The sequence below is a fragment of the Cellulosimicrobium sp. Marseille-Q8652 genome (genome assembly GCF_965112045.1).
Genome location: NZ_CBCOPS010000002.1, coordinates 113998 through 170262, shown reverse-complemented (window position 1 = coordinate 170262; position 56265 = coordinate 113998). Strand labels below are relative to the sequence as shown.

Genomic DNA, 56265 nt, shown 5'->3' with positions numbered 1-56265 from the left:
CCGAGGTGTCCAAGCCGGTCGTCTACGAGCACTTCGGCGGCAAGGAGGGCATCTACGCGGTCGTCGTCGACCGCGAGGTGCAGGCCCTCACCGCGGCGCTGTCCGGCGCGCTGGACCGGGGCGGGCACCCCAAGGTGCTGCTCGAGCACACCGCGCTCGCCCTCCTGTCCTACATCGAGGCGTCGGAGGACGGCTTCCGCATCCTCGTGCGCGACTCGCCGGTGGCGCAGGCGACCGGGACGTTCTCGAGCCTGATCGGCGACGTGGCGACGCAGGTCGAGCACCTCCTCGCCGAGCAGTTCCGGTCGAACGGCCTGGACCCGAGGACCGCGCCCCTGTACGCGCAGATGCTCGTCGGCATGGTCGCGCTCACCGGTCAGTACTGGCTCGACGCGCGCAGCCCCAAGAAGACCGAGGTCGCGGCGCACCTCGTGAACCTCGCGTGGAACGGGCTCTCCGGGATGGTCAAGAAGCCGGCGCTGACGAAGACCGACTGACCGGGCCCAGCACCCGGTCGAGCAGGTGGTCCTCCCGCGTCACGACCTTCCTGCGCGCCCACGACGCGTGACGCCGCGCGCGCCAGGTCGTGACGAATGTCCTGGGCGGCCTCCCGGCACCGGTGGTTGGGTTGTCCCATGCCGACTCTCGAGATCGACTCCCTGACGAAGGCCTACGGCACGGTCCGCGCCCTGCGCGGCACCTCGTTCGACGTGCGCGCCGGGGAGATCTTCGGCTTCGTCGGGTCGAACGGGGCCGGCAAGACGACGACCATGCGGATCGTGCTCGGCGTGCTCGCCCCCGACGGCGGCGAGGTCCGCTGGGACGGCCGCCCTATCGACCTGGCCGCCCGACGCCGCATCGGCTACATGCCCGAGGAGCGCGGTCTGTACCCGCGCATGCGCGTCGGCGACCAGCTCACCTACCTCGCGCGGCTGCACGGCCTGTCCGGGCGGGAGGCCGACGACGCCGTGCAGCGGTGGACCGAGACGCTCGGCGTCGCCGGACGGCGCGGTGACGAGGTGCAGAAGCTCTCGCTGGGGAACCAGCAGCGCGTGCAGCTCGCCGCCGCGCTCACGCACGACCCGGACCTCCTCGTGCTCGACGAGCCGTTCTCCGGCCTCGACCCCGTCGCGGTCGACGTCATGAGCGGCGTGCTGCGCGACCGCGCCGCCGCGGGCGTCCCCGTCGTCTTCTCGTCGCACCAGCTCGACCTCGTCGAGCGGCTGTGCGACCGGGTCGGGATCATCAAGGACGGCGCGATGGTCGAGGTCGGCACGATCGACGAGCTGCGCCGGACGGAGGCCCAGCGCTGGGTCGTCGACGGCCCGCCCGGCGCCACGTGGATCGGCGCGGTGCCCGACGCGCGGGCCGTCAGCCTCGAGGGGCCGCGCACCGTCGTCGAGCTCGCGGGCGCGGCCGACGGCGGCGCCGGTACCGAGGGTCGCGAGCAGGCGGTCCTGCGAGCCGCCCTCGCCGCCGGCCCCGTCCGCGAGTTCTCCCTCGTCCGCCCGTCGCTCACCGAGCTCTACCGCGACGTCGTCAGCTCACCCGCGGACGAGGCCTCCGCGTCGACCAGCCAGGAGGTGCCGGCATGACCACGACCCGGACCAGCCGACCGACCGACCGGGCCGCGGGCTCCGTCGCCGAGCGGGGCGCGACCTCCTTGTCGTCCTGGGGCGCGATCCGCCTCGTCGCCGGCCGCGAGATCACGACGCGCCTGCGCTCGAAGTCCTTCGTGTGGCTGACCGTGATCCTCGTCGCGGCCGTCGTCCTCGGCGGGGTCGTGCTCAACGCCGCGAGCTCGTCCGGCCCGAGCGCGGAGCGCGTCGGCGTCACGTCGTCGACCGCGGGCCTCTCCGACGCGATCACGTCGACCGGGGAGGCCCTCGGCACCGAGATCGAGACGGTCGAGGTCGCGGACGACGACGCGGGCGAGCAGCAGGTGCGCGACGGCGACCTCGACGCGCTCGTCACGGGCTCCGCCGACGACCTCACGGTCGTCGTCGACTCCGAGCTGTCCACCGGGCTCACCGCCGTGTTCACGACCCTCGCCCAGCAGTCCGCGCTCGCCGACGCGGTCACCGCCCTCGGCGGGGACCCCGCGCAGGTCGCCGGGGAGGTCGCGACGGCCGAGCCGACGGTCCGCACGATCGGCGAGCCGAGCGAGTTCGACCCGACGCGCTACGTCACCGGCCTCGTCACGGGCGTCCTGCTCTTCATGTCCATCATGATCAGCGGCCAGCTCATCGCGCAGGGCGTCGTGGAAGAGAAGACGAGCCGCGTCGTCGAGCTGCTGCTGTCCACGGTGCGCCCGTGGCAGCTCATGGCCGGCAAGGTCCTCGGCATCGGGCTCGTCGGGCTGGGCCAGGTGGCCCTCGTCGTGGTGGCCGGGGTCGGGACCGCCCTCGGCCTGGGGCTGGTCGACTCGTCGACGATCGACCTGGGCGCGGCCGCCGCGTGGGCTCTCGTGTGGTTCGTCGTCGGGTTCGTCAGCTACGCGCTCCTCATGGCGGGGCTCGGCGCGCTCGTCTCGCGCCAGGAGGACGTGGGCGCGGTGACCACGCCCGTCACGTTCCTCATGGTCGTCCCATACATCGTGGGCGTATCGGTCGCGCCGTGGGCGCCCGACAACCCGCTCGTCGTGTGGCTGTCGTACGTGCCGCTGTGCTCGCCGCTGCTCATGCCGGTGCGCATCGCGCTCGGCAGCGCCGAGACGTGGGAGGTGCTGCTCGCGCTGGGCCTGTCGGTCGCGCTCGTCCCGGTCCTCGTGTGGCTCGCGGCGAAGATCTACTCCAACGCGGTCCTGCGCACGGGCGCCCGCGTCAAGCTCAAGGACGCCCTCCGCGCCGCCTGACGCCGGCGTCGTCCCCGGGTCCGCCGGTGGAGTGCCGCAGCGGCGCTCCCCCGGCGGACTGCGTCGTCAAGAGTCTTGACGTCGAGACACGTCGAGTACCCTCGCGTCATGGAGCAGCAGCACGACGACGCGCGCTCGCCGGGGCAGCGCGGCGAGCGCCCGGACGAGCGGCCGGACGAGGTCGACCGCATCGTCGCGGCCTGGCGGCGCGAGCGGCCCGACCTCGACCTGGAGCCGCTCACGGTGTTCTCCCGCGTGGACCGCCTCGCGCGCCACCTCGACCGCGCCCGGCGCGCCGCGTTCGCGCACGCCCACCTCGAGACGTGGGAGTTCGACGTCCTGTCCGCGCTCCGCCGTGCCGGCGACCCCTACCGCCTGTCCCCCGGCGCGCTCGTCACGCAGACGCTCGTGACGAGCGGGACGATGACCAACCGGATCGACCGGCTCGAGTCCCGGGGGCTCGTCGAGCGCCGCCGCTCCCCCGACGACCGCCGCGGCATCCTCGTCGAGCTCACGCCCGACGGGCTCGACCGCGTCGACACCGCGATGACCGACCTCCTCGCCGTCGAGGCCCGCGTGCTCGACACGCTCGCACCGGCCGAGCGGCCCGCGCTCGCCGCGCTGCTGCGTACAGTCGTGGGGCAGTTCGACGACTGATCCGCGGGCCCGGGCCACCTGACGCCTCCTGGCGCGCGACCGCCCAGGACCCGGAGGACCCATGACCGCGCCCCCGCCCGCCCGCGCGTTCCGCGGCGGGATCGACGGCGTGCTGCTCGTCGCGGTGCTCCTCGTCGCGGTCAACCTGCGCGCGCCCCTCACCGCCCTCCCGCCCGTCGTGTCCGACGTCGCGGCGGACCTGCACCTCACGGCCGCCGCCGCGGGGATGCTCACCGGCATCCCCGTCCTGTGCTTCGCGCTCGCGACGCCGGCCGTCGCCGGGATCCTGGGGCGCGCGTCGCTGCGCACGGCGATCGCCGTCGCGCTCGTGCTGATCCTCGCGGGGACGCTCCTGCGCTCCGCGGACCTGTCAGGGCTCGCCGGGCCGGTCGCGGCGGGGACGTTCGCGGGGACCGTGCTGCTCGGCCTGGGGATCACGACGGCGAACCTCGCCGTCCCGATGATCGCCCAGCGCGACTTCCCGGGGCACGTGAGCACCGTGACCGGTCTGTACACGGCCGCCATCAACGTCGGCACGGTCGCCACGACCGCGCTCACCGCGCCGCTCGCCGACGCGGTGGGCTGGCGGTGGGCGCTCGCCTCGTGGGGCGTGCTCGCCGTCGTCGCGCTCGTCTGGTGGCTCCGCGCGGTCCCGCGCGAGCACGCACCGCGCGCCGCACGCGTGGGGGACGGGGCGGCGCCGGGCACGCCCACGACCGGCCCGGCCGACCGGCCGGACCCGCAGGACGCCGACCTGGCGACGGCCGCGGCGGAGGGCGTCACGGGGACGGACCCTGGCGCCACCCGCGAGCGCCACGTCCTCGCGACGCCGTTCACGTGGTGGCTGTGCGCGATGTTCGCGCTGCAGTCGTCGAGCTTCTACGCCCTCACCGCGTGGCTGCCCCTGATCCTCGAGGACCTCGCGGGCATCCCGCGGAGCGCCTCCGGTGCCGCCGCGTCGCTGTTCCAGGGGTTCGCGATCCTGGGCGGGCTCGCGGTCCCGCTCGCGACGCGCCGGCTGTCGATGCGGACGACGTTCGTCGGGATCGCGGTGCTGTGGCTCGCCCTGCCCGTGGGCCTCCTCGTCGCCCCGGGGGCGTGGGTCGTGTGGGCGTCGGCGGCGGGCGTCGCGCAGGCGGCGAACTTCGTCGTGATCTTCACGCTCGTCGCGCAGCGGTACCCGACGGTCCGGCAGGGACGCCAGGCGTCCGCGACCGTGCAGTCGGTGGGCTACTGCTTCGCCGCGGCCGCCCCGACGGCCGCCGGCGCGCTGCACGGCGTGACGGGCACGTGGACGACGCCCGTCGCCGTCGTGCTCGGCGGCCTGCTCGTCATGACGGCCATCGGCGCGGTCCTCACGGGCGCGCCACGTCCCCGCACCCGCTAGAGCTCCTTGCGCGCCACCCGTTGACCCCGCGCTCCATACGTGTTTATGGTGTACACACAGTTTGCGACATACACAGAGCGTGCATGTTACACAGCGTGTGCGACGCACACAGACGACGGGAGAAGACGATGGACGATCCGATGATCGCCGTCAGAGGGCTCGAGAAGTCCTACGGCGACCACCGCGTGCTGCGCGGCGTGGACCTCACGGTGCGCCGGGGCGAGATCTTCGCCCTGCTGGGTCCCAACGGCGCGGGCAAGACGACGACCGTCAACATCCTCACGACGCTCGTGCGGCCCGACGGCGGGACGGCGACGATCGCGGGGGCCGACGTGGTGCGCCGGCCCGGCCGCGTGCGCGAGCTCATCGCGCTGACGGGCCAGTACGCCTCGGTGGACGAGTTCCAGACCGGGGCGGAGAACCTCGTCATGATGGGGAGCCTGGCGCACCTGCCGCCGCGCTCGGTCCGCCGGCGGGCCGCCGAGCTGCTCGAGCGCTTCGACCTCGCGGACGCGGCCGACCGCCGGGTCGGGACGTACTCGGGGGGCATGCGCCGACGGCTCGACCTGGCGATCAGCCTCGTCGCGGACCCGGCCGTGCTCGTCCTCGACGAGCCCACCACGGGCCTCGACCCGGCGTCGCGCTCCCAGCTCTGGGACGTCGTGCGGGGGCTCGCCGCCGACGGCACGACCGTCCTCCTCACCACCCAGTACCTCGAGGAGGCGGACCGCCTCGCCGACACGATCGCGGTCCTGGACGACGGCCGCGTCGCCGCGCGCGGGACCGCCACCGAGCTCAAGGCGCTCGTCGCGGGCGACCACGTGCGCGTCGCGTTCGAGGACCGCGCGAGCCTCACGACCGCCGTCGGGCTCGCGGCGAGGCTCGGGATCACGACCACCGGGACCGACGAGAAGGACCTGTCCCTCACCGCCGCGAGCGCGGACCCCGTCCGCACGATCCGCGACGTCCTGGCCGCTGCCGACACGCACGGCCTCGCCGTGAGCGGCGTCAGCGTCGTCAGGCCCACCCTCGACGACGTCTTCCTCGCCCTGACCTCGAAGGAGTCCGCACGATGAGCACGACGGCCACCACCACCCTGTCCGCGCCGCCGGCCCGGCGGGACCCGGCTCCCCGGGGCCGGCGGTCGCCCGCGACCGCCCTGCGCGACGTGCGCACGATGGTCGTGCGGGAGACGCGGCGCCAGCTCCGCAGCGTCGACGGCCTCATCACCGCCTTCGTCCTGCCGGTGATGATCATGCTCGTGTTCGTCGTCATCTTCGGCGGCGCGATCTCCGGCGACGACTACATCGACTACGTCGTCCCGGGCGTGCTCGTCATGTGCCTCGGCTTCGGGTCGGCGACGGCCGCCGTCGGCGTCGCGCAGGACATGACGTCGGGCACGATCGACCGGTTCAGGACGATGCCGATCTTCGGCCCGTCCGCCCTGTGGGGTCACGTCGTCGCGAGCATCGGCCGCAACCTCGCGTCCGCGGTCGTGGTCGTGGGCGTCGCCTACGCGCTCGGCTTCCGCGCGGACGCCGGCCTCGGCGACTGGATCGGGCTCGTGGCGCTCGCGGTGCTCTCCGTGCTCACCTTCACGTGGCTCAGCGTGGCGCTCGGCCTCGTGCTGAGCGTCGAGGCGTCGCAGTCGGTGAACTTCATCTTCCTGTTCGTGCCCTACCTCAGCTCGGGCTTCGTCCCGATCGACACGATGCCGTCGTGGCTCCACGGGTTCGCGGAGAACCAGCCGTTCACGCCGATCATCGAGTCGTTCCGGGGGCTGCTGGGCGGAACGCCGGACGCGACGACGATCCTCACCGCCGTCGCCTGGCTGGTCGGCTTCCTCCTGGTGAGCTGCGTCGCCGGCGCGATGCTCTACCGCCGCCGGACAGCCCGCTGACCGGCCTGCCCCGACCGTGCGGCGGCCGCCCGTCCCGCCAGCGGGACGGGCGACGTCGTCGTGCCCGGCCGGCGCGGATCTCGGGGAGGATGAGGGCATGACGGACGCACCCGACCTCCCGGCCCGTATCGCGCTCGCGTGGGGCGTCGCCGAGCGGCCCGAACGCGCGCCGAAGCGCGAGCTGAGCATCGAGCGCATCGTCGAGTCGGCGATCGAGATCGCGGACGCGGAGGGCCTGGCCGCCGTCTCGATGGCGAAGGTCGCGCAGCGCCTCGGCTTCACGACGATGTCGCTCTACCGCTACGTGACGAGCAAGGACGACCTGCTGCTGCTCATGCAGGAGTCGGTCCTCGACGTCGAGTACCCGCCCGCGCACGAGCCGGCGGACTGGCGCGCGGAGCTGCGCGAGTGGGCCCAGTTCACGACGGCGGTGTTCCTCTCCCACCCGTGGTTCCTCGACATCCCCATCACCGGGGCGCCCCTGACGCCGAACAACCTGCGCGGCGCCGACGCCGGGCTCCGGGCGCTGCGGTCGACTCCGCTCGACGAGGAGGAGAGCATGTCGGTCATCCTCCTGCTCAGCGGGTACGCGCGGAACGCGGCCCGGCTCGAGTCCGAGCTCGCGCGCGCGGCACGCGACGCGGGCGGCAACGGCGTCGACGGGTCGGCGATCGCCGCAGCGCTGCGAGGTCTCGTCGACGAGATCCGCTTCCCCTACCTGCGCCCGCTCGTGGTCTCGGGGGCGTACGGCGGGGAGGGGCAGATCGACGACACGGCGTGGGGGCTCGAGCGCATCCTCGACGGCCTCGCGGTCTACGTCGACGCGCGGGCCGCGGGCGCCCCGGGCGCCGGTCGCGACTTCCACGCCGCACCCGGCACGCCCCCGGGCGCGGCGCACGACGAGGACGACGGGCTCCCCGCCCGGGACGCGGGCGCCGGTTCCGTGCCGGACGAGGTCGCCGTCCACCTGCGTGACCCGCGGGTGAAGAAGGCGACGCTCAGGCGGCGCGACGCCGAGCGGCGGCTCCGCGAGGCGCAGAAGAGGCTGCGGGAGCTCGAGAAGGCGCTCCGGGAGGCGCAGCGCGCGGAGCGCGACGCCGCCCGGGCCGCCGTGGAGAAGGCACGCGGCTGACCTCGGGCGCGATCGCCGGTCACTCGGCGAGGGCGAACCCCGACGTCCAGGAGGTCTTCTCGGCGGCGGCCAGCGTGAGCTGGAGGAAGCCGAGCGCCTCGAGCTCGTGCGCACGCTTCAGCGAGCCCGCGTCGACCACGCGCACGCCCGTGACGGCGGCGGCGAGCGCGGCCTTGGCGTCGGCGTCGTCGCCCGCGACGAGCACCGTCGTCGGGAGCGTGCCGACCGTGCCGGAGGACAGCGTCGCCGCGAAGGTCGTGTTGAAAGCCTTGAGCACGCGGGCACCCGGCACGCGGGCCTGGATCTCGGCCGCCGCGGACGAGCCGGCGGGGACGACGAGCGAGTCGAAGGTCGAGAAGTCGAGCGGGTTGGTGATGTCGACGAGGACCCGGCCCTCGAGCCGGCCGGCGTACGCGTCGAGGACCTCCCCGACGGCGGGGTACGGCAGCGCGAGGACCACGACGTCGCCCGTGACGTCGTCGCCGACCGTGCCGGCGGTGGCCCGCGGGTCGACCTCGGTGGCCTCGCGCGTGAGGACCTGCACGGAGGTGCCCGCCGCGAGGGCGAGGGACGCGATGGCCGAGCCCATGTTGCCGGCGCCGATGATCGTCATGCTGCTCATGATGAGTTCCCTTCGCTGCCGGCCAGGCGGCCGGCAATCAGTTGTTGCTACAACCAACAAGGTAGACCGGTATACTTGTAGCGTCAACTGTTACCGGAGTGCTGCCGGTCACACCGAGGAGGAGGACCCATGACCGAGCCCCGCTGGCTCGACGACGCCCAGCTCGACGCGTGGAAGCGCCTGGTGGCGGTCGTCGAGCTCCTGCCCGGGATCCTCGACACCCAGCTCCAGCGCGACGCCGGGCTGAGCCACTTCGAGTACTACGTGCTGGCGATGCTCTCCGAGGCGCCGGGCCGCACGCTGCGCATGACGCACCTGGCGTCCGCGACCAGCGCGACGCTCCCCCGCCTGTCGCACGTCGTCGCGCGCCTGGAGAAGCGCGGGCTCGTCGAGCGCCTCCCGTGTCCCGAGGACCGCCGCGCCACCAACGCGCACCTCACCGACGACGGCTGGGACAAGGTCGTCGCGACCGCTCCCGGCCACGTCGCGACCGTGCGCGACCACGTCGTGGACGCGCTCACCGACGAGCAGGTCCGCCAGCTCGACGCCATCGCGGGCGCGATCCTCGAGCGCGTCGACCCGGACGACCGCATGGGGACCCGGCGCCGCTGAGGGCCGGCCCCGGTCCCCGCCCGGCGGTCAGCCGGCGACCTCGGCCGCCTCGAGCCACGCCGCCTCGAGCTCGTCCTTCTCCGCCGCGAGGACCCGCAGCTCGGCGTCGAGGCCGGCCACCGCGGCGTAGTCCGTCGCCTGCGCGGCGAGCTTGTCGTGCAGCCGCGCCTCCAGCTCCGCGATCTTGCCGAGCCGGCGTTCGATGCGGTTGATCTCCTTCTTCGCCGCGCGCACCTCGGCGGCGCTCGGCGCCGCGGGGCCGTCCGACGACCCACCGTCCCCCGGCGCCGTGCCCGCGGACGACGCCTCGCCCGACCCCACGGGCGCGGGCGCCCGCAGCGCCATGCCCGTCTCCCCGCTGGCGATCACCGCGCGGCGCAGCTCGAGGTACTGCTCGACACCGCCGGGCAGGTCCCGGATCCTGCCGTCGCCGAGCAGGGCGACCTGGCGGTCGGCGACCCGCTCGAGCAGGTAGCGGTCGTGCGACACGACGATCAGGGTGCCGGGCCATCCGTCGAGCAGGTCCTCGAGCGCCGCGAGCGTGTCCGTGTCGAGGTCGTTGGTGGGCTCGTCGAGCAGGAGCACGTTCGGCTCCGCGACGAGCAGCCGCAGGAGCTGCAGGCGTCGCCGCTCGCCGCCGGACAGGTCCCGGACGAGCGTCTGCGAGCGCTCGCGCGTGAAGCCGAGGCGCTCGACGAGCTGGGACGCCGTGAGCTCCTTGCCGTCGACGACCACCGAGCGCTTCTCGGACTCGATCACCTGGACCACGCGCAGCCCGGCGATGTCGTCGAGCTCCTCCACGTCCTGGGTCAGCTCCGCGACGTGCACGGTCTTGCCGCGCTTGACCCGGCCCGCGTCGGGCTCGCGCCGTCCGGCGAGGAGCGCGAGCAGCGTCGTCTTGCCCGCGCCGTTGACCCCGACGACCCCGTAGCGGTCACCCGGGCCGAGGCGCCACGTGACGTCGTCGAGCAGCACGCGGCGCGGCCCGTCGTCGTCGCCCGGGCGGCCCGGCACGCTCACGGTGACGTCCTCGAGGTCCAGCACGTCCTTGCCGAGCCGCTTCGTCGCCGTGCGCGTGAGCTCCATCGAGTCGCGCGGCGGCGGGACGTCGGCGATGAGCGCGGCCGCCGCGTCGAGCCGGAACTTGGGCTTGCTCGTCCGCGCGGGCGCGCCCCGGCGCAGCCACGCGAGCTCCTTGCGCAGCAGGTTGTCCCGCTTCTCCGCCGCGACGGCCGCGCTCCGCTGCCGCTCGGCGCGCGCGAGCACGTAGGCGGCGTACCCGCCCTCGTAGCCCTCGACCTCGCCGCTCCCGTCGCCCCGCACCTCCCACATGCGCGAGCACACGGCGTCGAGGAACCACCGGTCGTGCGTCACGACCACCAGCGCGCCCCGGGCGCCCGGTCGCGCGAACCGCTCGCGCAGGTGCTCCGCGAGCCAGGCGACGCCCTCGACGTCGAGGTGGTTGGTGGGCTCGTCGAGGAACAGCACGTCGTGGTCGGCGACGAGGAGGGCCGCGAGCGCGACGCGGCGCCGCTGCCCGCCGGACAGGGTGTCCGCGGGCTCGTCGAGGTCCAGGTCGGTGAGGAGCCCGTCGTGCACGCCGCGGACGCTCGCGTCCGACGCCCATGCGTGCGTCGCCGCGTCGCCGTGCACGAGGTCGCGGATGGTCGCGCCCGTGCCGACGTCGTCGCGCTGGTCGAGGAGGCCGACCCGCAGACCTCCCACGCGGGTGACCCGACCGCCGTCGGGCTGCTGCGTGCCCGCGAGCAGCCGGAGCAGGGTCGACTTGCCCGCCCCGTTGGGTCCGACGATGCCGACGCGGTCGCCGTCGTCGAGACCGAGCGAGACGTCGTCGAGGAGGGTGCGGGTGCCGACGGTCAGCGCGATGCCGTCGGCCCCGAGGAGATGAGCCACGCACCGAGCGTAGGCGCCGCCCGGCGGGTGCGGAAAACAGGGACTGTCGAAGCGCTTCGAGACACCGGACATCCCGGACCCGGCGAGGCGATAAGGTGCGCGCATGTCGCTCTTCGACCTGCCGCTCGCCGAGCTCGAGACGTACGCGCCGACCCTCGACGAGCCCGACGACCTGGACGCGTTCTGGGCCGCGACGCTCGCGGAGTCCCGAGAGGCCGGCGGCGACCTCGCCGAGACCGTGCGCCTCGAGCGCGTCGAGACGGGCCTCGGCCTCGTCACCGTCGACGACGTGACGTTCCCCGGGTTCGGCGGCCACCCGATCAAGGCGTGGCTGGTCCGGCCGGCCGGGACCGACGGGCCGCTCCCGGCCGTCGTCGAGTTCATCGGGTACGGCGGCGGGCGCGGCCTCGCGCACGAGCACCTCGTGTGGGCCGCTGCCGGGTTCGCGCACCTCGTCGTCGACACGCGCGGCCAGGGCAGCCGGTGGGGCACGGGCGGCGGGACCCCGGACCCCGTCGGGTCCGGCCCGGCGACGCCGGGGTTCATGACGCGCGGCATCGAGGACCCCCACGACCACTACTACCGCCGCGTCTTCACCGACGGCGTGCGCGCGGTCGACGCCGTCCGCTCGCTGCCCGGCGTCGACCCGGCGCGCGTCGCGGTGGCGGGCGCGAGCCAGGGCGGCGGCATCTCGGTCGCCGTCGCAGGGCTCTCCGACGGGCTCGTCGCGGCGATGCCCGACGTCCCGTTCCTCTCCCACTTCCGCCGGGCCGTCGAGATCACCGACCGCGACCCGTACGGGGAGATCCGGCAGTACCTCGCCGTGCACCGCGATGCGGAGGACACCGTGTTCCGCACGCTGTCCTACCTGGACGTCGCGCTGCTGGCCCGCCGCGCGACGGCGCCCGCGCTGTTCTCCGTCGCCCTCATGGACGCCACGTGCCCACCGTCCACCGTGTACGCGGCGTTCAACGGCTGGGGCGCGAAGGCCGCGTCGGCCGCCCGGGCGGGACGGGTCGAGCGCCAGATCGACGTCTACCGGTACAACGACCACGAGGGCGGCCAGGGGTACCGGTTCGCGCAGCAGCGCGCCTGGCTCCGCACCCACGCCGGCGCCTGACGGCCGAGGCCGGCCGCGCGCCCCGTCGGGACGAAGCGCGTCAGTGCGCCACGACGCGCGCGCCGCCCGCGGGCGCCGTCGTGCACCACACGCTGTCGCACGCGTCGGCCGCGGTCCACGTCGCGCCGATCGCGAGCGCGTGCTGGCGGCTGCGGGCGAGCGCCGCGACGGTGGGCCCCGACCCGGAGACGATCGCACCGAGCGCACCCGCCTCGCGGGCGACCGCGAGCGTCCGCTCGAGCTCCGGCCGCAGCGCGAGGGCGGGGCCCTCGAGGTCGTTGCGCAGGGCCTGGCCGAGCCCCACCGCGTCCCCGGCCCGCAGCGCCTGCATGAGCGTGGTGTCCTCCGCGAGGTCGAGCTCGGCCGGCCCGCCGACCGTCTCGTCGAACGCACGGTAGACGTCGGGCGTCGACAGGCCGTCCGCCTGCACGGCGAACACCCAGTGGAACTCGCCGCGCGTCATGGCCGGGGTCAGCACGTCGCCACGGCCGGTCCCGACGGCGGTGTGTCCCACGAGCCCGAACGCGACGTCCGCACCGAGCCCCGCCGCGATGCGCGTGAGCTCGGCCCGCGAGACCCCGGTCTCCCACAGCGTGTCGCACGCGACGAGGGTCGCGGCGGCGTCCGCGGAGCCGCCCGCCATGCCGCCCGCCACCGGCACGCCCTTGACGACCCGCAGCCGCACGTCCGGCTCGACCCCGGCGTGCAGGGCGAGCGCCTCCGCCGCGCGCCACGCGAGGTTCGTCGCGTCCGTCGGCACGACGTCGGCCTGCAGCCCCTCGACCGTGAGCGAGATCCCGCTGCCCGCGGGCGCCTGGTGCGCGACGACCTCCTCGCTGAGCCCGACGGCCTGGAAGATCGTCACGACGGGGTGGTAGCCGTCGTCCTGCAGCGCCCCGACGCGCAGGGAGAGGTTGACCTTCCCCGGCGCCCGCACCCGGACGTGAGGAGGTGGTGCGAGCGCGATGCTCGGCGGGGGCGCGGGGGTCACGCGTCCACTGTGCCAGGTCGCCCACCGGCGGCGCGCGGCGAGCCGCGCCGCCCGGCCACCGCGGGCAGGTGCTCGGCGATGCGGGCGAACGCGACGACGTCGAGCGTCTCGCCGCGCGCCTGGGGGTCGACCCCGGCCGCCTCGAGCGCGGCCGCGGACGCCGCCGACGAGCCCGCGATCCCCGCGAGCGCGGAGCGCAGCATCTTGCGGCGCTGGGCGAACGCGGCGTCGACGACCGCGAACACCTGCTCGCGCGTCGCCGTCGTGACGGGGGGCTCGTGACGGTCGAGCGCGACGAGCGCCGAGTCGACGTTGGGCACCGGCCAGAAGACCGCACGCCCGACCGTGCCCGCTCGGCGCGCGGACGCGTACCACGCGGCCTTCACCGACGGCACGCCGTACGTCCGGCTCCCCGGCGGCGCCGCGAGACGGTCCGCGACCTCGGCCTGGACCATCACGAGCACGCGCTCGAGCGAGTCGAACCGCTCGAGGAACGTCAGGAGCACCGGGACCGCGACGTTGTACGGCAGGTTGGCGACGAGCGCCGTGGGCGGCTCGCCGGGCAGCGACGTCACGTCGAGCGCGTCGGCGCCCACGACCTCCAGCCGGTCGCCGAGGTCGGGCACGTGCGCGGCGACCGTGACCGGGAGCTGGCGCGCGAGCACCGGGTCGATCTCGACGGCGACCACGCTCGCGCCCGCCTCGAGCAGCCCGAGCGTCAACGAGCCGAGACCCGGGCCGATCTCGACGACGCGCTCGCCCGCCCCGACGTCCGCGACGCGCACGATCTTGCGGACGGTGCCGCCGTCGTGCACGAAGTTCTGGCCGAGCGTCTTGGTGGGGCGCACGCCGAGGCGCCCTGCCAGGTCGCGGATCTCGGCCGGACCCAGCAGGGCGCCTCGGGTGTCGTTCATGAGCAGAGAGCCTACCGACACGCCGGAGGGCGGGGCGCTCGCGCACCCCGCCCTCCGTGTCGTCGGACCGTGCCGACGGCGGCCGGCCGGAGGCCGGTCACCTGCTCGTCAGAGCAGCCCCAGCTTGCTGGCGCACGCGGGCCACTGGCCCCAGCCCGAACGGGCCTGGAGCGCCTGGGCGCGCTGCGTCTGCTCGGCGGCCGAGGCCTCCGACGGGAGACCGGAGCCGCCCATGGCCTGCCACGTCGGCAGCGAGAACTGGTACAGGCCGTAGTAGCCGTTCCCGGTGTTCGTCGCGGGGTTCCCGCCGGACTCGCACTGGGCCAGCGCGGACCAGACGCCCGCGGGCGCGGACCCCAGGTCGGCGGCGGGCGCCGGGGCGGCGGCGGGCGCGGAGGCACCCGACGACCCGCTGCCCGACGACGCACGAGGCGCCGGCGCGGGCTCCGGCTCCGGCTCGGGCGCCGGACGCTCCTTCGTGCCCTGCACGAGGATCTTCGCCACGGGCGGGGTCGTGACGCCGTCGGAGACCAGCTCGCGGGACTCCTCCGTGCCGTCGACCGTGGTGACGCGGTGGACGGTCGTGTGCACGCCCTCGACGCCCTCCTGCTTGACGACCGGGTCGAGGTCCTCGTACCGGTTCGGGTCCTGCTCCGTGGTGGTCTCGAACGGCACGCCCTTGGTGGTCGGCACCTCCTCGACCTTCACGCGCTGGACCACGAGGGTGACGGCGGCGTCGGCGGCCTGCTCGTCCGCGGCCTTCTCGTCGGTCGCCGTCTTCGCGGCAGCCTCGTCGTCAGCGGCCTTCTCGTCGGCCGCCTTCTTCTCGTCGGCCGCCTTCTTCTCGGCGGCCTTCTCGTCGGCCGTCGCCGCGACGTCGGCGGTCTGGGCGACGTGGACGCGGTCCAGCTCGCCGAGGACGACGCCCTGCTGGTCGAGGATCGCGTCGATGCCGATGCTGCCGTCGGGCGCGACCTTGGTCTCGCCGTCGGCCACGACCGCCACGGGGCCGTCCGCGTCGAGGCGGATGGGCAGCGAGGCGCGCTCGCCGGAGCGGGACGCCACGAGGCGCACGTCGCTGCCGCGCGAGGCGAGGGTCGTCAGGGCCTCGTCCGCGTCGAGCGCGGTGAGCCAGACGGAGGACTGGGTGCCGTCGACCTGGACGGGGACCTCGCGCCCGTAGCGGACGACGACGTCGCTCCCGCCGCGCAGCGCGGCGTCGGCCGCGGGGACGACCTGGTCGCGCTCGCCGACGGTCACGCCCTGCTCCTCGAGCAGGCCGTCCACCGAGCCGGCGAAGGTGCTGACGGTCGTGATCTTGCCGTCGACGTCGAGCTCGACGGTCTTGTGCGCGGTGCCGTACGCGACGGCGCCGGTGGCGAGGAGGACGGTGGCGGTCGCGCCGGCCACGAGGGGCCAGCGGCGACGGCGGCGGGCCGTCGTGGCCGCGGGGCTCGTGGAGCCCTCGGCGGCGGAGGAGTCGGAGAGGTCGAGGGGCTGGGTGGTGTCGGCACCCTGGGGCGCGCCGGCCGCGTCAGCGGTCCGGTGGAAGGGGTTGTTCACTCGGGTCCAGTCGTCGTGGGTCCCGGGCACGGACGCTCGGGGTGCGGTTGCACCTCCTGCGGACCGCGGGGCGCACGCGGGCGTGCGACCTCACGGCGGACGCACCGTGGTGCGACCCGCAGGTCTCGAGCGGCCGATCCGGCTGCCGGCGCCTCCTCGACACCCCTTCCCCAGGGCCCGACGGCGGCGCACCGCCCGACCGTCCGCGTCCCGGCGACCCGACCCCGGAGGGACGGACGACGGCACTGCTGACGCACGAGCGACGATCGACCGTAACCGATCTGTTATCGAACTCCAAGCAGTCCCGCGATAAGATGGGCGGTTCTGTCCGTTTATCGCCGTGAATGTCGCCGTGCTCTCCACGCAGTCCTCACGCCGGGACCCCACGACCCGACGGCGCCTCACGCCCTCCTCGCGCCGCCGCCTGCACGGCCCGCTCCCCCGCGCGCGCGAGCACGGCCCGCAGCTCGGGCGGGTCGAGCACCGTGAGGTCGACCTCGAGCGACAGCAGCATGCCCACCAGGTTCGCCATCGACGACCCGCCGGTCTCGAGCACGCACGCGTCGGGGCCCTCGTCGGACAGCACCCCCGCGGCCGGCGTGAGCTGCTGCGCCATCGCCGCCACCGGGGCGTGCAGGCGCACGCGGGCGGTGTGCGGCCAGGCCGACGCCCCCACCCCGCGCAGCACGTGGGCGACGGCGTCGCCTCCCGGGACCTCGCGCGGCACGAAGCGCGCACCGCCGGGTGACCGCAGCCGGAGCCGGTCCACGCGGAACGTGCGCCAGTCGTCCCGGTCGGTGTCGAACGCGAGGAGGTACCAGCGCCGGCCGACGTGGACGAGGCGGTAGGGGTCGACGGCGCGACGGCTCGCCGACCCGTCGTGGCCGCGGTACTCGATCCGCAGCCCGGCCCGGTCCCGCACGGCCGTCGCGACGTCGGCCAGGACCTGCGGGTCGACGGTCGGCCCGCCTGCGGGGACGCTCACGACCGCGGCGCGCAGCGCGTCGGCGCGCGAGCGCAGGCGCGCGGGCAGGACGGCGTCGAGCTTGACCAGCGCACGCAGCGCGGCCTCCTCGCTCCCGGCCACGGTCCCGCCCGTCGCCGCGCGCAGCGAGAGCACGACGGCGGTGGCCTCCTCGTCGTCGAGCAGGAGCGGCGGCAGGGCCGACCCGGCCCCGAGGCGGTAGCCGCCGGCGACGCCGGGCGTCGAGCGGATCTCGTACCCGAGCAGGCGCAGCCGCTCGACGTCGTTGCGTACCGTGCGCGTCGTCACCCCGAGCCGCTCCGCGAGCTCCCTGCCCGTCCAGGTCGCGCGCGCCGGGAGCAGGGCGAGGAGACGCAGGAGACGGACCGAGGTGTCGAGCACCCGCCCAGTCTCCCGCGCCCGTGCCGAACGCGGAACCGCAGGTTCCTCGAGGCGCCGTAGCGTCGTCCTCGACGGCCCCGCCGGGGCCGCGCACGACGGGACGCCGGGCACCGCCCGACGACCGCCCGGCAGATCGAGAGGACGACCACCATGCTGCGAGGGATGGCGACGCTGAACCTGTGGGCCGACGACCTCGAGGCCGCATCGGCCTGGTACACGACCGTGCTCGGGATCGAGCCGTACTACGTGGTCCCGGGCGGCTACGTGGAGTTCCGCGTCGGGGACCGGGAGGACGAGCTGGGGATCATCGCGCGCTCCTGGTCGCCGCACCCCCAGCCCGACTCACCGGGCGGGGTGGTCGTGAACTGGCACGTCGACGACGTCCGCGCCGCCTTCGCCCGGCTCCTCGAGCTCGGCGCGACCGAGTACGAGGGCGTCGTCGAGCGGGGGAACGGCGAGGGCTTCGTCACCGCGTCCGTCGTGGACCCGTTCGGCAACGTCCTGGGGGTCATGCAGAACCCGCACTACCTGCGGGTGCTCGAGCGGCAGAGCGCCTCACGGAGCGGTGGCGACCAGAGCGGTACCGGCGGAGGGGGTGCCGGCGAGGTCTGAGCCGAGGCACGGGGCCGAGGGCCGGTCAGTACCAGCCCTTGGCCACCGAGTGCGACCACGCCGAGCACGGCGTCCCGTACCGGCCCTCGATGTAGCCGAGGCCCCACGTGATCTGGGTCGCCGGGTTCGTGCGCCAGTCGTCGCCGGCGGTCGCCATCTTCGAGCCCGGGAGCGCCTGCGGGATCCCGTACGCGGACGAGCTGGGGTTGTCCGCGTCGACGCGCCAGTTGCTCTCCTTGGTCCACAGCTTGTCGAGGCACGCGAACTGGTCGTCGCCCCACCCCCGCTGCGCGGCGAGCGAGCGCCCGACGGCGCGCGCCGAACCGGGGTCCACCGAGACGGAGACGTCCATCGTCCCGACCTTGATGACCTCGTTGCGGGGCTCGGTCGTCACGGTGCGCGTGAGCACGGTGCGGTCGACCTCCGCCCCGCCGAGCGTCTGGACCGCGTACGTCGTGACCGCCTCGCCCACGCGTCCCGACTGGACGACGACCCGGTGCCCCTGCGGCAGGTTCGGGTCCTCGACCTCTTCCGTCGCGAAGGGGAGCACCTCGGTGAGCGTGTCCGACGTCGCCGCGGCCCGGCTGACGAGGACGAGCATCCCGTCGACGGCGGCGGCGTCGAGCGGGACGGACGTGTCGTCCTCCTCGCCGAGCACGATCCCCGCGGTCCGGAGCACTCCGCGGACCGACGCCTCGGCGGTCGTGATGGGCAGGACGGCGCCGTCGACGGCGATGTGCACCGTCTTGAGCGTCGACACGCGCACCGGCTGCCGCCCGAGCGCCGCCGAGCGCGACACGTCCGTCACCGCGCCCTCGGCGCGCGGGCCGAGGAACGCGAGCAGCTCGCCCACCGTGCGCGCCGTCGTCGCGATGGTCTGCTCCTGGCCGTCGATCTCGACCACGACGTCGTGGCTCGTGCGGACGACGATCGTCCCGCCGTCGGGCGCGGACGAGCTGAGCGCGGGCTCGACCAGGTCCTCCGGCGCGACGCCGACGTCCTGGTAGTCCAGGACCTCGGCGACCGTCCGCCCGTACGCGGAGACGTCGTAGAGCGTGCCGTCCACGTCGAGCGTCACGCTCTTGTGCAGCGTCGCGAAGGCACCGGTGACGCCGACGAGCCCGACGACGACCGCCCCCTGCGCGACGAGCCGCTGCACCCGGCGACGCGTGGTTCCGTCAGGTGCGAGCACGCGGGCGGTCCCTTCTCGGCGCGGGCGTCCGGCGAGCGCCGGGCGTGGGGGGCGGGGCGTCGGCGGCGGACCGCGGACGACGCACGGACCCGACCGTAGCCGAGACGCGGCCCTGGGCGAAACCTCCCGTTCGTGCCGAGCGCCCGACGGTGACCGTCAGCGGCCCCTCAGCGGCCCGTCAGCCGCCCGTCGGCGGCCCGGCAGCAGCACGGCAGCGCGTGGTCGAGCGGCCCGTGACGGGCTGGTCACCACGGGCCGTAGACCTCGACCGACGTCGCCGCGACCCGGGCGCACACGTCGGCGAGCGGCACGCCGGTCACCTCCGCGACGGTCCGGACGGTCACCGGGAGCACGTACGGGGCGTTGGGGCGGCCGCGGTACGGGTGCGGCGTGAGGTAGGGCGCGTCCGTCTCGACGAGGACCTGGCCGGGCGGGACCTCCCGCAGCGCCGCTCTCAGCTCGTCGTTGGCGCGGAAGGTCACCGGCCCGGCGAACGACAGGTACCAGCCCTGTGCCGCGCAGAACCGTGCCATCTCGGCGTCGCCCGAGTAGCAGTGGAAGACCGTCCGCTCGGGGGCCCCGTCGCGCGCCAGGACCTCGAGCACCTCGGCGTGCGCGTCGCGGTCGTGGATCTGCAGGGCGAGCCCGAGCTCCTTGGCGAGCGCGACGTGCGCCCGGAACGACTCCCGCTGTACACGCGCGCCCTGCGGACCTGTACGGAACAGGTCCATGCCCGTCTCGCCGATCGCCCGGACCCGCTCGTTCTCCCGGGCGATGCGCGCGATCTCGCCGACCGCGTCGTCGAGCGACGTCGCGTGCTCCGGCCGGGGGTGCGGCTCGAGGCCGTCGGGGCCGACCTCCCGCACCCCGCCGTGGAGCACCGCCTCGTTCGGGTGGATCGCGACGGCACCGAGCACCCGGCCTGCTGCCACGTCGTCGCGCAGGAGCGTGTCCGTCCAGCGCGCCGAGGCGAGGTCGCAGCCGACCTGGACGAGCCGGTCGACGCCGACGGCCGCCGCGCGCTCGAGGTGGTCCGCGACGCTCGGGGGCGTGACGCCCTCGGGCAGGACGTCGGGGATCGAGTCCAGGTGCGTGTGGTTGTCGACGACGGGGACGGGCAGCGCCTCCGGGTCCGGCGGCCACCCCCGCTCACGGCTCTTCGCCACTGATCCTCCTCAGCCGGGGTAGTACCGGGGTCACGCGAGCTAGCGCCGCCGTCGCGCGGAGCAGTACGGCAGTCACGCGAGGTGGTACCGGGGCCGGGGCCGCGGTACCACCTGGCCGGACCGGGGCACTACCTCGCGTCAGGCGCCCTCGCGCAGTCGGTCGAGCTCCTCCTCGACGATCGACTCGTCGAGCTTGGTGAACACCGGCGTCGGCTTGCCGACCGGCGTGCCGGGCACCACCGCGCGCGGCTGCCAGGCGGGCACGCCCTCGCCGTCCGTGCCGCTGCGGTAGTCGCCCGTGATGACGGGGTAGTGCCGCGAGTCGTCGTCGAGGTCCGTGACCTCCTCGATGCGCGGCTGGGGCGCGAAGGTGCCCGTCCCGCCGAAGGCCTCGTGGACCTGCTGCGCCGAGTGCGGCAGGAACGGCGAGAGGATCGTGTTGAGGTCGCTCACGGCCTGCGTCACCGTGTGCAGCACGGTCCCGAGGCGCTCCGGGTCCGTCTTGAGCTTCCACGGCTCGGTGTCCGAGACGTACTTGTTCACCTCGCCGACCGTCTTCATGGCCTCGGCCACGGCGGCGCGCTGGCGGTGCGTCGCGATGAGCTCGCCGACGCGGCCGAACGCCGTGGTCGTCGTCGCGAGCACGCCCTCGTCGATCGGGTGCCGCTCCCCCGGCGCCGGGATCTCGCCGAAGTTCTTGTGCACCATGCTCGCCGTGCGGTTCACGAGGTTGCCCCACCCCGCGACGAGCTCGTCGTTCGTGCGGCGCTGGAAGTCGGCCCACGTGAAGTCGACGTCCTGCGTCTCCGGACCGGCCGACGCCACGTAGTAGCGGAACGCGTCCGGCTGGTAGCGCGCGAGCATGTCGCGCACGTAGATGACGACGCCGCGCGAGGACGAGAACTTCTGGCCCTCGACGTTGAGGAACTCGCTCGACACCACCTCGGTCGGCAGCTGCAGGTTCCCGTAGGGGCCCGGCGCCCCGCCCTTGTTCCCGCGCCCGTCGTAGGCCAGCAGCTCGGCCGGCCAGATCTGGGAGTGGAACGTGATGTTGTCCTTGCCCATGAAGTAGTACGACCGCGCCTCGGGGTCGTTCCAGTACGCGCGCCACGCGTCCGGGTCGCCCGTCCGGCGCGCCCACTCGATCGACGCCGACAGGTACCCGATGACCGCGTCGAACCACACGTACAGGCGCTTGCTGGGGTTGTCCTCCCAGCCCTCGAGCGGGACGGGGATGCCCCAGTCGATGTCGCGCGTCATGGCGCGCGGCCGGACGTCGTCGAGCAGATTGAGGGAGAACTTCAGGACGTTCGGGCGCCACGCCGTGCGCGTGCGCAACCAGTCCCCCAGCGCGTCGACGAACGCCGGCAGGTCGAGGAAGAAGTGGTTCGACTCGACGAACTTCGGCGTCTCGCCGTTGATCCGGCTCTTCGGGTTGACGAGGTCGATCGCGTCGAGCTGGTTGCCGCAGTTGTCGCACTGGTCGCCGCGAGCGCCGTCGTACCCGCAGATGGGGCACGTGCCCTCGATGTAGCGGTCCGGCAGCGTGCGACCCGTCGACGGCGAGATCGCGCCCATCGTCGTCCGCTCGACCATGTAGCCGTTCTTGTGCACCGTGCGGAACATCTCCTGCACGACGGCGTAGTGGTTGCGCGTCGTGGTGCGCGTGAACAGGTCGTAGCTCAGCCCGAGCTGCTGCAGGTCCTCGACGATCACGCGGTTGTACCGGTCCGCGAGCTCCTGCGCGCTCACGCCCTCCTTGTCCGCCTGGACGAGGATCGGGGTGCCGTGCTCGTCGGTGCCCGACACCATGAGGACGTCGTGACCCGCCATCCGCATGTGCCGGCTGAAGACGTCCGACGGGACACCGAAACCTGCGACGTGACCGATGTGGCGCGGGCCGTTCGCGTACGGCCACGCCACGGCCGAGAGGATGTGGGTCATGGGGCCCGATCCTAGTCGGCCGCCCCGGGGTGCCGGTCAGGCGTCCGGGCGAGGCACGGCGGAGCGGGGTGTCGCGGGTCTACCATCCGCCGCTCGTGCCTCGCGGCTCCCGCCAGGCCCGCCACGACCCGCGACACCCCACCCCGCCCCGCCCCCCGCCCCGCCCGCGTCGTGCGGGTCGGCTCAGTACCAGTTGACGGCCTGGGAGTGCGACCAGGCGCCGCACGGGGTGCCGTAGGAGCCGGCGATGTAGTCGAGGCCCCACGCGATCTGGGTCGCGGGGTTGGTGGCCCAGTCCGCGCCCTTGCTCGCCATCTTCGAGCCCGGGAGGGACTGCGGGATGCCGTACGCGCTGGACGTCGGGTTGTCGGCGTTCACGCGCCAGTTGGACTCCTTGGTCCACAGCTGGTCGAGGCACGCGAACTGGTCGCCGCCCCACCCGCGCTCGGCCGCCATGAGCCGGCCGATCGTGCGCGGGTCCTTCGGGCGCTCCTGGGTGCCGCGGACCACGACCTGGTCGACGGGGGCCGTGGTGACCTCCTCCGACACCGGCTCGCGCAGCCACTCGGCGCCGTCGACGAGCGTGACGTCGGTCACCGTGGTGGTCACGCCGTCGCGGCCCTCCTGCTCGACGACGACGGGGTCGTCGCTGTAGCGCGCGGCGTCCGTCTTCTCGACGGTCTCGTGCGGGACGGGCGTCGTCGTCTCCTGGCGCTCGACGACGACGCGCTGCACGACGAGCGACACGGACGGGGCCGCGCCGGCCGCGCCGGCCTCGCGGGCGTCCGCGCCCTCGGCCGCCGGCTCGGCGCGCTGCACGCTCACGCGGTCGAGCTCGCCGAGCTCGATGCCCCGGTCGGCGAGCAGGGCGTCGACGCCGACACCGCCGTCGGGTGCGACGGTCGTCTTCCCGTCGGCGACCACGGCGACAGGGCCGTCGGTGTCCAGGTCGAGGTCGAGCGAGGCGCGGTCGCCCGAGCGCGACGCGACGAGGCGCACGTCCCCGCCGCGCGCGGCGAGGGTGTCGAGCGCCTCGTCGGCGTCGAGCGCGGTGAGCCAGACGTCCGACTGCTCGCCGCCGGTCTGCACGGTGACCTCCTTGCCGAGGCGGACGACCACCTCGGCGCCGTCCTCGAGCGACGCGTCGGCCTCGGGCGCGACGACGTCGCGAGAGCCGACGTCGACGCCCGCGGCGTCGAGCGCTCCCTGCACCGACCCGGCGACGGTCGTCACGGTCCGGATCTGGCCGTCGACGTCGAGCGTGACGGTCTTCTGGGCCTCGCCGTAGGCGACCGCGCCGGACCCGAAGAGGGTCACGGCGGTCACCGCGGAGACGGTGGCCCACCGACGACGCCGCGTGGAGCGCCCCGTGCGGGCGGCACGGGCGGCCGTGCGGGACGGGGTCTCGCTCTCGGGCGAGGTCGACGTGCCGGGGGTGTCGGTCGGGTCGGTCGGGTTCGCGGGCGCGCTCGTGCGCAGGCGGGAGAAGGGGTGCACTGTGGTCCAAGTCGTCTGGGGTCCCGGGCACGGGCGGTCGACGGCGCGCAGTGGGCGCCTCCTCGGGCACCGGCGTGCGAGGCACGGGCGTCACCGAGGTCGACCCGCCGATCCGGCGGTCCTCCGGTTGGTCGCTCGACTCGAGCGAGCGACCACCGCGTCCCGGTCTGGCCGCATACACCCCTGAGGGGTCGACCGCACGACGGGACACCCGACCGTAACTGATTCGTTATCGAAGTCCAAACCGGCACGCCACGCGGTCAGCCCGCCGGCGAGACGCTCACGCGCAGGAGACGGTCGTCGCCCGCGCGCGGCTCGCCCCGCCCGTCCGTGTTGTTCGTCAGCACGTAGAGCACCGCGCTCCCGTCCTCCCCCGGCGGGCCCGCGGGGTCCACGACGACCGTCCGCAGACGACCGACGTCCGCGAGCACGGCCTGCGGCGCGCCGAACGCGTCGGGCGACGTGCCGCCGTCGGGCGTCACGAACGGGACGCGCCACAACGTCTCGCCGCGCAGCCCGGCGAGGTAGGCGCCCTCCCGGGTCGCGGCGAGCCCGCTCGGCGACGCGTCGTCGGTCGCCCACGTCGCCACCGGGTCCACGAACCCGGCGCCCGAGCCCCCCGACCCCTCGACGTCCGGCCAGCCGTAGTTGCCGCCCGCCTCGACGACGTTGAGCTCGTCGAACGTGTCCTGCCCGAACTCGCTCGCGAGCATCCGCCCGGTCGCGTCCCACGCGAGACCCTGCACGTTGCGGTGCCCGAGGCTCCACACCGGCGAGGCCGGGTCGGGGTTGCCGGGAGCCGGTGCGCCGTCCACGGTCACGCGCAGGATCTTCCCGGCGAGCGACGCCGGGTCCTGGGACGCACCGCGCTGCTGCGCGTCGCCCGTCGTGACGTAGAGGTACCCGTCCGGGCCGAAGGCCAGCCGGCCGCCGTCGTGCGTGCTCGCCGCCGGGATCCCCTGCACGACCGGCGTCAGCGCCGACAGCTCACCGCCCGCGAGCGTCCCGCGCAGCACCTCGTTCCCGCCCGGAGCGGTCCGGTGGACGAACACCTCGCCGGGCGCCGCGCCGTCCTCCGGCCCGACGGCCACGCCGAGCAGCCCCGCCTCGCCCCCGGTCACGGTGCCGTCGCGCAGCTCGCCCGCCCCCGGGCCCCCCACGGTCGCGACCGACCCGGTGGCCGGGTCCACGACGACGAGCGCGCGCTCGTCGCGCAGGGACACGAGCAGCGTCCCGTCCGGCAGCGGCGCGAGGCCCCAGGGCGCGTCGAGACCGGTCGCGACGTCGGCCACCTCGACCTGCACCTCCGGCACGACGACCAGCCCCGGCTCCGGCGCGGGCGGCGCGGTGGTCTCCGAGGTCTCGGGCGTCACCGACGGCGCGGCGGGGCTCCGCGTGGTGCCCGACGGCGTCGGCCCGGCCACTCCCGGCCCGCCCTCCGTGCACGCCGCGAGGAGACCGAGGCACGCGAGGAGTGCCGCTCCCGCGGTCGCGCGACGCGCGCGCGTCGTCGTCCCGGGCGGAGCAGCCATGCCTCCATCGTCGCCCGGGCGCGACGTCGGCGCGAGGTCGCGGGGACTACTGCAGGCGCGTCAGGCCGCGCCGGAGGCCGCGGACCGCCTGGCCGATGCGGTGCTCGTTCTCGATGAGCGCGAAGCGGACGAACTCGTCGCCGCCCGGGCCGAAGCCGACGCCGGGCGAGACCGCGACGTCGCACTCCTCGACCAGGTGGGTCGCGAACTCGATCGAGCCCATGTCGCGGTACGGCTCGGGGATGCGCGCCCAGGCGAACATCGTGCCGCCGGGCTTGTGGATGTCCCAGCCGATGCGCTGCAGGCCGTCGTACAGGGCGTCGCGCCGCGACTCGTAGACGGAGGAGATCTCCTGCGGGTGCTCGGTCGCCTCGTTCAGCGTGACCGTCGCCGCGATCTGGATCGGCTGGAACGTGCCGTAGTCGAGGTAGCTCTTGAGCTTCGCGAGCGCCCCCACGACGTCGCGTCGCCCGACGAGGAACGCGACGCGCCAGCCCGCCATCGAGAAGGACTTCGTCATCGAGTACAGCTCGACCGCGACCTCGCGCGCGCCGTCGCACTCCATGATCGACGGCGGACGGAAGCCGTCGAACGTCATGTCGGCGTAGGCGAGGTCGTGGACGAGCACGACGTCCTTGTCCCGCGCCCAGTCGACGAGGCGCTGCAGGTCCTCCTTGGTCGCAACCGTGGTCGTCGGGTTGTGAGGGAACGACAGCACGACGACGCGCGGCTTGGGCCAGCCCAGCTCCCACGCCTCGATGATGCGGTCGATGTACCCGGCGGCGTCGGTCCCGTCGCCGATCGGGACCTGGCGCGCGTCGGCGCCCGCGAAGTAGGGACCCCAGATGTGGATGGGGTAGCTCGGCGTGGGGACGAGCGCGACGTCGCCCGGCTGCAGCAGCACCCACATGAGGTGGCTGAAGCCCTCCTTGGCGCCGATGGTGGAGATGATCTCGGTCTCCGGGTCGAGGCTCACGCCGAACCGGCGCTGGTACAGGCCGGCGACGGCCTCGCGCAGCTTGGGGATGCCGCGCGACGCGGAGTAGCGGTGGTTCCGCGAGTTCTGGGCCGCCTCGGCGAGCTTGTCGACGGCGATCTGCGGGCTGGGCAGGTCCGGGTTGCCGAAGCCGAGGTCCACGACGTCGCGACCTGCTCGGCGTGCCTCGATCTTGAGCCCGTCGATGATCGTGAAGACGTAGGGCGGCAGACCGGGGATCCGGCGGAACTCCATCGCAGTGCTCCTGCTCGTCGGGGCGCCCGCGGTGCGCGGGACTCGGGTCCCGGCAGCGTACGCCCGCGAGCCGTCGTCCGGTCGCGGCGTCCACGGGCCCGCCCCTGCCTGTCCCCCTCCGTGCTGCCCGTCTGCCGTGCTGCCCCGCCGCTGCCGTGCTGCCCGCATCGCCCTGTCGCCCGCGTCGCGCGCGCCCTACGGTGGGAGCAGCCGAGACCGCGACGTCGCCGAGGACGCCCGGCTCGCGACCCCGACCGAGGAGCTCCCATGCTGGTCCCCTACCTGACCGTGCACGACGCCGCCGCCGCGATCGACTTCTACGCCCGCGCGTTCGGGGCCCGGGAGACGGGCGAGCGCTGGGTCGAGGACGACGGCCGTGTCGGCTTCGCCGCGCTCGAGGTCGGCGACGACACGTTCTTCGTCTCCGACGAGTACCGCGAGGTGGGCGCGTTCGCCCCGGCCACGGTCGGGCACTCGACCGTCGCCGTCGTCCTCGGGGTCGACGACGTCGACGCCACGTACGCGGCCGCCGTCGCCGCGGGCGCGACGCCCGACCGCGAGCCGGACGACCAGGGCGGGGAGCGCCGCGGCTGGCTCGTCGACCCGTTCGGCCACCGCTGGGCGATCGAGTCGCCGGCCCGCTGACCCGGAGCGGCCGGATCCCGCCGGGCGGAGCCGCACCCGGGCGGCGGGATCACCCGCCGGACGACCAGCCGAGGTTGCGGGCCATCTGCTGGAGGGTCGCGACGGTCGTCGCGTAGCGCTCGGGCGAGACGCCCTCGGCGACGCGCTCGCGCGAGCGGGACACCGCGTCGAGGAGGTCGTGGTACGCGTGGTTGCCGGCGAGCGTGACCGACAGCCCGCCGTCGGACCGTGTCACCCAGCCCCGGCGGACGAGGTCCTCGACCTCGGCGCTGACCGACGCCGCGTGCCCGCCGCCCGCGCCCGTGAACGGGGAGAGCACGCCGTCGACCGCGGTCTCCTCGCTCACGCCGTCACGGATCGTGTTGAGCACCTGCCAGTGCCGCCGCGTGAGACCGGTGTGCTGGAACACCTCGTCGAAGCTCTCGTCGATGAGCCGGTCCACGAGCTTGAGCCAGTAGCCGATGGGGCGGTCGGTCGTCATGCGGTCCTCCACGCGGTGCTCGGGCGTCGTCCCCCACTGTGGCACCACCCGCGGGCGACCGCCCGGCGTCCCGCGCGCCGGCGGACGGTGGCAGAGTGGGCGTCATGAGCGAGAGCACGCAGGCGCCGCGCCGCGCCCTTGTCGTCGTCGACGTCCAGCCCACGTTCTGCGAGGGCGGAGAGCTGGGCGTCGAGGGCGGGAACGCCGTCGCGCAGCGCATCGCCGACCACGCGCGCGACCACCGCGACCGCTACGACCTCGTCGTCACGACGCAGGACTGGCACGTCGACCCGGGCGAGCACTGGAGCGCGGCGCCGGACTTCGTCGACACGTGGCCGCCGCACGGCGTCGCGGGCTCCGCGAACGCCGAGCTCCACCCGGCCCTCGCGGACCTCGCGCCCGACGTGTCCGTGAAGAAGGGCGAGTACCAGGCCGCCTACTCGGGGTTCGAGGGGGTCGACGTCGCGGGCCGCGCGCTCGCGGACGTGCTGCGCGAGGCCGGGATCGGCGCGGTCGACGTCGTGGGCATCGCCGAGTCGCACTGCGTGCGGGCGACGGCGCTCGACGCCCACGCGCTCGGCCTGGACACCCGCGTCCTCACCGACCTCACCGTGCCGGTGACGCCCGAGCTCGGCGCGGCCGCGCGCGAGGAGCTCGCCGCCGCCGGCGTCACGCTCGAGGCGAGCGACGCCGCCTGATCGCACCGCTGGGGCGGGGTCGAATTGCCCTCCCGGAGCGTCGGCGCGTACCGCTACTCTTCGCGTGCCGCCGTCGGCACCGTGCCGACCGCCACGACACCCGGAGCGACCTCATGCCGCGCTTTGCCCTGCGCACCCCCGCCGCCCTCCTCCTCGGCCTCGCCCTCCTCGGCACGAGCGCCTGCGGGCTGCTCCCGGGCTCGGAGCCCGTCCGCGACGAGTCCGGCGCCATCACGGAGGCCGACGAGGACGCGGACGTCTTCAGCCTCGCCGTCGGCGACTGCACGAACGACGGGGACGAGGCCGCGAGCGCCGAGTCCGAGGAGGTCTCGACCGTGTCCGTGGTGCCGTGCGACGAGCCCCACGACAACGAGGTCTACGCCTCCCACCTCCTGCCGGGCGACGACTACCCGGGCGAGGACGCCGTGATGCAGTCCGCGGACGAGCTGTGCCTCGACGCGTTCGCCGGCTTCATCGGCACGGCGTACGAGGAGTCGGTCTACGGCTACTGGCCGATGTACCCCACGAAGGCGAGCTGGGCGCAGGACGACCGCGAGGTGCTGTGCCTCGCGTACCACGGTGAGCTCGAGCAGGTCACCGGCACCCTCGAGGGCATCGCCGGCTGACCCCGCGGCCGCGCCTCGCCGCGGCGCTCACGCCTTGCGGGCGTCGAGCGCCGCGGCGTAGAGGTCGCGCTTGGGCACGCCCGCCGTGCTCGCGACGTCCGCGACGACGTCCTTGAGCCGCTCCCCGCCGTCGACGCGCGCGAGCACGACCGGCACGAGCTCGGCGAGCGGCACGGGGCCGCGCGCCGGCGCCCCGCCGACGACGACGCAGATCTCGCCCCGCAGCTGCTCGGCCGCGGCCTGCGCCGCCAGGTCGCCCAGCGTGCCGCGCAGCACCTCCTCGTACGTCTTCGTCAGCTCGCGCGCGACCGCACCGGGCCGTTCCGGGCCGAACGCGGCGGCCATCGCCGCGAGCGCCTCCGCGACGCGGTGCGGCGCCTCGAAGAACACGAGCGTGCGCGGCTCGTCGACGAGCGCCGCGAGGGCGCGCGACCGGTCGCCGGCCTTGCGGGGCAGGAAGCCCTCGAAGCAGAAGCGGTCGGTCGGCAGGCCGGAGAGCGCGAGCGCGGTGAGCACGGCGCTCGGCCCGGGCGCGGCGGTCACGGGCACCCCGCGCTCCACCGCGCGCGCCACGACGCGGAACCCGGGGTCGGAGACGCTCGGCATGCCCGCGTCGGACACGACGAGCACGGTCCCGCCGTCCTGGACCACGTCGAGCAGGTCGTCGGCGCGCTCGGACTCGTTGTGCTCGTGGAAGCTCACGACCCGGCCCCGGACCTCCACGCCGAGGCGGCCGGCGAGCGAGCGCAGGCGGCGCGTGTCCTCGGCCGCGACGACGTCCGCGTCCGCGAGCAGACGACGCAGGCGCGGGCTCGCGTCCTCGGCGTTGCCGATCGGCGTCCCCGCGAGCACGAGGTGACCCGCCTCGCGAGGTCGCGCTGCGGCGTCGGGCAGGTCGGTCGCGGGGGTCATGACGTCCAGGGTTCCACACGCGGAACCCCTACCATGGCGTGCGTGTCCCAGCCGCCCGTCGACGCGCACCCCGGGTCGACGCCCCCCGCGCCCGTGCCCGACGACGCCTCGCGACACGGCGACGACGGACCTCCCGGGGCCACGGCGCCCGCCGCCGCCGACGGGTCCCCCGACCTGACGCACCGCGAGCGCCTCCTGCTCGCGCTGCTCGGCCCGCGTCGTCTGGCGCTCGGCGTGACGGCGCACGACCGCCTGTGGGGCTGGCTCGGCGTCGCGGTCGTCGCGGCCGTCGCCGCGGTGCTGCGGCTGTGGAACCTGGGCCGTCCGGGCACGCTGGTCTTCGACGAGACGTACTACGTCAAGCAGGCGTACACGCTGCTCCGCGTCGGGTTCGAGGCGGACTGGCCGGAGGAGCCGAACCCGGCGTTCGAGGCCGGTGACGTCGACACGTTCCTCCCGACCGCCGACTACGTGGTCCACCCGCCGCTCGGCAAGTGGATGATCGCGCTCGGCATGAAGGCGTTCGGCGGCGCGGAGAACCCGTGGTCGTGGCGCATCGCGTCGGCGGTCGTGGGCGTGCTCGCGGTGGTGCTCGTGGCGCGCATCGCGCGCCGCCTGTTCGCGTCGACGGCGATGGGGATCGTGGCGGGCGGGCTGATGGCCGTCGACGGTGCGGCGATCGTCCACTCCCGGACCGGCCTGCTCGACAACATGCTCATGCTCTGGGTGCTCGTCGCGTTCGGCTGCCTGCTCCTCGACCGCGAGCAGGCGCGGCGGCGGCTCGCCGAGCGGTGCGGGGCGATCCTGGACGCCGGGGGCAGCATCGGCCGGTACGGGCCGCAGCTCGGCTGGCGCTGGTGGCGGTTCGCGGCGGCCGTGTCGCTGGGCCTCGCGTGCGGCGTCAAGTGGTCGGGACTGTACTTCCTCGCGGTGTTCGCCGTCCTCTCGGTGCTGTGGGACGCGACGGCGCGCCGGACGGTCGGCATCAGGCGCTGGTGGGAGGACGCGCTGCTCGTCGACGCGATCCCCGCGGCGCTCGTCATGCTGCCGACGGCCGCGCTCGCCTACCTCGCGACGTGGACCTCGTGGTTCCGCACGCCCGCGTCGTACATGCGGCAGTGGGCCGTCGAGAACCCCGGCGAGGGCGTGCCGTGGCTCCCGCCCGCGCTGCGCTCCCTGTGGGAGTACCACCTGAAGATGTGGGACTTCCACACCGGGCTCTCGTCCGAGCACCCCTACGAGTCCCACCCGCTCGGCTGGATCGTGCAGTGGCGCCCCACGTCGTTCTACTGGCGCTCCCAGGACGCGGGCGAGGCGGGGTGCGAGGTCGAGCGCTGCGCGCGGGCGATCACGTCTCTCGGCAACCCGGTGCTGTGGTGGACGGCGGCGCTCGCCGTCGTCGTGACCGTCGTCCTGCTGCTGCGGCTCAAGGACTGGCGTGCGCTCGCGGTGCTCAGCGGGCTCGTCGCCGGCTGGGTGCCGTGGTTCGCCTACCCCGAGCGGACCATCTTCACCTTCTACTCGATCGTCTTCACGCCCTGGGTCGTGCTCACGCTCGTGTACGTGCTGACCGTCGCGCTCGAACGCACCGAGCGCTCGCACGCCGCCCGTTCGCGCGTCCGCACCGGGATCACGGTGCTGCTCACCACGATCGGCGTCGTGAGCGTGTTCTTCTACCCGATCTGGACCGGGATGCAGGTGCCGTACTGGTTCTGGCACATGCACATGTGGCTGCCGAGCTGGATCTGACTCACTGGTAGCTGACGAAGTCCGGGACCGGGCGGATCCCCCACGTCTGCTCGGGCGTGAGCATGGGCGCGTCCTCGTCGTAGAAGTTCTTCCAGCCCCAGAACACCCCCGCCGGCGCGTCGCGGTGCAGGTTCGCCCACGTCGCGGCCTTGGCCTCCTGACCCCCCTGGCCGTCGGCGTGGATCACGACCGCCAGCTCGGGGTGCGCGGTGTCGAGCCGCGCGCGGTCCGCGATCATCGAGGTGCGGAACTGGTGGAGCAGGAAGATCTTCTGCGGGAGACGGCGCTCGCGGACGAGCCCCGCGAGGTAGTCGCCCACCGCGTTCACCTCGTCGACGCCCACGGAGCCGATCTGCGCGAGGTGCACCTGGTCCGGACCGAGCCGCCACTCGGGGTCGAGCGCGACGCCGACGTGGGGCTCGACGACCAGGTCCTCGTACGCTCGGACCTGCGTGAGGAAGTCGGTGCGGCCGGGCTGGAAGTCGAGCACCACGTACACGCCCGCGTCCCGCGCGGCGTCCACGTAGGGCCGGACGAGGTCGGCCGACCGCTCGTTCGAGTAGTTCCCGTCGCCGCCCGCCGAGCCGGACGCCACCGTGGTGATGATCTCGAGCGTCGGCACGACGGGCTCGCCCGTCAGCGCCTCGTAGCGCGCGGCGTGCTCCTGCGCGCGGGCGATCGTCGCGGGCACGTCCTGCTCGCCGAGGACGCCGAGCACGGGCGCACCGGGCGAGCCGTACAGCGCCACGTACCGCTTGCCCGGCAACGCGATCTGGCCACCGCCCGGCAGCTCGACGCCCGTCGCGGCCGTCTCGACGCGCCACGCGAGGTCCTCGGGGGTGCCGAACGACGGGCCGAGCCCCACCGTGGCCGACGCCGCGCCCTCCGCCCGGGCGCCGTGCACGCCCTGGACCGTGGCCGACGAGACGCGCGGGTCGCCGCCCGGGACGTCGAGCACCGTGGCGCCCGACGCGCGCGCGGTGGCGCCCGCGAGGGCGCTCGCGGGGGTGGTCGTCGCGTCGGTCAGCGCGAGGACTCCCTCCGACGTCTCGGGCTCCCCCGCGACGGGCAGGTCGGCGAGCGCCGCGTCGAGCGCGTCGGCGTCGGGCTCGCCGTCCGGGGCCACCTCCGCAGGGTCGACCGAGACCGTCACGACACCGTCGAGGCCGGACGGCTCGCGCGTGCCGGCGTCCGCCCGGTCCGGCGCGGCGGTCTGACCCTCGCCCGTCTCGGCCGTCCCCTGCGGCGCCTCCGGCGCCGCGGCGACGAGCGCGACGCCCTCGACGCCCAGGCGGTCCAGCTCCTCGGCGGCGGCCTCGCCGACCACCCCGTCGCCGACCACCAGCACCGGGCCACCGACGGCCTCCGCCGTGGCGGCCGCCATGGCGGACGTGGCCGCGTCGTCGCCCGCCGCGGCCGGGACGAGGACGGCGAGCGGCGACGCCTCGAAGAACGTCCGGCTCGCCGAGAGGGTCAGCGCCGCGGGGTCCGGCTCGGGCAGCGTGGCCACGCCCTCGACGGTCGAGGCACGCGCCGACGGGACCGGCGGCTCCTCCGTCGTCGCGCTGCCGCTGTCGCTCGGACCCGGTTCCGGCGACGAGCCGTCCGTGCAGGCGGCGAGGCCGGTCCCTACCGCGAGGGCTGCGGAGAGCGCGAGCACGCGTCGTCGGGCACGGGGCCGGGAGAGCACCGCAGGGTGCGGGGCGGGGCGGGAGCGGGGAACGACCATCCGATCGATGGTCGCACGCGCCGTGGCCCCCGCGACCTCAGCGAGCGGTTCCGGCGGTGACGTCCGCCACGCGGCGCGGCGTGCTCACCAGTCGACCTGCGGCGTGGGGTGGAACGCACGGCCGTCGCGCCGCCACGCGCCCGCCTCGACCGCGACGCGGCGGCGGAAGTCCTCCCAGTCCTTGCGCGCAGGGGCCGTCCAGGCGACCTCGGCCACCGCGGACAGCCGCGGCAGGAGCATGGTGAACAGGTCGTCGGTCGTGACGATCCGCTCGGTCCACACCGCGCCCTCGACGCCCTCGATCGACGACGGCGGGAGGCCCTCGACGACGGCCTCCGGCTCCCAGTCGTAGGAGTCGTGCAACTCGACGAGGCCGGCCCACTCCTGCCCGAGCGGGAAGTCGGCGGTGTACTTCATGTCGAGGTACACCTTGTTCGCCGGCGACAGCAGGACACGTGCCCCGGCGCGCGCCGCGTCGGCGAGGTACGTGAGGTCGGCCTTGTGCGTGTCCCAGTACTGGACGACCGTCCCGGGCCGCAGCGGAGCCTTCGCCGCCTCCTGCCACGCGACCGGCGTCTTGCCCGCCTCACGGATGACGCGCTCGCACAGCTCGACGAACCGCGCGTACTCGTCGGGCTCCATGGTCAGCACCTCGTCGCCGCCGAAGTGCACGTGCTCGCCGTCGGTCACGCGCGCCAGGTCGGTGAGGACGTCGCGCAGGAACGGCTCGGTCGCCGGGAGGTCGAACGTGAGCCGGGAGAAGCCGACCTCGATGCCGGTGTACGCGTCGGTGGGGACGCCGTCGGGCCGCAGCTCGCCGTAGACGTGCGTCGCGGCGTTGATGTGCCCCGGCACGTCGATCTCGGGCACGACGCGCACGAAGCGGTCCGCCGCGTAGTCCTGGAGCGCCCGGAAGTCGGCGAGCGACAGGTGGCCGCCCTTCCCGCCCGAGCAGTCGCCGTCGGACGAGAGCTTGGCGAGCTCGGGGCGCGACGGGGACTCGATCCGCCAGCCCTGGTCGTCCGTGAGGTGGAGGTGCAGCACGTTGAGCTTGTACGCGCTGAGGACGTCGACCACGGCGCGCAGCGCCTCCGGGCCGTAGAAGTGGCGCGCGACGTCCAGGGACAGCCCGCGCCACGGGTAGCGCGGCGCGTCGTGCACGACGACGAACGGGAGCCGGGCGGTCGGCTCGCCGTCCCCGGCTGCGGGGTCGTGCTCGACGAGCTGGCGCAGCGTCTGCGCGGCGTGCAGCAGCCCGGCGGCGGTGGGGGCGGAGAGGGTCGCGCCACCGGCGTCGACGACGAGGGAGTAGCGCTCGGGGCTCGTGGAACCGTCGGGCCCGGCCGAGCCGTCGAGGCGCAGGTCGACGGGCAGCAGCCGGGAACCCGCACGCGGTGCCTGCGTGGTGTCGAGGAGCCGCTCGACGAGGTCCTCGAGCCCTGCGGCCGCGTGCTCGTCGAGGCCGTGCGCGCGCACGGTGAGGCCGGTCAGCGGGACGTGGCCGTCCACGGGGCGCACGTCCAGGGGCTGCGGGATGAGCGAGACCATCGGAACCTCGTTGTCGTGGTGGTGCGGCGGCCGGTCGAAACGATTCGGCTTTTGTGAGGACCACACCGTAACCCGTGCCGCGTCAGCAGGCCAAGACGCCCGGCGCGACTCCTACGGCGCGGCGGCGACGTACCGCGGTGCGGGCTCGAGCGAGAGCACGCCCGCGACGTCGAGCGCCGGGTCGGACGAACCCGTCGTCCACCCGGGGACGACCTCCGCCGACGAGCCGGTCACCACGCCGTCCCACGCGGCGACCCGCCGCCCGTACCCGCCCGAGGCGATCGACTGCGCGACGACCGCGACCTCCCCCGCCCCGGCGTCGAGGTCCGCGAGGCCGCGGACGGCGTCGGCGGACGGCGTCTGCACCACGAGCAGCTTCTGCGGGAGGGCCTCGGAACGCACGAGCTCGCCCAGTCGCACGGCCACCGCCTCGACCTCGGCGACGTCGACGGTCCCGTACTGCACCGCGCCCCGGCGCGCCGACACGTCGAGCGCGACCCCGACGCCCGGCAGAGCCAGCAGGTCGGCGTACTCGGCGACCTGCTCGTCGAAGGACGCCCTGCCCGGCTCGAAGGAGAGGACCACGTGCACGCCGGCGGCGGTCACCGCGTCGACGAACGGCCGCAGCTCCTCCGCCGGCACCTCGGTCGAGTAGTCGCCGTCCGTGCCCGAGCTGGACGACGACCGGGTCGCGCGCACCTCGACGACCGGGACCGTCAGGCGGGGGTCCACCGCCGCGAAGGCGTCGGCAGCCGTGCGGGCCTCGGCCACCGCCTCGGCCGCGGCATCGGCGTCGACCGCCTCCAGCCGCGAGGTGACGGCGTCCGCGCCGACCGCCACGTACCGGCTGTCCCCGGCGAGCACCAGCTGTGTCCCGGACGGCAGCAGCGTCCCCGACTCGGCCGCCCGCACGCGCCAGCCGAGCTCCTGAGACGTCCCGAACTCCGCACCGATCCCGACGACGGCGAGCGCCTTCGCCTCGGAGATCGTCTCCACGACGGACGCGTCGGCCCGCGGGTCGCCCCCGGCGACCTCCACGGGCAGCGCCCCGGCCGCGCGCGCGGTGGCGACGGCCGCGACCTGCGCCTCGCCGGGCTGCGCGAGGACCAGCACCTCCGTGAGCACGTCGGCCTCCCCGAGATCGGGCAGCGCGTCCTGCAGCTCCTCGAGGTCGCGCGGGTCGATCTCCCCCGCGGCGGTCAGGGCGTCGACGTCGAGGCGCACGCTGGTCACGTCGTCGAGGCCGTCCAGCGCCTCGAGCCCGTCGTCGGCGCCCGGGCCGGCGCTGGGATCCGCCCCGCCCGGGGGCGCCGGGTCCTCGTCGACCTCGACGACCGCGACGGCGCCGAGCCGGTCGAGCTCCGTCCGCACGCCACCGTCCGAGATCCCGCCGCCCACGAGGAGGACGGGCGCCGTGAGCGGTGCGGCCACCGCCGCCGCGGTCGCCTGGGCGGTGACGTCGTCCGCCGCGACGAGCACGACGACCGGTGCCGCGTCGAAGAAGGTCTGGCTGGCCGTGAGAGCGAGCTCCGCCGGGTCCGCGGAACCGAGCACGAGCACGCTGTCCGCAGGCTCCGCCGCCCGGGCGACCTGCTCCGGCGCGGGCGAGACGGCCTCCGCACCGGCGGGCTCCGCCGCGCACCCGGACAGCACCGGGACGACCGCCACCGCGAACGTGGCAGACGCGGCGAGCGTGACGAATCGGACCTTCCGTGGGTTCACGCCCCCATCATCGCGCACGCCCGGGAGTCGATACACCTCGACGCGAGCGGCGACGGTGAGGACCGGCCTGCGAACACGCCTGGCCAGGTCGTGGCGGCGCCCTGTCCCACCAGGGCATACTGGCCGCGCCGTGCCCACGAACCGAGGAGCGACCCCGATGTCCACCCCCGACCAGCCCCAGCAGCCGCAGGAGCCGAACCCGTCCGGACCGCCGTCGTACGGCGGACCGCAGCAGGGTGACACCCCGCAGTACGGGGCGGCGCCGAGCGGCGCACCGCAGTACGGGGCGCAGTCGCCCCAGTACGGCGCTCCCCAGGCCCCGCAGTACGGCTCCGGCTCGACGCCCGGCTACTCCGCCCCGGCGCAGAACCCGGGCAAGACGCTCGGCATCGTCGGCTTCATCCTGTCGTTCCTCGGCTGCCTGTCGATCGTCGGCATCATCCTGAGCATCGTCGCGCTGAACAAGTCGAAGAAGGCCGGCTACGGCAACGGCCTGGCGATCGCCGGCATCATCGTCGGCATCCTGGTGCTCATCGGCACCGTCATCTTCGGATGGGTCACCTACCAGGGCATCCAGATCGTCAACGACGCCTGCTCGGGCGTGCCGACCGGCGAGACGGTGGTCTACGAGGGTGTCAACGTCACCTGCCCGTGACACCTCTTCGCCCAGAGGACGGGCCGCGACCACCCCGGTGGTCGCGGCCCGTTCTCGTCGGGTCGGCGGGGACCGTCTCAGATCGTCGTCGTACCCGGCTCGCGGACGCGGCACACGCGAGGTACCCGGAGTGACGACCGCCCGACATGACGAAGGCCGGAACCGTTGCGGTTCCGGCCTTCTGCTGTGGAGCTAGGGGGATTCGAACCCCGACCTTCTCCTGCCGGGTCACAAGCCCGGGCGCTCCCGAAGTCCGTGGCTACATCCGCGCACCAATGCCATTTCGACCACCATAAACGCGGAACCGCAACGATCATTGGATGCGTGAACCAGGTTCGCACCGACCGTCGACCAGGGTCAAGCACCGGCAACCGTCGTGCGCCCACACGTGAAACTTCCATGGAGCCAAGCGCCTCGCGTGGAACTCGCGTGGAACGACGATCCCGATCCGCGGTCACCTTCGTCCACTTTGAGCGTGACGGAGCCGAAGCCAACTTTGGTGAGCAACTCGAGATGGAGGGGCGCTGCCCGAAAAGAGTGCCGTGTTCGTTCGAGGGTAGGCGCCACGACCGGCCTGCGCCCGGTCAGCGCCACCGACTGAGCTACTCCTCGATCTGAACTGCCCCCGCTGAGCCCTTGGGCGGAAGGAAGCCGTACCGGCCGGCTCCGATCTCCTTGGTGAAGACAATATCGACTGCACCCGTCCCGAGCGGCTCAGTCGGGTCCAGGTTCTCCATCACGATCACCTGCCCATCGAAGCTCGCCTGGATGTCGCGATAGAAGTCAGCGACGATCCCTGCAGGAAGCGACTGATCGAGCTGCACCGGCGAGTTGCGTCCAGGCGGGCGATAGGTGACTAGCGGCGAGTCGAGCACGATGAAACCGGGGTGGGCGATGTCGCGATCCAAGCAGTACTGCGCGAGCCCCACGGTGAACGCAGCGTGGAGGACTGCTCGGACCCCCTTGCCATGTGCGGACCGGTACTGATCGTCCGCCAGGATGTCCTGCTCGGCGCGGTCGTACTGCACGGAGGCTGCATCCGGGTACCCCCAGGCCCCGAGCCGCTTCGCCAGCTCAGCGGAGAACTCTCGGAGCGCTCTAAGGTTCAGGCCAGCGGAGACGACGGTCGCATCCGTCTGCGTACTATCGATGAGGCTAGCCTTCAGCTGGGTCAGTTCGGCAGCCTGCGAGTACAGAGCGAGCGACCTCTCGAGATCACTCTTGACCCCGATCAGTTCGCGCAACTGGGAGTTTCCAGGGCGCAGCTCATCATCGAGCACTCGGAGTCTGACGCTCAGTGCTTCGACTTGGGCAACCGCCTCGCGGCCGGACGACCGGGCGTCTCCGCCGCGACGAACCAGTTCCTCCATGGTGAGCGCAAGGTCTGCGCGAAGTGCCCTGGTCTTGGCGATCTCTGCATCAACTGACTCCTCGAAAGCGGTGCCGTCGGCACCGTGAGCATCGTTGTAGTGCTGATCAGCGAGCTCCGCACCGCAGAACTGACACTTCCCGGGTGTGAAGAAACCAAGGAGTACACCGGCCTCCCGGATCGTCGCCAAGCGGTCAAGATCCGAGTCGTACTGCTCGTTGAGAAGACCGAACCTGCTCTGGAGCGCTCCGACTTCTGACAGCTCGGTCCTCGCCTCTTGGACAGCCTCCTGTAAGCGACGAAGTTGCTCTGCGAGTCCAGATCGTTCTGTGAGGAGTTCCTCCACCGTCGACGTGTGATCAGCGATGGATGCATTGAGCCGCGCCAGCTGATCGCGCAACTCACCCTCGTCGGGAGTGTCGATGAGTTTCGCCTCGACGTCGCTCAGCAACTGATCGATCACCTCGATCTTCGCACCAGTCGTCCGCACACCCTCCCGCGCTCCTTGGGTAGCGACCACCGAGGAGTCGTCCTCCGCCTCCAGAAGCAGCTTGAACGCCGAGATCTCCTTCGTCTTCGTCGTGTATTGCCCCGTAATCGCTGGCGGAACTTCGGATTGCATCTTCGTCTCACCGATGATGCAGAGATGCACGAGATCCCGGAAGCTGAGCGAAACAGTTGCTCCCTGCGCATTCTTCCGAATCAGTGAGTTCTCGAGATCAAGTTGCTTCAACAAGAACATCGAGAGGTTCGCGTCGCTCTTCGAGTTGTGCTTCGCCGAAAGATTCTCATCCGGGACTGAGAGCGGTCCGCTGCGGACATCGGAGCGGTAGAGCGAGAAAGCACCCCCTGCAACGCCGCGCGTAAGCGTCACGGTCTCACCAGTGGGTAGCTCAACACCGAGCAGCACGGTGGAATAGCCGTCTCGCTCGGGGATCTCCTTAAGCGACTTTCCGCCGAGCATAAAGTCGATCGCTTCCACCATAAAGGACTTGCCGGTGTCTGACGGGCCGCGCACGAGCGTGAGCCCGGGTCCGAACTCGACCGTCGACAGCGGTACGTTCGGTCCCCAAAGAGTGATGTGCAACAACCTCAAGCGGCTCACGTTGCCTGCTCCCCACCGTGGAAGTTCTCGAACTCTTCTGCCCATCGCCCGGACACTTCACGGATCGCATCTCGGAGGCCAGCGTCCGAAAGGTCTCCGTAGCGGTCGACCACCCAGCTCGCTCGCTCCGCCAAGGCGCGAGCATGAGACGTCTCCAGCAAGCTGAGGAAGGGATGCGCACCTTCAGCGGCCGTGAAGTGGATACCGCCGGCGGAGGCACTCATGTCAGCGAGCCCCACTCGCGTGAGCACCTCAAGCCCGAGCGTGAGCTGGTGACGCTTCACTCCAAGCTCGCTGGAGCGGATCGGAACAGGTGGGTGCAGGCTCGGGGGGCCTCCGAGATCCTCGCTGTGCAGCAGACCGTGGTCAAGGAGAACAAGTTGGTTCAGATCCAGGCTTCTCGGGTACGCCTCGGCGAGGAGCGTCAAGGCACGGATGGCCGTCTCCAAGGGGCCGTTGAGAGGGCTGCTCATGAGCCTGCCCTCATCCAAGCAAGGCGGTCCTCGTTAGCGAGCTGGTGACAGATGCCCTTACGGTCATCGGTCTGCGAGATCGTTGTAAGCGCGTGCGCGCTCAAGTCGATTTGGGTAGACGCCTGCAGCACCTGTGTCAACCGTGCCATCGAAGTGTCGTGATCCGCCTCCGCGATCTCGATCACGCCGGAGTACACGTCGTCTTGCAGCGCCTCGAAGGTGCCCGGAGGAACGGCGTCCCGAGCGTGAAGACGCAGAGACTCGGCGGAGTAGAACGACTCACGCTGCCGCTGAAAATGCGCGGCAAGACGAGGTTCCGTATGCAGCGTGTTGGGCGCCAGATCGCCAGTGGGCCTTGCCTCGCGGTACACGTCCATCAGCTGAGCGACATAGCGCGCCTCGGCTTCGCCGATCTCAGTAGGTGCACCGGTAGCCCGCGGCCGAGGCGGCAACGGGCCTCCGAATCGAGCCACGTGGTAAGCCGTCGTCCGGTGAGCGGCGATCGCATCCACCAGTTCCACCGACCTGAACATCGCGAAGTCCGTTGTTTCGGCAAGTGTTCGCACGTGGTCGCGCAGCGACGCATCGAGGCCCGCGGCGATCCCCTTGTCGCTACTGAGTTCCTCCAGGAACTTCTGCCGCAGATCTGTCGGCTTGCTCAAGAGGCGGTTGAGGCCGGTGCCGCATCCCTTCGGGGCAAGGAAGGCGTAAGCACTCGGCAGGACGTAGTGGCCGTTCACGGTCCCGGCAAAGATCTTCAGCATCTCTGGGAAGGCGTCTGACCACCCAAGCGGCTTCGCGTAGTGTTTCCCCTGGAAGCAATCCCAGTCACCCTCGAAGCCTCGGTCCGTCTTGAACGCCGCCACGTCGGCGCCCTTGTCGTTCGAACCGCCCAGTCGCTTGATCTGGCTGTATGCCTCGCCAATGGCGATCGCCCACTCGCGGATGAAGTCCTCCCACTCGTCCGGCGAGTAGAAGGCGATGCGCTGCGCCGGAGTCACTGGCGGCCCAGCGAGAGAGACTGGGGCGCTCGGTATGGGAGGCGCTTCGAGTTCGCTGACCACAGGAGCCTGGTCGTGCTGCACCGTTGGCCTTGTGTCCACTACGTCAACCGCCTCCTCCCTACACACGCGGGACCGGGCGCCCGACAGTTTCGTTCGGCAGCAACGCCGCCGCCGAAGTCGCCCCAGCCTACTAGGAGACACACACACGCCCTCGGCGGCTCGCGGACACCGAGTGTGCCGTGAGCCGCCGGAGACTCTCCCCACCCGCGGCGGCTCTCCACTGATGCTGAGCACCAAGATCTTCGGCTGACCGTTTCTGCCGGCCGCTCAGAGCGCGGTTCCGCTGACCGTCGCAGGAGCGTGGTCGGTAGTCTGAGGTCGACTTGTGGAGAACGCGACTCGCTTTCGACAGGAGCGAGACGTGAAGAGGGGAAGGAGCGTGTGCCGCATGGCTGCCTCAAGCACGTCCGGTACGCAACCGATCGCTGGCACACATACAGCGGCTCCGCAGGGCCTCATCACCCTGACGACCTCTGAGATCGCGCCGCTCCGCGAAGTCATGCGCGATCTCCAGACATCTGTTGCTGGGTACTATGCGGAAACCGCACGAGGCGGGGACCTGGGGCCACGGGTGCGGAGCTTCCTCGTCGCCGCACAGACGCTCAACGACCTTCTCACGAACCAGATCGCACAGTCTGCCACCTACAAGCAGCTCTTCGCGGGGCAGCGCCACCCTTCCGCCGACCTGATCGAGGCTGTCAAGTTCGCGCGCAACGTCGTACAGCACGTACTTCACATCGTGAGGCCAAGTGACGAGATCACGCTCGTGGGCGGCGAGCTCGGTATGAGGATCTACGCAGTCTGGGATCAGATTCCTGCAAGCGTGGTTGCGCAACTGCACACGGGGACACGGAAACTCGAGCCCGCCTACCGGTCCGAACTCGAAGGGCATGAGGTGACCGGCACGATGATGTCGGTCTTACGGTTCTTCGCCGACGTTGCCCCCTCGATCGTTCATCGAGATTCAAGGAACGAGTGGACAGGATTCCCGCTACTCAGTCAGCCGGGCATGAACATGCCGTTGCACCCTGAAGAGCCCATCGACCCGGCCGACGCGAGGCAGTGGATGGATAGCCGCGCCCCAGGCGGTGACTGTCGAGTCGTCTGTGGTCAGGTCACGATCGACGACCAGCCGTACATCTACGGCCAAACCTTCATCGGGCGCCACTCGTTCGCGCCATTCGTCGAGACGGTCGAGCAAGCAAACCATGACATCGGTCTCGGGTACCCGTACCTCGTGGGCAACCTCGCCGCCAACTTCGACGAAGTGACCGACCAGTTCCCCGAGGCCCTGCAAGGCGCTGTTATCGCCAGCCGTTGCGATGTGCTGACCTGGGCGTCCCCGATCGCGCACATCGATGCTCGTGACGATTGGCACGGACCAGGTGTCGACGCGGACTCCTGGGCACGCGTCGTGAAGCTGGAATTCGACACCGGACTGCCTGCGGGCTTCACCTTCGGGCCGAGGCGCGCTCGCCGTCTCAACGCGCTCGTGCCTCCTCGCTGATGCTCCAGCGGCGCAATCGCGCCCGTGCTCGCTAACGAACGGTAATTGGGCTCTGCGGATGGGGCGTTGGTCCTGGCCGTGTGGCATGACTGGAGGCCGGGAGCGTCAGGTTGTGGTGGTCGGAACGCGCGGACGGCCCCGTCCGTCCATTACTGGTTCCCCTGCGTACGTTCGGGTCACCTTGAACAGCGATACGTCTTCGGGTGCGAGGGTGAACACGGGGGTCGGTCGACCCGCCTGGGCGCTGCCGGTGTCCGCGACGCTCCTGTCGTCGAAGAACAGGACGAAGGTGGGCTCACCGCTCTGCGCGCTGGGCAGCTTGATCCCGTCCACCCGCTCGGTGAGACCCCAACGGATGTACTCCGTCACGATCTGCGTTGGGACGTATTCACGGTGCTCGCGTCCGTCAGGGATGACCGGACGCGTGATCTCCTTGACGTAGTAGTCGAGGACCTGCGACGCCTCCCAGTCGCCAAACCCTGCCGCGTCGAAGTAACTAAACGGGCGTCCGCGTCGGCGGGTGAAGTCGACGACACGGAGCGGACGGGTGCTGCGAAAGGCTCCGATCCGGGCATACGGCTTCGGGCCGTGCCCGGCGATCTCCATGACTGCCGTCTGCGCGTCGCCCGAGGCGTAGAGCATGGCGATACCGGGCGGGCTCATGCGGTTCGCTGCCGCCTTGTCGTGCGGCGCGGGGCCGAGGTACTTCGCGTCCCCCTGCCCGTCGTGGGGACTCTCTACGAGGCGGCCCCTGTAGAAGCACGTCCCCGCGTCCTCGGTGGTGACCAGATCTTGCTCCGAGATCAAGGACGCCAGACTCGTAAGGAGACCGCTGATCGACCAAGAGGGGTTGTACCTACTCAGGCCGAACAAAGAGTCGCCCGTCTCGGGCTCGTCCGGAGTGTCGGGCAGCATCATGAAACGTGACTCGTGCAGCACGGTCAGGACGAACGAAGTCCAGTAGTGGTCGGCCGCCTCGACCGCTCCCGCTGAGCCGAACCACTCCTCGTCGTCGAGCGATCTGGCGACCAGATCGACAATGTGCTCGGCGTACTCGTCGTCGAACGCCGACTCGCACACGTCGTCGATGGCGTCCCGGGTGTCGACCGTGGGGATCGCGTAACGCCCCGCTTCGCTGTCCCACGGGGACTCGTCTACTGCGCGCACGTAGTGGCGCTGCAAGGCTTCTTGGACCTGCTTCGCGACCAGGTCGAGCGACACAGCGAACCCACTGCCAGGAGACTTCTCGGCCGTCCTGCCGCAGACGGTGCACTCGGACCCGACGAGGCCGCCGCCGAGGGCAGCGCGAAGAAACTCGTCCTTGATGTGCTCGATACACACAGCAGCGTCGAGCGCGCTGAAGCCGCCCGCGATGTCCATGACGCTCCCTCCAGGCAGACCTTCTTGTGAGCGCAACTGTGCCAGATCCCGCGTCAGGGACGCGAAGGTCAGTCATTCGCCGCGGTGGGTCTTCCCGCTGGTAGGCCGCGTCGATAGCTAGGCTCTGGGCATGCCCATCACCTGTGGTGCGACCGGCCAAGACCTGACTTCGCTGACCGTCGACGCACGCGACCGCGCACTCGTTGAGACAGTGGCCGCCATGCTCGCAGACCCGGAGTGGCTCCTGCCGTTCGTCGCAGCCCAGACGCAGTACCGGGGGACCTACTACCCTCTGACCGCCGCCGCCCTGCTCGAGGACGTCTGGTACGACGCCCTGGCGAACTGGGTCGCGCGGACGGAACCGAGCACGACGATGGCCAAGACCCCACGCGGCGTGAAGGGCGCACTCGGCGACTACGAGTTCAACGGCCGCCCGTACTCCCACAAGTCGGGCAACGGCCCGCAGGATATGGGGGTGCACTGGGACGCCCTGGTCGCGGAGAAAGGTTCGGGTCTTTGGACGTCCCCCATCTCGGTCGTCTACGTCGCCTCTGGGTACGGGCGTACGACGGGCACGATCCAGCAGACGAGCGGCCACTGGAAGGAGGCGACGCTTTCCGTCCGCTCCTGGTTCGACGTCCCGCCCACCGTCCCGCCGCGGGGACGTGTCCCCGCGCTGCTGAGGTGGAACCCAGACGGCACCGTTGAGGTGCTGGCCGTCTGGGGCGCATGGCCAGAGTTTGAGGAGGTGTGGCCGTCCATCGCCGAGCAGGTCGCCGCTGGCGTTCCCGCGAACCACCTCGAGATGTTCTGGGTCCCCGCAGGCAAGGGGATCGTCGAGGGCGACACCGGTGCTCTCGAGCTGCCCGACCGTCCTGGGGTCTTCGTGCTGCCTGACACCCTGCTGAGTGACGTCCCCACGTCGAAGAACAACCGTGCGACGACGCTCACCAGCAAGACGATGGGCCAGCTGATGCGTTCCTCCGCCCACCTGGGCCTGTGGGCGCCACTGCCGATGTGGTTCGCCGCGTACGCACCGCCGCGCCCACCGGACCTGTACCTGGCCCTCCGAGGCGAGTTCGACCGCCGGTTCTCGCCCGTCAAGTAGCGACCTGCACGGGGCTCCGCCCACCCGAGAGTCTCCAACTCATCCCGGCACGCCCCTCGATCGCATACCGTCGGGACGTGACCGAGCGCTGGACGAGCACCGTTGCGGGCCGCCATCTGGGCGGTCGCGCGAAGACGTCCACGGCACCGGAGGTGGCGCTGCGGCGCGCCCTGCACGCGGCTGGGTTCAGGTTCCGTCTGCACCCAGCCGTGGCCAAGGGGTGCACGCCAGACCTTGTGCTGCCAAGGCACCGTGTCGCCGTGTTCGTCGACGGGTGCTTCTGGCACGGGTGCCCAAAGCACGGCCGCCGCACGCCATGGACAGGACCGAACGCCGGACTCTGGGCGCAGAAGATGGCACGAAACCGTGAGCGCGACGCACGCTCGACCAGACTGGCACGGGACGCTGGCTGGACTGTCGTGCGCGTCTGGGAGCACGAGGTCACTGGCGACGTCGCTGCCGTGGTGGCCACGGTTGCCGCGGCCTCCAACAGCGCGAGTGACCCACGCCAGCCGGAACGGGTGACGTCCGGCGGACGGTCGGGACCTGCTCGCTCCGCTACGGTAGCGAGGGGGAGCGTCGAGGGAGGGCCTCCGGAAGAAGCCGGCCTCACCGAACCCTGACCGTCGCGTCAGGCCAGGTCAGCATCCGTGGCGCTCTCGGCGAGCCGCTCCTGCCCACGCTTCCAGGCTGCCGCGATGCTCTTCTTCAGGGCGCCGTCGCCAGCGAGAGTCTTGGTGACTGCGTCATGGACCGCCCAGCCGCGCTCGTCGTTCTCAAGCAGGTCTTCGTCCCGGTTGACCTGCGCCCAGAGTGCACGGGCGACGACGCCGGTGTTCACGCCGTTGCCGAGCTGCTTCCACGTGGCGGCGTCCTTCTGCGGCCACCTGAAGCCGTCGGGCAGGCCCTGAAGTCGAGCGCCCTCAGCGATGGAGAGGCGTCGCTTGAGCGGGCCGATGATCGGTGTCTGCGAGATCGCGACCAGGGCGGGGAGGTGCGTCAACCGCTTCACGCGGATGCCAGAGGGGCGCAGCGAGATCACGCACTTCCCGACCGAGGTTGCCCGCTGTGCCTGCCACTCGAACTTCTGCCTCGACTCCGGGAACTGGCGCGTCCTGCCGAGCCAGTGAGCCGTCCAGTCCGCGTCGTAGGCGAGCAGGTCGTCGTAGAGCCGGTAGTTGTTGGTGAGGTGGCTGACCTTCCACTTCATCTCGCGTGCATCGTGGAGCGCCCTCTCGCGCTCGTCCTCGTCCTTCGTCCAGACGTTGGCCCACACCGGGAAGCCAGGCAGGTTCCTCGCCTCGACGCCGTCATGGTCGGCGTTGGACGCGTACATCTCCCGGGTCTTGTGGACCCATGCATCCCAGTGCTTGATCCACCCCCACTCGGTGTCAGACACGGTGCCGTCCTCGCGGACGTCCCAGTCGAGCGGGAGGTCATCGCGCAGGTCCCACTCTCGGTCCATACGGATGTCGCCGAGCGTGATCGGGTCCCACTCACCCTTGGGGTCGGGGAGCGTGTAGGGGAGGCGCTCGTCAGCAACCTTCTCGCGGTAGCGGTCTGTCTCGGCCCGAGGCTTCACACGTGTCGCCGCGATGAACACGCGGTCACGGGTCTGCGGGTGACCGCCAAACTCCGGCGCCAGGCTTGCGGGCGAGAAGATCGCGGGGTCGCTGCTCACGACGTAGCCGGCGTCGCGCAACTTGTCGATGATGACTGCCCACTCGTGCTCGTGACGCGGACCGGCGAGGTTGCGGACGTTCTCCAGGAGGACGACAACGGGCTGCTGTGCGCGGACGATCCTCATGATGTTGAAGAAGAGCGTGCCGCGAGTCTCGTCCATGCCCTGCTGCTTGCCCGACTTGGAGAAGGGCTGGCATGGGAACCCTGCGACGAGGACGTCGTGCGGCGGGACGTTGACCGGCTTGGACTCGTCGTCGGGAGCGTCGATCGTGATGTCACCCTTGTCGTTCCTGCCGAGCGGTCGTAGACCCCAGTTCGCCTCATAGACGTCCTGAGCCGCCTTGTCGATCTCGACCGCGTAGACGCACTCGCCGCCCATTGCGTCTAGCACCGCATGGAAGCCGCCGATTCCAGCGAAGAGGTCGATGTACCGGAACGCAGCGGGCTCGTTCACAGGGGTCTCTCCATCGCCGGCGGGATCGAACATACGTACAGCTAACCTCACTGTGGGGGTGAAATCAAGTCTCCACGCGGCGTCGTTCCGCGGCCGTCAAGTGTCGCACGCCCCCAGCCGTCGACCAGTCGTGCCAGGGTGGTCCCGTGCACGACGCTGACGTCCAATTCAACCCAGCAGAGTCCATCCCTGAGGCCAGCGCCAGGATGTTCGCGCTGACTGCCGAGAAGGACGTCGGAACACGAGGGCCAAAGCGCTCCCTCGTCGCGCTCGCGCTGAGCCTCGGGCTGGACGTCGACCTGAACGCGGTCAACGCCGTGCTGGGCAGGCAGATCGCGGCGGCACTCGACACCTCCTGGGTCGACGAGCACGACTTCGACCGCTACGCGATCACCCTCGACGGCATGAACCGTCTCCTGGAGGCTGCTGCGGGCAACCTCGCACGGATGTCGCGCGCAGAGACCGTCTCGAACAACTCCGTGGACGAAGTACTCCGAGCGTTCCCGTGGTTCAGGCCCGCGCGCGGCAAGCAAGAGGCTGTCGACCGCATGTCCGACCTCGCTGGCATCCCGCGGACCGAGCTCGGGCCAGGCGGCAAAGAGCACATCCAAACGCTCGAAGGGCTCGCACGCAGGTTTGCACCGCAGGTCCTCCGCCCAGGAGCCACCAAGCACGAGCTCGCCCGGGGACTCTGCCGCGAGTTCGGCGTCCCGTGGATCATGACTGGTGGCTCCACTGGTGCGACAGTCACCAAGGAGGGGCTCAACCTAGTCCTCGCAGGGGCGGAGTTGCGCGCCCAGAAGCACTCAGCAGCCTGGGCTACGGCGGCTGACGAAGGCGCTGCGCTCGTCCGCACACTCAGCCGTGAGCTTCCCGCCCACTGGGACGGACGCGAGAGCGTCACATGGATGCGGGACGCTGGCTCCACGCAGTGGCGCCAGACCGAGTGGTTCGGCTGGTACTTCGAGGAGATGGTCCGGACCATCCTCAACGAGCAGTTCCCGACGTCCGGCCTCCACGGTCCCCGTGTCCGGTACGGATCGACCACATTCGACTACGCGAGCCCGACGCGCGTCTGGGACGCAAAGGCGCACACGGCGCAGCAGGTGGCTGTCCCACATGACGGGAGGCGCCCGAAGAACCAACCGAAGATCGCCTGGCTCAACGACACCGAGGCTGTCCTCGCCTGCGTCGAAGAGCAAGGGCTCGGGTTCCTCATCGTTGACGGCCTGGCGGGTATGGACACGACCGGGGCGTTCCGGGCGTGGCACACCGACTACGGGCTCACGACTGGCAAGCCCCTCAGCGACTACGTCGCGTCCACCGGCAACTCGCGCAAGCGTAAGACCTGGTGGGCACCGCTCACCCTCCGGGCCGTCTGGATCGAGAACACAGCATCCCTCGATGCCGGAATCGCCGCAGGGTGGATCAGGACCAAGCGACAGCCTGACTGGGGAGCCGAGAAGCGGAAGCGCAACCCCAAGTTCGAGGCTCGTCACTCCGACGCCGGTGCCTGGATCGTCGCGTCGCACGAGTGGACCAGGTCGCGCTAGTGTCGCGACGCATGACGAAGAGCCTCGTGCCGGTCAGCGGGCGTCTGGTTGCCTACCGGGTGCTGGAGATCGGCCCCCGGTACACCGATCGCGACGGTCGGTCGATCGAGCACGCCACACCGCAGGACGGCTCGGGGGCACAACTGGTCGTCACGTTCGGGGACGTCCCCGCGACGCTGCTGCACGACCTGTCGAACGCGGCGCCGCTGGTCGACGGCGCGATAGGAGTGGCTGCTCAGCACCACAGGCTCGATGAACCCGACCGTGACACATCCGATCTCTCCGTCGAGCAGCCCGGGTTCATCGAACCGGGAGCGACGTACCTGACCATCGGCTACGTCCGCCGCGCCGTGGTGGACGGGCTGGCAGGCCGCTGGGCACTCTGGGTCGCCGACACTGCGAGCACGCTCGACCGGCTCAGGAGCTTCGCGGGCGAAGCCGCAGAAGCCCTCGACCAGGCTTGCGCCCGACTGGTCGGTGCCGGCACCCGGATCGACAAGGTCGTCCACGCCACAGCCAAGGCATACTTCGAGCCCGACGACGACGCCCACATGCCGGTCTTCCGCAGCGAGCTGCGCATGACCGCCACGGGTCACGCCAGTGCTAGCGGCTGGGACACACTCGACTGCACGCCCCTGTTCGACGTCCTGAACGCTGCGGGGTCTCCCCGCGACTCAGACCGGATAGCCGCCACCCCGTCCTGGTGGTACTTCCAGGCGATGGACGAGCCCGACGCGCTGCGCAGGTTCCTCTTCGCGCACTGGGGGCTCGAGGCCCTGGCGGCGAAGTTCTGCAAGGTCAACCGCGACCGGATCTCGGGCGCGATCGCCTCGGACTACGGCCTGCCTGCTAAGTCGCTGCTCTGGCCGACCCCTGACGGCTCGGACCGTCCGGCGAGGAACATCGAGTTCCAGTTCGCGCTCATGGCCTGGGGTCTCAAGGGTGCCGACGCCCAGGCGGACATCGACCAGTTCAAGCGGCTCGCAGACCTGCGCAACCGGCTCTCTCACGGAGAGCGCGTCGACCACTCGTCACTGCCTCGCCACGACGGATTCCTGCTGTTGCGCGAGTATTTGTCGCTCGTGTTCGGGCACGACCCGGACCGCCCTGCGCGCTGACGGTCGCCCGTCAGGTCAGCTTCCGCCACGGGTGGTGCGGTCGTCTCGGAGGGTGTCAAGGACGAACCCGCACCAGGTGCGGCGCGCTGGTGCGCTCTTGCTTTTGATCATGTCCTCCCCGTCGGCAGGCGGGGTCTTGATCGCTAGCGCGAGTCCTTGCCGGGTCCTGTCGCCTTGCGCGGCGGGGGATGTTCGCTCATGCCGACGGTTCTAGCGTCAGGCCCTGGCTCGGGGCAGCGCTGACCCCTAGTGCGGTTGAGATGGTGATGGCGTCTGCGACGAGGCCGATGCCTGTCGTGATCAGATCGATCATCCTGCGCCTCCCTTCGCTCTTCAGCATGCGGAACATGGTTGCGATGCTGAGAGCGACGACGGCAGACACAGCGATTCCTGCGCACATCGCGGGGGTCAGACTCTCCCCAAACGGAAGTCTGCGGCCGGCCGCCCGGCCTGCTGACGATCGTAGCTGCGCCCACCTGCCCGTGCCGCCATGTGGTTCGCCCCCGCAGCTCACGGTTCTCCCGCTCGAGCTCCGCGATCCGGGCCTCGTCCGTGCTCGTCGTGCCGGCCCGGTCACCCGCATCGATCTCGGCCCGGGCCACCCACGTGCGCAACGCCTCGGGGGTGGATCCGAGCTGGTCCCCGATCCGCTTGTACGGCCCGGTCCTCGTCGCCGGGTCCTTCCGAGCGTCGATCGCCATCCTCGTGGCCCGCTCACGCAGCTCGTCGCTGTACTTCCTCGATGCTGCCATGGCTCTCATCCTTCCTGGCTTGAGATTCTCCACCGAACCCGGGGCGATTCACATGGGCGCGGTCACAACGCGATGCGCTCAGGATCGCCCCGTCGCGATTCGGGCGCGTCCGGTCGCGCCGCGCTTCCGCGGTATCGGCGCGCCTTGTCCAACTCGCCGGCAATCTCCACGACCCTCGTGAAGTCGTCGCGCCCAGGTCTGCCCTCGACTACCCTCGCTGGCCCACAATCAGGCGCCAGAGCCTTGACCGCCGCGAAGAGGTTCGGGTGGTTGTGCCCGTCGATGGGCTCGTACCTCCGCACTGCTCGCCGCACACCGGCAACGCCGACTCCTGACAGCGAGAGTTCGTTCCAGACGAAGTATCGCCGCTGGTCGATGCCTTGCTTGACCCGAGCGGCGACGTACGCGTCAGTCATTGTGAAGAGACGACGCAGCCATGCGAGCTGGTTACCGCTGACTCGCTCCCCCGTTCCGACGGCGTCCTCTATCGCACGCTGGGCGGCTTCGGCGTCGGCGACGGAGCCCTGGCCACGGCCAAGGGGACCCGCGACGCGCCCCATCAGCATCCCGAGGAGCCTCTGGTACTTCTCGGCGCGCCTCGCAAACTGAATCGCCAGATCGTGGGCGTCGACAACCCCGGCCGCCCGAGTCGCGAGCGCGGACACCAGCCGTTGTGCGCGCACGATCGCGATCAGCGAGTCGACGGTCGGGAACTCAGCCCCGAGCCCGACGAGCAGGTTGTGCTGGGCCGTGATCGCGCCGTCAAACCCGAACGGGTACGGCTTCGGCATCAGCGCAGTCGGCGGCCGGTATCCAAGACGGTCGACAGCGCTAGCTTGGGCGTGAGTGACGCCCGCCGCCCACTGGCTGCAGAGCTGCGCAGCGGACAGCGCCGAGTCGACGAGCTGGGGCTCCTTCGTGGAGAACGAGTCCTGCCACTTGGACTTGGTGCTCAGGCGCTGCCACCCGGGCAGCGGGAAGTACCGGGCGTCGAGTGCGATCAGCGCCCAGGTGAGGTCAGCGGCATCGCGCAGCAGGACGCGCGCGTCGTCGAAGCGGATCCTGTCTGCGACGACGGGCAGCTCGCGCTCGCGACCGGTCATCGCGGCGACTGCGGCTCTGCGCCACGTCTCGGTGAGGCGGGTGTCCTGCACCGCGGCGAGTTCGGCGGCGCTCACGCCACGTCCGCCGGGAAGGGCGCCCGTCCGGGGCTGGTCGGTTCGGAGCCAGTGGAGCAGGCGGTGCGGTGTCTCCCAGCCGTCGACGACGTGGATAGGTGTCGCGGCCTCGGTGACCGCGAGCGCGTAGTCCCAGACCACCTTGCGGTAGCGCAGGATCCTCGCCGTCGCGGCGGCGCGTTCCTCGGGCGTCGTCGTTGCCTCGCGGTTGCCGTTGGCGCCTCCGAGGTAGAACGACGGCCGGCGCATCGCGAGGAGCTGTGTCATGGACGCGTGCAGTGCACTGGTGACCTGGCCGTACATCAGGCACGCCCCTGCACTCGGTGGGAGTCGGTGTGGTGGGGGTCGCGCTCCCACTCACGGTCGAGGAGGTCTCGGATCGATAGGACGGCGCGGTTGTCGAGGTTGAACACGCAGAGCGCGGTGATCGCGGCGCGGGCCGCCGCGTAGTGCACGGTCTTGGCGCTCGTGACGAGCGGCTCGGCAGAGGGTCGGCACATGGGGTCGTGCAGCGAGTCGAGGGCCTGCAGCACGAACCAGTACTCGATCAGGCTGGTCGCTGGAACCGTCTCGGCCAGCGCGACGAGGCTGGTGCGCGCGATGCCGTAGAGCAGGTAGTGGTCCAGCGGCAGCGCAAAGGTCTGGACGGTCGCCTCGGCCTGACACTCGGCGCGGTCGACGCGCGCGTCATCCCAGCCTGAGACGACATCGGCAAGCACAGGATAAAGATCTGCCCACGGCGTGCCGAGCGCGATCAGCTCCCCTGTCGCCTGACGCGCTCCCAGGTACAGATCTCCGCGCGCCGCGGATTTCGTGGCGTCGTCGGCGAACACTCATCGAGCCGGAGCTTGCCCAGCTTCGGCACCATGAGCGTCCCGAGCAACCGCTCGTACTCATCGACGGTCTGCGGTCGCCGCCGTGCATTCGGCCACGCCGAATGCACGCGCAGCTCGTCGATCCACTGCCGAGCAGCCAGGCCGACCTTGCTGTCGTGCTTGAGGTCGGCCGATCCTCTCGGCCGCTTGAGCCGATCCTCGACCTCGGCCTGCACGGCGAGCCGTGCGGCGGCTCGAGTCTTGCGGCTCCGGGAGATCTGCGTCTCCATGCCGTCGAGCAGTCGCACGCGCACACGCGCTTGGAACGACCCGCTCGAGGTCTGCTTGATGAAGATCTCGCCGTGCTCGCCGGCCTTCAGCCTCTCGTGAGCCATCCAGCTCACCAGCCCGATCCGGAGCCGGCGCCCGGCTCGTCCTCGACAGGCGCGTCCGGGCCTCGAGCCATGCACGGACGTCCGACTCCTCGAACATCAGGTGCCGACCGATGACGTACGCCTTGGGCGCCGTCCCTCTCTTGCGCCAGGTGTGCACCGTCGCGCGGCTCACGTGGACCTTCTCGCAGAGCTCGTCGAGCGTCCACATCGGCGTGTGGGACAGGGGTTCGCTTCTCGTGAACATGGACCTCAGGTGCGTCACAGACGCCGGCGTCCGAGGTCGATCGGGGTCGTTCGCACGCATGCTCGGTGAGCACTCGCGTGGAATCTCGCGTGGAATCACGGTCGTTCTGGTCCTCTCTTCGAGGACTTCGGGGAACGACGAAGGCCGTTGACCAGGACTCTCATCCTGACCAACGGCCTTCAAGGAGTGGAGCTAGGGGGATTCGAACCCCCGACCTTCTCATTGCGAACGAGACGCGCTACCAACTGCGCCATAGCCCCTCGAGCGGTGTACAGACTAACACCTCGGGGCCGTGGTCCTGCAAACCGGTGACGCCCTCAGCGCCTCCTGGGGACGGGTGGCCCGGCGGCGCTCGGGCTACTGGCCGGCCGCGCGTCGCCGCGCGAGGATCTCGTCGAGGGCGAGCCCCAGGGTCTCGGTGCTCGGCTTCTGCGCGTCGCCCTCCGCGCGCTCCGGCGCCCCGGACCGCTCGGGCATCGGCACGGCGGCCGCCGGCGCAGGTCGGGCCGTGGTCGGCGACGTCTGGTCGTCGGTCAGCGGGGCCGGCTCACGCCGGGGCGCGGTGGGCTTCATCGTGTACGTCGGCCGCGGCACGGGGACCGGGTCCCAGGCACGCCCCGACGGGACGCGCCCCTCGCCCGCCTCGGTCGCGACGGCGGTCGGCGCCTCGTCCCGCTCCGGGCGCGCCGAGGATCCCTCCGCGGGGTCGTCGTCGGTGCGCGCGGTGCTCGACGTCTCACGTGTCCCGGTCCCCGCGCTCGAGACCGTGGCCGCAGCGCCGTCCGTCGTCGCCGTCGCGCTCGCCCGCGCGAGGTCCTTCGCCGTGACGCGCGGGATCATCTGGGTGCTCAGCTGCGACCCGTGCACGGCCCGGCCGGTCACCCGAGGGCGCACGTTGCGCGGGGCGGCAGGGCCGCCGGCGACCGTGCCGCGCGCGGCTCGCGCCGCCGCCCGGCGCTCCGCGAGCCAGGCGGCGTCGGCCCGCTGGGCGGACAGCACGGCGCGCCGGCCGAGGACGAGGACCACGGCGAGCAACGCCGTCGGGACCGCTCCCGCCCACCACGGCGCGAGGCCCAGGCCGACGACGACCCACACCGCGACGCTCGCGAGCAGCAGGACGACGGTGAGCGCGAGACGGCGCCGCGCGGCGGCCGCTCGGCGCTCGAGGAGGGCGAGGCGCGACGTCGACGGACGACCGACCTCCTGCACCACCCCTCGGGGGGATGACGCGCTGCCGCTGATCTCCATTGCGTCCTCCACCTCGTCGTGCGTCCGACCGTCCGACCGGTCCGATCCTGCCGTGCCCGTCAAGCCCGTCGAGCCCGTCATGTCCGCGGCTCCCCTCGGGCCCTCCGGCGCCGCGCCGAGCAGTGCCCGGCGCCCGCCACCCGGGCCGACCGCGACCGCGACCGTGCCGTCGAGCGCCGGCACGAGGCGGTCCGGTGCGCCGAGGCCCCGCCCGGCGACGGACAGGACGCGCAGCGCGCCCGAGAACCGGTCCTCCGTGCGCGCCTCCAGCAGCTGCTGGCGGTGCTGCACGCGGTGGGGCACGTAGTACCCCAGCCACAGCAGGACCACCGCGAGCGCGACGATCCCCGAGGCCGATTCCACGTTCCGACGGTAGGCGAGGCCCTCGCACGCGGCCCGGACGCGCTCCGGCGTGTCGGGCGCCCGGCCTCCCCTGCGCCGTCGACGCCGCGTGCCCGACGTCGCGTCAGGCGTCGCTGCGGCGTGTCGCCTGCCAGCGCGCGAGGAGCCCCTCCGGGACCTCCTCGGTCGTGATCGCGAACGTGCGGTGGTCGCGCCACGCACCCTGGATGTGGAGGAACCGCTCGCGCAGACCCTCGTCACGCAGGCCGAGCTTCTCGACGACGCGCAGGCTCGGCACGTTCTCCGGCCGGATGTTGATCTCGATCCGGTGCAGGCCGAGCACGGCGAAGCAGTAGTCGACCGACATCGCCACGGCGGTCGGGATGATCCCCCGCCCGGCGACGTGCTCGCTCACCCAGTAGCCCACGCTCGCCCCGCACAGGGACCCGTAGGTGATCGACGAGACCGTGAGCTGACCGACGAGCTCGCCGTCGAACTCGACGGCGAACGGCAAGGACGAGCCGTTGCGCGCCTGCGACGTGAGCGCACGGACGTACTCGCCGAAGGTCGGCGGCCCCCCCGGACCGGGCCGGGGCGACGTGGCCTCCCACTGCTCGAGCCACCCGGCGTTCCGGGCGCGCAGCGTCATCCAGTCGTGCGCGTCACGCCGGCGCAGGGGGCGCAGCACCACCGCGCCGTCGAGCGTGTCGTCGCGCAGCGTGACGGGCCAGGGCCTGGTGACGGCCCAGGCGCGCGCCGTCTTCCCCGTCATCGTGGCGTCCTTCGTGCGGCGTCCATCCTCGGCCTTCCTCGCGCGTGCCGAAGCACGGACGACCCGGCCTCGCTGACAGGGTCTACCACGGTCGCGGCCGACGCCACCAGCCGCGACCGCGGCGCGATCACCCGAGCGTGACGACGACGCGCACCTCGCTGCCCGCCGGGCGGGCGGGCACGGGGACCGCCGGGTCGTGGTCGACGCCGTCCACCGTCACGGTGCGCACGCCCTTCGACACGTGGTCGGGGTTGCGCACCTCGATCTCGTAGACGGCACCGCGCCACTCGCGACGCACCTCGAACCCGTCCCAGTCCCGCGGGATCGACGGGTCGACGACGAGCCCGTCCAGCGCGAGGCGCACACCGAGCACGTACTTGGTCACGGCGGTGTACATCCAGCCGGCGGTGCCGGTCAGCCACGGGTTCTGCGCCTTGCCGAACCACTCGTGGTCGCGCCCGTAGAGGAACTGCACGTAGGCGTACGGCTCGGCCCCGCGGACCTCGATGTTGTCGTTCTGGTGGTACGGGAGGATCGCGTCGTAGAGCTGGACGGCCTCGTCGCCGCGGCCGAGCAGCGCCTCCGCGATGATCGGCCACGCGTTGGGGTGGGAGAAGATCGCGGCGTTCTCCTTGATCCCCGGGTAGACGCGCGTGACGAACCCGACGGTGTCGTCGACCTGGGTGAACGCCGGCCAGCTGAGGTGGCTCCCGTACTCCGACCCGAGCAGCTCG

The 56265-nt window shown here is 72.3% G+C and carries 50 protein-coding genes, 1 tRNA gene and 3 pseudogenes (2 of these 54 cut by a window edge); 21 read left to right on the top strand and 33 right to left on the bottom strand.

Annotation, left to right across the window (positions count from 1 at the left end; genetic code table 11):
• From ACWPWV_RS10790 to ACWPWV_RS10755, 8 genes are all read left to right on the top strand, one after another.
• On the top strand, window positions 1-497 hold the 3' portion of the coding sequence (locus tag ACWPWV_RS10790; protein WP_454042989.1) for a TetR/AcrR family transcriptional regulator. 103 nt of this gene lie to the left of the window's left edge; the window shows 497 of its 600 coding nt (coding positions 104-600); the start codon falls outside the window, past its left edge; it ends in the stop codon at window positions 495-497.
• A 138-nt stretch (window positions 498-635) separates the two neighbouring features.
• Window positions 636-1595 carry an ABC transporter ATP-binding protein gene (locus ACWPWV_RS10785; protein WP_454042988.1) on the top strand — a complete coding sequence of 320 codons (960 nt, stop codon included), beginning with the start codon at window positions 636-638 and terminating at the stop codon, window positions 1593-1595.
• A complete protein-coding gene (locus tag ACWPWV_RS10780; protein ID WP_454042987.1) occupies window positions 1592-2854 on the top strand; it encodes an ABC transporter permease in 1263 nt (420 codons plus the stop codon). Before ACWPWV_RS10785 ends, ACWPWV_RS10780 begins: the two co-directional genes overlap by 4 nt.
• A gap of 108 nt (window positions 2855-2962) precedes the next feature.
• Complete coding sequence (locus ACWPWV_RS10775; protein WP_454042986.1) at window positions 2963-3511, top strand: MarR family winged helix-turn-helix transcriptional regulator; 549 nt, start codon at window positions 2963-2965, stop codon at window positions 3509-3511.
• A 61-nt stretch (window positions 3512-3572) separates the two neighbouring features.
• The gene (locus ACWPWV_RS10770; protein ID WP_454042985.1) at window positions 3573-4898 is read left to right on the top strand and encodes an MFS transporter; all 1326 of its coding nucleotides are present in this window, start codon (window positions 3573-3575) and stop codon (window positions 4896-4898) included.
• 140 nt (window positions 4899-5038) lie between these two features.
• Window positions 5039-5974: an ATP-binding cassette domain-containing protein gene (locus ACWPWV_RS10765; protein ID WP_454042984.1), complete on the top strand. Its 936-nt coding sequence runs from the start codon at window positions 5039-5041 to the stop codon at window positions 5972-5974.
• The gene (locus tag ACWPWV_RS10760; RefSeq protein ID WP_454042983.1) at window positions 5971-6798 is read left to right on the top strand and encodes an ABC transporter permease; all 828 of its coding nucleotides are present in this window, start codon (window positions 5971-5973) and stop codon (window positions 6796-6798) included. The genes ACWPWV_RS10765 and ACWPWV_RS10760 overlap by 4 nt, the downstream gene beginning before the upstream one ends.
• Before the next feature lie 97 nt (window positions 6799-6895).
• Complete coding sequence (locus ACWPWV_RS10755; RefSeq protein ID WP_454042982.1) at window positions 6896-7930, top strand: TetR/AcrR family transcriptional regulator; 1035 nt, start codon at window positions 6896-6898, stop codon at window positions 7928-7930.
• A gap of 19 nt (window positions 7931-7949) precedes the next feature.
• Here the strand turns inward: ACWPWV_RS10755 and ACWPWV_RS10750 are convergent, their stop codons facing one another.
• Window positions 7950-8552 carry an NADPH-dependent F420 reductase gene (locus ACWPWV_RS10750; RefSeq protein WP_454042981.1) on the bottom strand — a complete coding sequence of 201 codons (603 nt, stop codon included), beginning with the start codon at window positions 8550-8552 and terminating at the stop codon, window positions 7950-7952.
• A 129-nt stretch (window positions 8553-8681) separates the two neighbouring features.
• Here ACWPWV_RS10750 and ACWPWV_RS10745 point away from each other — a divergent pair, with 129 nt between their 5' ends.
• A complete protein-coding gene (locus ACWPWV_RS10745) occupies window positions 8682-9164 on the top strand; it encodes a MarR family winged helix-turn-helix transcriptional regulator (protein WP_454042980.1) in 483 nt (160 codons plus the stop codon).
• A 27-nt stretch (window positions 9165-9191) separates the two neighbouring features.
• Here the strand turns inward: ACWPWV_RS10745 and ACWPWV_RS10740 are convergent, their stop codons facing one another.
• Both ACWPWV_RS10740 and ACWPWV_RS10735 read right to left on the bottom strand, forming a co-directional pair.
• Window positions 9192-10586, bottom strand: a complete 1395-nt coding sequence (locus ACWPWV_RS10740) for an ABC-F family ATP-binding cassette domain-containing protein (protein WP_454044520.1) — start codon at window positions 10584-10586, stop codon at window positions 9192-9194.
• Window positions 10587-11150 (bottom strand): annotated as a pseudogene (locus ACWPWV_RS10735) (ATP-binding cassette domain-containing protein); the annotation flags it as partial.
• A 31-nt stretch (window positions 11151-11181) separates the two neighbouring features.
• Here ACWPWV_RS10735 and ACWPWV_RS10730 point away from each other — a divergent pair.
• Entirely contained in the window at window positions 11182-12198 is a 1017-nt protein-coding gene (locus tag ACWPWV_RS10730) for an acetylxylan esterase (RefSeq protein ID WP_454042979.1), read from the top strand.
• Between the two features lie 40 nt (window positions 12199-12238).
• Here the strand turns inward: ACWPWV_RS10730 and ACWPWV_RS10725 are convergent, their stop codons facing one another.
• From ACWPWV_RS10725 to ACWPWV_RS10710, 4 genes are all read right to left on the bottom strand, one after another.
• Complete coding sequence (locus ACWPWV_RS10725) at window positions 12239-13189, bottom strand: 4-(cytidine 5'-diphospho)-2-C-methyl-D-erythritol kinase (RefSeq protein WP_454042978.1); 951 nt, start codon at window positions 13187-13189, stop codon at window positions 12239-12241.
• Window positions 13186-14103 (bottom strand): 16S rRNA (adenine(1518)-N(6)/adenine(1519)-N(6))-dimethyltransferase RsmA, encoded by a 918-nt coding sequence (rsmA, locus tag ACWPWV_RS10720; protein WP_454042977.1) that lies wholly within the window; start codon window positions 14101-14103, stop codon window positions 13186-13188. Before rsmA ends, ACWPWV_RS10725 begins: the two co-directional genes overlap by 4 nt.
• 108 nt (window positions 14104-14211) lie before the next feature.
• The gene (locus tag ACWPWV_RS10715) at window positions 14212-15696 is read right to left on the bottom strand and encodes a transglycosylase family protein (RefSeq protein ID WP_454042976.1); all 1485 of its coding nucleotides are present in this window, start codon (window positions 15694-15696) and stop codon (window positions 14212-14214) included.
• A gap of 340 nt (window positions 15697-16036) precedes the next feature.
• Complete coding sequence (locus ACWPWV_RS10710; protein WP_454042975.1) at window positions 16037-17032, bottom strand: helix-turn-helix transcriptional regulator; 996 nt, start codon at window positions 17030-17032, stop codon at window positions 16037-16039.
• 162 nt (window positions 17033-17194) lie between these two features.
• Between ACWPWV_RS10710 and ACWPWV_RS10705 the strand changes: the two genes are divergently transcribed.
• A complete protein-coding gene (locus ACWPWV_RS10705; RefSeq protein ID WP_454042974.1) occupies window positions 17195-17644 on the top strand; it encodes a VOC family protein in 450 nt (149 codons plus the stop codon).
• A gap of 25 nt (window positions 17645-17669) precedes the next feature.
• On the opposite strand, the gene ACWPWV_RS10700 is transcribed toward ACWPWV_RS10705, so the two are convergent.
• From ACWPWV_RS10700 to ACWPWV_RS10675, 6 genes are all read right to left on the bottom strand, one after another.
• On the bottom strand, window positions 17670-18836 hold the full coding sequence (locus ACWPWV_RS10700; RefSeq protein ID WP_454042973.1) for an aggregation-promoting factor C-terminal-like domain-containing protein: 1167 nt from the start codon (window positions 18834-18836) through the stop codon (window positions 17670-17672).
• Between the two features lie 245 nt (window positions 18837-19081).
• Window positions 19082-20002 (bottom strand): TatD family hydrolase, encoded by a 921-nt coding sequence (locus tag ACWPWV_RS10695; RefSeq protein ID WP_454042972.1) that lies wholly within the window; start codon window positions 20000-20002, stop codon window positions 19082-19084.
• Window positions 20003-20140: 138 nt separating this feature from the next.
• A complete protein-coding gene (metG, locus tag ACWPWV_RS10690; protein WP_454042971.1) occupies window positions 20141-21946 on the bottom strand; it encodes a methionine--tRNA ligase in 1806 nt (601 codons plus the stop codon).
• Window positions 21947-22129: 183 nt separating this feature from the next.
• Window positions 22130-23272: an aggregation-promoting factor C-terminal-like domain-containing protein gene (locus ACWPWV_RS10685; protein WP_454042970.1), complete on the bottom strand. Its 1143-nt coding sequence runs from the start codon at window positions 23270-23272 to the stop codon at window positions 22130-22132.
• A 431-nt stretch (window positions 23273-23703) separates the two neighbouring features.
• Complete coding sequence (locus ACWPWV_RS10680; RefSeq protein ID WP_454042969.1) at window positions 23704-24975, bottom strand: PQQ-dependent sugar dehydrogenase; 1272 nt, start codon at window positions 24973-24975, stop codon at window positions 23704-23706.
• A gap of 46 nt (window positions 24976-25021) precedes the next feature.
• Window positions 25022-26206, bottom strand: a complete 1185-nt coding sequence (locus tag ACWPWV_RS10675; RefSeq protein WP_454042968.1) for an aminotransferase class I/II-fold pyridoxal phosphate-dependent enzyme — start codon at window positions 26204-26206, stop codon at window positions 25022-25024.
• 267 nt (window positions 26207-26473) lie between these two features.
• Between ACWPWV_RS10675 and ACWPWV_RS10670 the strand changes: the two genes are divergently transcribed.
• On the top strand, window positions 26474-26851 hold the full coding sequence (locus ACWPWV_RS10670) for a VOC family protein (protein ID WP_454042967.1): 378 nt from the start codon (window positions 26474-26476) through the stop codon (window positions 26849-26851).
• 49 nt (window positions 26852-26900) lie between these two features.
• On the opposite strand, the gene ACWPWV_RS10665 is transcribed toward ACWPWV_RS10670, so the two are convergent.
• Window positions 26901-27332, bottom strand: coding sequence for a MarR family winged helix-turn-helix transcriptional regulator (locus tag ACWPWV_RS10665; protein ID WP_454042966.1), 432 nt, complete (start codon window positions 27330-27332; stop codon window positions 26901-26903).
• Window positions 27333-27436: 104 nt separating this feature from the next.
• On the opposite strand from ACWPWV_RS10665, the gene ACWPWV_RS10660 reads away from it, so the two are divergent.
• Both ACWPWV_RS10660 and ACWPWV_RS10655 read left to right on the top strand, forming a co-directional pair.
• Complete coding sequence (locus ACWPWV_RS10660; RefSeq protein ID WP_454042965.1) at window positions 27437-28030, top strand: isochorismatase family protein; 594 nt, start codon at window positions 27437-27439, stop codon at window positions 28028-28030.
• A gap of 113 nt (window positions 28031-28143) precedes the next feature.
• A complete protein-coding gene (locus ACWPWV_RS10655) occupies window positions 28144-28656 on the top strand; it encodes a septum formation family protein (protein ID WP_454042964.1) in 513 nt (170 codons plus the stop codon).
• Between the two features lie 27 nt (window positions 28657-28683).
• On the opposite strand, the gene rsmI is transcribed toward ACWPWV_RS10655, so the two are convergent.
• Window positions 28684-29568 carry a 16S rRNA (cytidine(1402)-2'-O)-methyltransferase gene (gene rsmI / locus ACWPWV_RS10650; protein ID WP_454042963.1) on the bottom strand — a complete coding sequence of 295 codons (885 nt, stop codon included), beginning with the start codon at window positions 29566-29568 and terminating at the stop codon, window positions 28684-28686.
• 33 nt (window positions 29569-29601) lie between these two features.
• Here rsmI and ACWPWV_RS10645 point away from each other — a divergent pair, with 33 nt between their 5' ends.
• Window positions 29602-31317, top strand: a complete 1716-nt coding sequence (locus ACWPWV_RS10645; RefSeq protein ID WP_454042962.1) for a dolichyl-phosphate-mannose--protein mannosyltransferase — start codon at window positions 29602-29604, stop codon at window positions 31315-31317.
• A 1-nt stretch (window position 31318) separates the two neighbouring features.
• Here the strand turns inward: ACWPWV_RS10645 and ACWPWV_RS10640 are convergent, their stop codons facing one another.
• The 3 genes from ACWPWV_RS10640 to ACWPWV_RS10630 all read right to left on the bottom strand — a co-directional run bounded on the left by ACWPWV_RS10640 (window position 31319) and on the right by ACWPWV_RS10630 (window position 36316).
• Window positions 31319-33046, bottom strand: a complete 1728-nt coding sequence (locus ACWPWV_RS10640; RefSeq protein WP_454042961.1) for a hypothetical protein — start codon at window positions 33044-33046, stop codon at window positions 31319-31321.
• Between the two features lie 84 nt (window positions 33047-33130).
• On the bottom strand, window positions 33131-34594 hold the full coding sequence (locus tag ACWPWV_RS10635; protein WP_454042960.1) for a family 20 glycosylhydrolase: 1464 nt from the start codon (window positions 34592-34594) through the stop codon (window positions 33131-33133).
• 111 nt (window positions 34595-34705) lie between these two features.
• Window positions 34706-36316, bottom strand: a complete 1611-nt coding sequence (locus ACWPWV_RS10630) for a hypothetical protein (protein ID WP_454042959.1) — start codon at window positions 36314-36316, stop codon at window positions 34706-34708.
• A gap of 157 nt (window positions 36317-36473) precedes the next feature.
• Here ACWPWV_RS10630 and ACWPWV_RS10625 point away from each other — a divergent pair, with 157 nt between their 5' ends.
• A complete protein-coding gene (locus tag ACWPWV_RS10625; protein ID WP_454042958.1) occupies window positions 36474-36971 on the top strand; it encodes a DUF4190 domain-containing protein in 498 nt (165 codons plus the stop codon).
• A 602-nt stretch (window positions 36972-37573) separates the two neighbouring features.
• Here the strand turns inward: ACWPWV_RS10625 and ACWPWV_RS10620 are convergent.
• Genes ACWPWV_RS10620 through ACWPWV_RS10610 form a run of 3 tightly spaced genes read right to left on the bottom strand, consistent with a single transcriptional unit; the run spans window position 37574 to window position 40919 of the window.
• Complete coding sequence (locus ACWPWV_RS10620; protein WP_454042957.1) at window positions 37574-39445, bottom strand: AAA family ATPase; 1872 nt, start codon at window positions 39443-39445, stop codon at window positions 37574-37576.
• Window positions 39442-39918, bottom strand: coding sequence for an ABC-three component system middle component 2 (locus tag ACWPWV_RS10615; RefSeq protein ID WP_454042956.1), 477 nt, complete (start codon window positions 39916-39918; stop codon window positions 39442-39444). Before ACWPWV_RS10615 ends, ACWPWV_RS10620 begins: the two co-directional genes overlap by 4 nt.
• Window positions 39915-40919: an ABC-three component system protein gene (locus ACWPWV_RS10610; protein WP_454042955.1), complete on the bottom strand. Its 1005-nt coding sequence runs from the start codon at window positions 40917-40919 to the stop codon at window positions 39915-39917. Before ACWPWV_RS10610 ends, ACWPWV_RS10615 begins: the two co-directional genes overlap by 4 nt.
• Window positions 40920-41370: 451 nt before the next feature.
• On the opposite strand from ACWPWV_RS10610, the gene ACWPWV_RS10605 reads away from it, so the two are divergent.
• The gene (locus ACWPWV_RS10605) at window positions 41371-42489 is read left to right on the top strand and encodes a hypothetical protein (protein WP_454042954.1); all 1119 of its coding nucleotides are present in this window, start codon (window positions 41371-41373) and stop codon (window positions 42487-42489) included.
• 105 nt (window positions 42490-42594) lie between these two features.
• Here ACWPWV_RS10605 and ACWPWV_RS10600 read toward each other — a convergent pair whose 3' ends face one another.
• A complete protein-coding gene (locus ACWPWV_RS10600; RefSeq protein WP_454042953.1) occupies window positions 42595-43869 on the bottom strand; it encodes an RES family NAD+ phosphorylase in 1275 nt (424 codons plus the stop codon).
• A 130-nt stretch (window positions 43870-43999) separates the two neighbouring features.
• Here ACWPWV_RS10600 and ACWPWV_RS10595 point away from each other — a divergent pair, with 130 nt between their 5' ends.
• Together ACWPWV_RS10595 and ACWPWV_RS10590 are read left to right on the top strand one after the other, a co-directional pair.
• Window positions 44000-44977 carry a hypothetical protein gene (locus ACWPWV_RS10595; RefSeq protein WP_454042952.1) on the top strand — a complete coding sequence of 326 codons (978 nt, stop codon included), beginning with the start codon at window positions 44000-44002 and terminating at the stop codon, window positions 44975-44977.
• Window positions 44869-45600 (top strand): very short patch repair endonuclease, encoded by a 732-nt coding sequence (locus tag ACWPWV_RS10590; RefSeq protein ID WP_454042951.1) that lies wholly within the window; start codon window positions 44869-44871, stop codon window positions 45598-45600. Before ACWPWV_RS10595 ends, ACWPWV_RS10590 begins: the two co-directional genes overlap by 109 nt.
• A gap of 8 nt (window positions 45601-45608) precedes the next feature.
• On the opposite strand, the gene dcm is transcribed toward ACWPWV_RS10590, so the two are convergent.
• Window positions 45609-47147, bottom strand: coding sequence for a DNA (cytosine-5-)-methyltransferase (gene dcm / locus ACWPWV_RS10585; RefSeq protein ID WP_454042950.1), 1539 nt, complete (start codon window positions 47145-47147; stop codon window positions 45609-45611).
• A 113-nt stretch (window positions 47148-47260) separates the two neighbouring features.
• Between dcm and ACWPWV_RS10580 the strand changes: the two genes are divergently transcribed.
• Entirely contained in the window at window positions 47261-48667 is a 1407-nt protein-coding gene (locus ACWPWV_RS10580; protein WP_454042949.1) for a hypothetical protein, read from the top strand.
• Window positions 48668-48678: 11 nt separating this feature from the next.
• Window positions 48679-49785 carry a hypothetical protein gene (locus ACWPWV_RS10575; RefSeq protein WP_454042948.1) on the top strand — a complete coding sequence of 369 codons (1107 nt, stop codon included), beginning with the start codon at window positions 48679-48681 and terminating at the stop codon, window positions 49783-49785.
• A gap of 196 nt (window positions 49786-49981) precedes the next feature.
• On the opposite strand, the gene ACWPWV_RS10570 is transcribed toward ACWPWV_RS10575, so the two are convergent.
• The 10 genes and pseudogenes from ACWPWV_RS10570 to ACWPWV_RS10525 form a co-directional block, all read right to left on the bottom strand.
• A complete protein-coding gene (locus ACWPWV_RS10570; RefSeq protein WP_454044612.1) occupies window positions 49982-50134 on the bottom strand; it encodes a hypothetical protein in 153 nt (50 codons plus the stop codon).
• 163 nt (window positions 50135-50297) lie between these two features.
• Window positions 50298-50537 (bottom strand): annotated as a pseudogene (locus ACWPWV_RS10565) (transposase); the annotation flags it as partial.
• 62 nt (window positions 50538-50599) lie between these two features.
• On the bottom strand, window positions 50600-51982 hold the full coding sequence (locus ACWPWV_RS10560; protein ID WP_454042947.1) for a hypothetical protein: 1383 nt from the start codon (window positions 51980-51982) through the stop codon (window positions 50600-50602).
• A gap of 35 nt (window positions 51983-52017) precedes the next feature.
• Window positions 52018-52548 carry a hypothetical protein gene (locus ACWPWV_RS10555; RefSeq protein ID WP_454042946.1) on the bottom strand — a complete coding sequence of 177 codons (531 nt, stop codon included), beginning with the start codon at window positions 52546-52548 and terminating at the stop codon, window positions 52018-52020.
• The gene (locus ACWPWV_RS10550) at window positions 52470-52934 is read right to left on the bottom strand and encodes a hypothetical protein (protein WP_454044611.1); all 465 of its coding nucleotides are present in this window, start codon (window positions 52932-52934) and stop codon (window positions 52470-52472) included. Before ACWPWV_RS10550 ends, ACWPWV_RS10555 begins: the two co-directional genes overlap by 79 nt.
• Window positions 52935-52992: 58 nt before the next feature.
• Window positions 52993-53133 (bottom strand): annotated as a pseudogene (locus tag ACWPWV_RS10545) (helix-turn-helix transcriptional regulator); the annotation flags it as partial.
• A 223-nt stretch (window positions 53134-53356) separates the two neighbouring features.
• A tRNA-Ala gene (locus ACWPWV_RS10540) sits at window positions 53357-53429 on the bottom strand.
• A gap of 97 nt (window positions 53430-53526) precedes the next feature.
• Window positions 53527-54780: a hypothetical protein gene (locus tag ACWPWV_RS10535; RefSeq protein WP_454042945.1), complete on the bottom strand. Its 1254-nt coding sequence runs from the start codon at window positions 54778-54780 to the stop codon at window positions 53527-53529.
• 103 nt (window positions 54781-54883) lie between these two features.
• The gene (locus tag ACWPWV_RS10530; protein ID WP_454042944.1) at window positions 54884-55531 is read right to left on the bottom strand and encodes a GNAT family N-acetyltransferase; all 648 of its coding nucleotides are present in this window, start codon (window positions 55529-55531) and stop codon (window positions 54884-54886) included.
• Window positions 55532-55658: 127 nt separating this feature from the next.
• A protein-coding gene (locus tag ACWPWV_RS10525; RefSeq protein ID WP_454042943.1) for a GH36-type glycosyl hydrolase domain-containing protein crosses the window boundary here: on the bottom strand, window positions 55659-56265 show its end. The gene runs 1862 nt beyond the window's last position; the window shows 607 of its 2469 coding nt (coding positions 1863-2469); the start codon falls outside the window, past its right edge; its stop codon occupies window positions 55659-55661.

Coding starts and splice junctions, on each gene's coding strand:
- ACWPWV_RS10785 (WP_454042988.1), top strand. CDS start 636: ATGCCGACTCTCGAGATCGACTCCCTGACGAAGGCCTACGGCACGGTC.
- ACWPWV_RS10780 (WP_454042987.1), top strand. CDS start 1,592: ATGACCACGACCCGGACCAGCCGACCGACCGACCGGGCCGCGGGCTCC.
- ACWPWV_RS10775 (WP_454042986.1), top strand. CDS start 2,963: ATGGAGCAGCAGCACGACGACGCGCGCTCGCCGGGGCAGCGCGGCGAG.
- ACWPWV_RS10770 (WP_454042985.1), top strand. CDS start 3,573: ATGACCGCGCCCCCGCCCGCCCGCGCGTTCCGCGGCGGGATCGACGGC.
- ACWPWV_RS10765 (WP_454042984.1), top strand. CDS start 5,039: ATGATCGCCGTCAGAGGGCTCGAGAAGTCCTACGGCGACCACCGCGTG.
- ACWPWV_RS10760 (WP_454042983.1), top strand. CDS start 5,971: ATGAGCACGACGGCCACCACCACCCTGTCCGCGCCGCCGGCCCGGCGG.
- ACWPWV_RS10755 (WP_454042982.1), top strand. CDS start 6,896: ATGACGGACGCACCCGACCTCCCGGCCCGTATCGCGCTCGCGTGGGGC.
- ACWPWV_RS10750 (WP_454042981.1), bottom strand. CDS start 8,552: ATGAGCAGCATGACGATCATCGGCGCCGGCAACATGGGCTCGGCCATC.
- ACWPWV_RS10745 (WP_454042980.1), top strand. CDS start 8,682: ATGACCGAGCCCCGCTGGCTCGACGACGCCCAGCTCGACGCGTGGAAG.
- ACWPWV_RS10730 (WP_454042979.1), top strand. CDS start 11,182: ATGTCGCTCTTCGACCTGCCGCTCGCCGAGCTCGAGACGTACGCGCCG.
- rsmA (WP_454042977.1), bottom strand. CDS start 14,103: ATGAACGACACCCGAGGCGCCCTGCTGGGTCCGGCCGAGATCCGCGAC.
- ACWPWV_RS10705 (WP_454042974.1), top strand. CDS start 17,195: ATGGCGACGCTGAACCTGTGGGCCGACGACCTCGAGGCCGCATCGGCC.
- metG (WP_454042971.1), bottom strand. CDS start 21,946: ATGACCCACATCCTCTCGGCCGTGGCGTGGCCGTACGCGAACGGCCCG.
- ACWPWV_RS10680 (WP_454042969.1), bottom strand. CDS start 24,975: ATGGCTGCTCCGCCCGGGACGACGACGCGCGCGCGTCGCGCGACCGCG.
- ACWPWV_RS10675 (WP_454042968.1), bottom strand. CDS start 26,206: ATGGAGTTCCGCCGGATCCCCGGTCTGCCGCCCTACGTCTTCACGATC.
- ACWPWV_RS10670 (WP_454042967.1), top strand. CDS start 26,474: ATGCTGGTCCCCTACCTGACCGTGCACGACGCCGCCGCCGCGATCGAC.
- ACWPWV_RS10665 (WP_454042966.1), bottom strand. CDS start 27,332: ATGACGACCGACCGCCCCATCGGCTACTGGCTCAAGCTCGTGGACCGG.
- ACWPWV_RS10660 (WP_454042965.1), top strand. CDS start 27,437: ATGAGCGAGAGCACGCAGGCGCCGCGCCGCGCCCTTGTCGTCGTCGAC.
- ACWPWV_RS10655 (WP_454042964.1), top strand. CDS start 28,144: ATGCCGCGCTTTGCCCTGCGCACCCCCGCCGCCCTCCTCCTCGGCCTC.
- rsmI (WP_454042963.1), bottom strand. CDS start 29,568: ATGACCCCCGCGACCGACCTGCCCGACGCCGCAGCGCGACCTCGCGAG.
- ACWPWV_RS10645 (WP_454042962.1), top strand. CDS start 29,602: ATGGCGTGCGTGTCCCAGCCGCCCGTCGACGCGCACCCCGGGTCGACG.
- ACWPWV_RS10640 (WP_454042961.1), bottom strand. CDS start 33,046: ATGGTCGTTCCCCGCTCCCGCCCCGCCCCGCACCCTGCGGTGCTCTCC.
- ACWPWV_RS10635 (WP_454042960.1), bottom strand. CDS start 34,594: ATGGTCTCGCTCATCCCGCAGCCCCTGGACGTGCGCCCCGTGGACGGC.
- ACWPWV_RS10625 (WP_454042958.1), top strand. CDS start 36,474: ATGTCCACCCCCGACCAGCCCCAGCAGCCGCAGGAGCCGAACCCGTCC.
- ACWPWV_RS10615 (WP_454042956.1), bottom strand. CDS start 39,918: ATGAGCAGCCCTCTCAACGGCCCCTTGGAGACGGCCATCCGTGCCTTG.
- ACWPWV_RS10605 (WP_454042954.1), top strand. CDS start 41,371: ATGGCTGCCTCAAGCACGTCCGGTACGCAACCGATCGCTGGCACACAT.
- ACWPWV_RS10600 (WP_454042953.1), bottom strand. CDS start 43,869: ATGGACATCGCGGGCGGCTTCAGCGCGCTCGACGCTGCTGTGTGTATC.
- ACWPWV_RS10595 (WP_454042952.1), top strand. CDS start 44,000: ATGCCCATCACCTGTGGTGCGACCGGCCAAGACCTGACTTCGCTGACC.
- dcm (WP_454042950.1), bottom strand. CDS start 47,147: ATGTTCGATCCCGCCGGCGATGGAGAGACCCCTGTGAACGAGCCCGCT.
- ACWPWV_RS10575 (WP_454042948.1), top strand. CDS start 48,679: ATGACGAAGAGCCTCGTGCCGGTCAGCGGGCGTCTGGTTGCCTACCGG.
- ACWPWV_RS10570 (WP_454044612.1), bottom strand. CDS start 50,134: ATGTTCCGCATGCTGAAGAGCGAAGGGAGGCGCAGGATGATCGATCTG.
- ACWPWV_RS10560 (WP_454042947.1), bottom strand. CDS start 51,982: ATGACACAGCTCCTCGCGATGCGCCGGCCGTCGTTCTACCTCGGAGGC.
- ACWPWV_RS10530 (WP_454042944.1), bottom strand. CDS start 55,531: ATGACGGGGAAGACGGCGCGCGCCTGGGCCGTCACCAGGCCCTGGCCC.